Source organism: Pseudomonas sp. rhizo25 (genome assembly GCF_031931935.1).
Lineage (GTDB): Bacteria > Pseudomonadota > Gammaproteobacteria > Pseudomonadales > Pseudomonadaceae > Aquipseudomonas > Aquipseudomonas synxantha.
On sequence record NZ_JAUJXA010000005.1, the window covers coordinates 448,558 to 502,432 of the forward strand.

The 53,875-nt window shown below is 56.8% G+C and carries 65 protein-coding genes and 2 pseudogenes (2 of these 67 running past the window's edge); 45 read left to right on the forward strand and 22 right to left on the reverse strand.

Annotation, left to right across the window (positions count from 1 at the left end; translation table 11 throughout):
* On the forward strand, positions 1-561 hold the 3' portion of the coding sequence (locus QZR30_RS14540; protein ID WP_311903503.1) for a hypothetical protein. The gene continues 24 nt to the left of window position 1, outside the view; 561 of the gene's 585 nt are visible here — the last part of the coding sequence; the start codon falls outside the window, past its left edge; it ends in the stop codon at positions 559-561.
* A gap of 58 nt (positions 562-619) precedes the next feature.
* Entirely contained in the window at positions 620-1,123 is a 504-nt protein-coding gene (locus tag QZR30_RS14545; protein ID WP_311903504.1) for a DnaT-like ssDNA-binding protein, read from the forward strand.
* Here QZR30_RS14545 and QZR30_RS14550 read toward each other — a convergent pair whose 3' ends face one another.
* A complete protein-coding gene (locus tag QZR30_RS14550; RefSeq protein ID WP_056847777.1) occupies positions 1,124-1,426 on the reverse strand; it encodes a hypothetical protein in 303 nt (100 codons plus the stop codon). It lies immediately after the preceding gene.
* 23 nt (positions 1,427-1,449) lie between these two features.
* Between QZR30_RS14550 and QZR30_RS14555 the strand changes: the two genes are divergently transcribed.
* Genes QZR30_RS14555 through QZR30_RS14565 form a run of 3 tightly spaced genes read left to right on the forward strand, consistent with a single transcriptional unit; the run spans position 1,450 to position 2,827 of the window.
* On the forward strand, positions 1,450-1,818 hold the full coding sequence (locus tag QZR30_RS14555) for a hypothetical protein (RefSeq protein ID WP_311903506.1): 369 nt from the start codon (positions 1,450-1,452) through the stop codon (positions 1,816-1,818).
* Entirely contained in the window at positions 1,815-2,411 is a 597-nt protein-coding gene (locus QZR30_RS14560; RefSeq protein ID WP_311903507.1) for a hypothetical protein, read from the forward strand. Before QZR30_RS14555 ends, QZR30_RS14560 begins: the two co-directional genes overlap by 4 nt.
* A complete protein-coding gene (locus tag QZR30_RS14565; protein WP_311903508.1) occupies positions 2,408-2,827 on the forward strand; it encodes a phage tail terminator-like protein in 420 nt (139 codons plus the stop codon). Before QZR30_RS14560 ends, QZR30_RS14565 begins: the two co-directional genes overlap by 4 nt.
* Before the next feature lie 8 nt (positions 2,828-2,835).
* Here QZR30_RS14565 and QZR30_RS14570 read toward each other — a convergent pair whose 3' ends face one another.
* The gene (locus tag QZR30_RS14570) at positions 2,836-3,342 is read right to left on the reverse strand and encodes a hypothetical protein (protein WP_311903509.1); all 507 of its coding nucleotides are present in this window, start codon (positions 3,340-3,342) and stop codon (positions 2,836-2,838) included.
* A 170-nt stretch (positions 3,343-3,512) separates the two neighbouring features.
* On the opposite strand from QZR30_RS14570, the gene QZR30_RS14575 reads away from it, so the two are divergent.
* Genes QZR30_RS14575 through QZR30_RS14605 form a run of 7 tightly spaced genes read left to right on the forward strand, consistent with a single transcriptional unit; the run spans position 3,513 to position 9,824 of the window.
* On the forward strand, positions 3,513-4,169 hold the full coding sequence (locus QZR30_RS14575) for a phage tail protein (RefSeq protein WP_311903510.1): 657 nt from the start codon (positions 3,513-3,515) through the stop codon (positions 4,167-4,169).
* Positions 4,170-4,172: 3 nt separating this feature from the next.
* Complete coding sequence (locus tag QZR30_RS14580) at positions 4,173-4,553, forward strand: phage tail assembly chaperone (protein ID WP_311903511.1); 381 nt, start codon at positions 4,173-4,175, stop codon at positions 4,551-4,553.
* Between the two features lie 47 nt (positions 4,554-4,600).
* Entirely contained in the window at positions 4,601-4,873 is a 273-nt protein-coding gene (locus tag QZR30_RS14585) for a DUF1799 domain-containing protein (RefSeq protein ID WP_442967555.1), read from the forward strand.
* 27 nt (positions 4,874-4,900) lie between these two features.
* The gene (locus tag QZR30_RS14590) at positions 4,901-7,948 is read left to right on the forward strand and encodes a phage tail tape measure protein (RefSeq protein WP_311903513.1); all 3,048 of its coding nucleotides are present in this window, start codon (positions 4,901-4,903) and stop codon (positions 7,946-7,948) included.
* Positions 7,948-8,286, forward strand: coding sequence for a phage tail protein (locus QZR30_RS14595; protein WP_311903514.1), 339 nt, complete (start codon positions 7,948-7,950; stop codon positions 8,284-8,286). Before QZR30_RS14590 ends, QZR30_RS14595 begins: the two co-directional genes overlap by 1 nt.
* Before the next feature lie 9 nt (positions 8,287-8,295).
* Positions 8,296-9,048, forward strand: a complete 753-nt coding sequence (locus tag QZR30_RS14600) for a phage minor tail protein L (protein ID WP_311903515.1) — start codon at positions 8,296-8,298, stop codon at positions 9,046-9,048.
* Positions 9,049-9,050: 2 nt separating this feature from the next.
* Positions 9,051-9,824, forward strand: coding sequence for a C40 family peptidase (locus tag QZR30_RS14605; protein ID WP_311903516.1), 774 nt, complete (start codon positions 9,051-9,053; stop codon positions 9,822-9,824).
* Here the strand turns inward: QZR30_RS14605 and QZR30_RS14610 are convergent.
* The gene (locus tag QZR30_RS14610) at positions 9,800-10,399 is read right to left on the reverse strand and encodes a hypothetical protein (protein WP_194438104.1); all 600 of its coding nucleotides are present in this window, start codon (positions 10,397-10,399) and stop codon (positions 9,800-9,802) included. The genes QZR30_RS14605 and QZR30_RS14610 overlap by 25 nt on opposite strands.
* Positions 10,400-10,603: 204 nt before the next feature.
* Between QZR30_RS14610 and QZR30_RS14615 the strand changes: the two genes are divergently transcribed.
* Complete coding sequence (locus QZR30_RS14615; protein WP_311903518.1) at positions 10,604-11,026, forward strand: hypothetical protein; 423 nt, start codon at positions 10,604-10,606, stop codon at positions 11,024-11,026.
* 96 nt (positions 11,027-11,122) lie between these two features.
* Here QZR30_RS14615 and QZR30_RS14620 read toward each other — a convergent pair whose 3' ends face one another.
* From QZR30_RS14620 to QZR30_RS14650, 7 genes are all read right to left on the reverse strand, one after another.
* Positions 11,123-12,622 carry a hypothetical protein gene (locus tag QZR30_RS14620; protein WP_311903519.1) on the reverse strand — a complete coding sequence of 500 codons (1,500 nt, stop codon included), beginning with the start codon at positions 12,620-12,622 and terminating at the stop codon, positions 11,123-11,125.
* A 462-nt stretch (positions 12,623-13,084) separates the two neighbouring features.
* Positions 13,085-13,567 (reverse strand): hypothetical protein, encoded by a 483-nt coding sequence (locus QZR30_RS14625; RefSeq protein ID WP_194438110.1) that lies wholly within the window; start codon positions 13,565-13,567, stop codon positions 13,085-13,087.
* Positions 13,568-13,623: 56 nt separating this feature from the next.
* Complete coding sequence (locus QZR30_RS14630; RefSeq protein ID WP_311903520.1) at positions 13,624-13,911, reverse strand: hypothetical protein; 288 nt, start codon at positions 13,909-13,911, stop codon at positions 13,624-13,626.
* The gene (locus QZR30_RS14635; RefSeq protein ID WP_194438114.1) at positions 13,908-14,120 is read right to left on the reverse strand and encodes a hypothetical protein; all 213 of its coding nucleotides are present in this window, start codon (positions 14,118-14,120) and stop codon (positions 13,908-13,910) included. Before QZR30_RS14635 ends, QZR30_RS14630 begins: the two co-directional genes overlap by 4 nt.
* Before the next feature lie 76 nt (positions 14,121-14,196).
* Entirely contained in the window at positions 14,197-14,490 is a 294-nt protein-coding gene (locus QZR30_RS14640) for a hypothetical protein (protein ID WP_311903521.1), read from the reverse strand.
* Between the two features lie 54 nt (positions 14,491-14,544).
* On the reverse strand, positions 14,545-15,012 hold the full coding sequence (locus QZR30_RS14645) for a hypothetical protein (RefSeq protein ID WP_194438117.1): 468 nt from the start codon (positions 15,010-15,012) through the stop codon (positions 14,545-14,547).
* Positions 15,013-15,121: 109 nt separating this feature from the next.
* The gene (locus QZR30_RS14650) at positions 15,122-15,553 is read right to left on the reverse strand and encodes a helix-turn-helix transcriptional regulator (RefSeq protein WP_242462605.1); all 432 of its coding nucleotides are present in this window, start codon (positions 15,551-15,553) and stop codon (positions 15,122-15,124) included.
* Between the two features lie 112 nt (positions 15,554-15,665).
* Between QZR30_RS14650 and QZR30_RS14655 the strand changes: the two genes are divergently transcribed.
* From QZR30_RS14655 to QZR30_RS14710, 12 genes are all read left to right on the forward strand, one after another.
* On the forward strand, positions 15,666-15,830 hold the full coding sequence (locus QZR30_RS14655; RefSeq protein ID WP_194438118.1) for an Arc family DNA-binding protein: 165 nt from the start codon (positions 15,666-15,668) through the stop codon (positions 15,828-15,830).
* Positions 15,811-16,800 (forward strand): phage antirepressor N-terminal domain-containing protein, encoded by a 990-nt coding sequence (locus QZR30_RS14660; protein ID WP_311903523.1) that lies wholly within the window; start codon positions 15,811-15,813, stop codon positions 16,798-16,800. Before QZR30_RS14655 ends, QZR30_RS14660 begins: the two co-directional genes overlap by 20 nt.
* A complete protein-coding gene (locus QZR30_RS14665) occupies positions 16,797-17,015 on the forward strand; it encodes a hypothetical protein (protein WP_311903524.1) in 219 nt (72 codons plus the stop codon). Before QZR30_RS14660 ends, QZR30_RS14665 begins: the two co-directional genes overlap by 4 nt.
* Positions 17,012-17,848 carry a BRO-N domain-containing protein gene (locus QZR30_RS14670; RefSeq protein WP_194438123.1) on the forward strand — a complete coding sequence of 279 codons (837 nt, stop codon included), beginning with the start codon at positions 17,012-17,014 and terminating at the stop codon, positions 17,846-17,848. The genes QZR30_RS14665 and QZR30_RS14670 overlap by 4 nt, the downstream gene beginning before the upstream one ends.
* Before the next feature lie 123 nt (positions 17,849-17,971).
* Positions 17,972-18,373, forward strand: coding sequence for a hypothetical protein (locus tag QZR30_RS14675; protein WP_194438125.1), 402 nt, complete (start codon positions 17,972-17,974; stop codon positions 18,371-18,373).
* 46 nt (positions 18,374-18,419) lie between these two features.
* Positions 18,420-19,019, forward strand: coding sequence for a tail assembly protein (locus QZR30_RS14680; protein ID WP_194438127.1), 600 nt, complete (start codon positions 18,420-18,422; stop codon positions 19,017-19,019).
* Between the two features lie 58 nt (positions 19,020-19,077).
* A complete protein-coding gene (gene gpJ, locus QZR30_RS14685; RefSeq protein ID WP_311903525.1) occupies positions 19,078-22,947 on the forward strand; it encodes a TipJ family phage tail tip protein in 3,870 nt (1,289 codons plus the stop codon).
* Positions 22,944-23,273 (forward strand): hypothetical protein, encoded by a 330-nt coding sequence (locus QZR30_RS14690; RefSeq protein ID WP_311903526.1) that lies wholly within the window; start codon positions 22,944-22,946, stop codon positions 23,271-23,273. Before gpJ ends, QZR30_RS14690 begins: the two co-directional genes overlap by 4 nt.
* 1 nt (position 23,274) lies before the next feature.
* A complete protein-coding gene (locus QZR30_RS14695; protein ID WP_311903528.1) occupies positions 23,275-23,970 on the forward strand; it encodes a hypothetical protein in 696 nt (231 codons plus the stop codon).
* A gap of 46 nt (positions 23,971-24,016) precedes the next feature.
* The gene (locus QZR30_RS14700; protein ID WP_311903529.1) at positions 24,017-25,156 is read left to right on the forward strand and encodes a phage tail fiber protein; all 1,140 of its coding nucleotides are present in this window, start codon (positions 24,017-24,019) and stop codon (positions 25,154-25,156) included.
* 43 nt (positions 25,157-25,199) lie between these two features.
* A complete protein-coding gene (locus QZR30_RS14705) occupies positions 25,200-25,625 on the forward strand; it encodes a cell wall hydrolase (RefSeq protein WP_311903530.1) in 426 nt (141 codons plus the stop codon).
* Positions 25,625-26,131: a lysis system i-spanin subunit Rz gene (locus tag QZR30_RS14710; RefSeq protein WP_311903531.1), complete on the forward strand. Its 507-nt coding sequence runs from the start codon at positions 25,625-25,627 to the stop codon at positions 26,129-26,131. The genes QZR30_RS14705 and QZR30_RS14710 overlap by 1 nt, the downstream gene beginning before the upstream one ends.
* A gap of 32 nt (positions 26,132-26,163) precedes the next feature.
* On the opposite strand, the gene QZR30_RS14715 is transcribed toward QZR30_RS14710, so the two are convergent.
* The 3 genes and pseudogenes from QZR30_RS14715 to QZR30_RS28045 all read right to left on the reverse strand — a co-directional run.
* Positions 26,164-26,673: a GAF domain-containing protein gene (locus QZR30_RS14715; RefSeq protein WP_056847796.1), complete on the reverse strand. Its 510-nt coding sequence runs from the start codon at positions 26,671-26,673 to the stop codon at positions 26,164-26,166.
* 86 nt (positions 26,674-26,759) lie between these two features.
* Positions 26,760-27,641: a methyl-accepting chemotaxis protein gene (locus tag QZR30_RS28040; RefSeq protein ID WP_419178871.1), complete on the reverse strand. Its 882-nt coding sequence runs from the start codon at positions 27,639-27,641 to the stop codon at positions 26,760-26,762.
* A gap of 24 nt (positions 27,642-27,665) precedes the next feature.
* A pseudogene (locus QZR30_RS28045) lies at positions 27,666-28,385 on the reverse strand (MCP four helix bundle domain-containing protein); the annotation flags it as partial.
* A gap of 510 nt (positions 28,386-28,895) precedes the next feature.
* Between QZR30_RS28045 and QZR30_RS14725 the strand changes: the two are divergent.
* Entirely contained in the window at positions 28,896-29,183 is a 288-nt protein-coding gene (locus QZR30_RS14725) for a helix-turn-helix domain-containing protein (protein WP_056847798.1), read from the forward strand.
* On the opposite strand, the gene QZR30_RS14730 is transcribed toward QZR30_RS14725, so the two are convergent.
* Positions 29,180-29,878: an SOS response-associated peptidase family protein gene (locus QZR30_RS14730; protein ID WP_311903533.1), complete on the reverse strand. Its 699-nt coding sequence runs from the start codon at positions 29,876-29,878 to the stop codon at positions 29,180-29,182. The two genes, QZR30_RS14725 and QZR30_RS14730, sit on opposite strands and share 4 nt — an antisense overlap.
* An 83-nt stretch (positions 29,879-29,961) precedes the next feature.
* Here QZR30_RS14730 and QZR30_RS14735 point away from each other — a divergent pair, with 83 nt between their 5' ends.
* Entirely contained in the window at positions 29,962-30,171 is a 210-nt protein-coding gene (locus tag QZR30_RS14735; RefSeq protein ID WP_056847800.1) for a hypothetical protein, read from the forward strand.
* On the opposite strand, the gene QZR30_RS14740 is transcribed toward QZR30_RS14735, so the two are convergent.
* From QZR30_RS14740 to QZR30_RS14750, 3 genes and pseudogenes are all read right to left on the reverse strand, one after another.
* Complete coding sequence (locus QZR30_RS14740; RefSeq protein WP_311903534.1) at positions 30,150-30,515, reverse strand: hypothetical protein; 366 nt, start codon at positions 30,513-30,515, stop codon at positions 30,150-30,152. The genes QZR30_RS14735 and QZR30_RS14740 overlap by 22 nt on opposite strands.
* Positions 30,516-30,607: 92 nt before the next feature.
* Positions 30,608-30,817: a hypothetical protein gene (locus QZR30_RS14745; protein WP_056847802.1), complete on the reverse strand. Its 210-nt coding sequence runs from the start codon at positions 30,815-30,817 to the stop codon at positions 30,608-30,610.
* Between the two features lie 373 nt (positions 30,818-31,190).
* Positions 31,191-31,341: pseudogene (locus tag QZR30_RS14750) on the reverse strand (integrase); the annotation flags it as partial.
* Between the two features lie 368 nt (positions 31,342-31,709).
* Between QZR30_RS14750 and QZR30_RS14755 the strand changes: the two are divergent.
* From QZR30_RS14755 to QZR30_RS14765, 3 genes are all read left to right on the forward strand, one after another.
* A complete protein-coding gene (locus QZR30_RS14755) occupies positions 31,710-32,039 on the forward strand; it encodes a DHCW motif cupin fold protein (protein WP_046068608.1) in 330 nt (109 codons plus the stop codon).
* A gap of 525 nt (positions 32,040-32,564) precedes the next feature.
* Positions 32,565-32,771, forward strand: coding sequence for a hypothetical protein (locus tag QZR30_RS14760; protein ID WP_046068607.1), 207 nt, complete (start codon positions 32,565-32,567; stop codon positions 32,769-32,771).
* Between the two features lie 352 nt (positions 32,772-33,123).
* Entirely contained in the window at positions 33,124-33,363 is a 240-nt protein-coding gene (locus QZR30_RS14765; RefSeq protein WP_056846529.1) for a hypothetical protein, read from the forward strand.
* 583 nt (positions 33,364-33,946) lie between these two features.
* On the opposite strand, the gene QZR30_RS14770 is transcribed toward QZR30_RS14765, so the two are convergent.
* From QZR30_RS14770 to QZR30_RS14780, 3 genes are all read right to left on the reverse strand, one after another.
* A complete protein-coding gene (locus QZR30_RS14770) occupies positions 33,947-34,273 on the reverse strand; it encodes a DUF2388 domain-containing protein (protein WP_046068605.1) in 327 nt (108 codons plus the stop codon).
* Positions 34,274-35,249: 976 nt separating this feature from the next.
* On the reverse strand, positions 35,250-35,813 hold the full coding sequence (locus QZR30_RS14775) for a hypothetical protein (protein ID WP_311903537.1): 564 nt from the start codon (positions 35,811-35,813) through the stop codon (positions 35,250-35,252).
* Between the two features lie 136 nt (positions 35,814-35,949).
* Positions 35,950-36,327, reverse strand: a complete 378-nt coding sequence (locus tag QZR30_RS14780; protein WP_059398281.1) for a DUF1090 family protein — start codon at positions 36,325-36,327, stop codon at positions 35,950-35,952.
* 223 nt (positions 36,328-36,550) lie between these two features.
* Between QZR30_RS14780 and QZR30_RS14785 the strand changes: the two genes are divergently transcribed.
* The 5 genes from QZR30_RS14785 to QZR30_RS14805 all read left to right on the forward strand — a co-directional run bounded on the left by QZR30_RS14785 (position 36,551) and on the right by QZR30_RS14805 (position 40,587).
* Positions 36,551-36,712 (forward strand): hypothetical protein, encoded by a 162-nt coding sequence (locus QZR30_RS14785; protein WP_164484442.1) that lies wholly within the window; start codon positions 36,551-36,553, stop codon positions 36,710-36,712.
* A 5-nt stretch (positions 36,713-36,717) separates the two neighbouring features.
* A complete protein-coding gene (locus QZR30_RS14790; protein WP_046068601.1) occupies positions 36,718-37,035 on the forward strand; it encodes a hypothetical protein in 318 nt (105 codons plus the stop codon).
* A 152-nt stretch (positions 37,036-37,187) separates the two neighbouring features.
* Complete coding sequence (locus tag QZR30_RS14795; RefSeq protein ID WP_046068600.1) at positions 37,188-37,928, forward strand: hypothetical protein; 741 nt, start codon at positions 37,188-37,190, stop codon at positions 37,926-37,928.
* Positions 37,929-38,070: 142 nt separating this feature from the next.
* The gene (locus tag QZR30_RS14800) at positions 38,071-38,340 is read left to right on the forward strand and encodes a hypothetical protein (protein ID WP_311903540.1); all 270 of its coding nucleotides are present in this window, start codon (positions 38,071-38,073) and stop codon (positions 38,338-38,340) included.
* A gap of 135 nt (positions 38,341-38,475) precedes the next feature.
* Positions 38,476-40,587 carry a TonB-dependent receptor family protein gene (locus QZR30_RS14805; protein WP_068967393.1) on the forward strand — a complete coding sequence of 704 codons (2,112 nt, stop codon included), beginning with the start codon at positions 38,476-38,478 and terminating at the stop codon, positions 40,585-40,587.
* 1 nt (position 40,588) lies between these two features.
* Here the strand turns inward: QZR30_RS14805 and QZR30_RS14810 are convergent, their stop codons facing one another.
* Positions 40,589-42,403 (reverse strand): sigma-54-dependent Fis family transcriptional regulator, encoded by a 1,815-nt coding sequence (locus QZR30_RS14810; protein WP_311903542.1) that lies wholly within the window; start codon positions 42,401-42,403, stop codon positions 40,589-40,591.
* Between the two features lie 351 nt (positions 42,404-42,754).
* Between QZR30_RS14810 and QZR30_RS14815 the strand changes: the two genes are divergently transcribed.
* From QZR30_RS14815 to QZR30_RS14860, 10 genes are all read left to right on the forward strand, one after another.
* Positions 42,755-43,849 (forward strand): ABC transporter ATP-binding protein, encoded by a 1,095-nt coding sequence (locus QZR30_RS14815; RefSeq protein ID WP_311903544.1) that lies wholly within the window; start codon positions 42,755-42,757, stop codon positions 43,847-43,849.
* Positions 43,849-44,946: an ABC transporter ATP-binding protein gene (locus tag QZR30_RS14820; RefSeq protein WP_311903547.1), complete on the forward strand. Its 1,098-nt coding sequence runs from the start codon at positions 43,849-43,851 to the stop codon at positions 44,944-44,946. Before QZR30_RS14815 ends, QZR30_RS14820 begins: the two co-directional genes overlap by 1 nt.
* Positions 44,943-45,809 (forward strand): carbohydrate ABC transporter permease, encoded by an 867-nt coding sequence (locus tag QZR30_RS14825; RefSeq protein WP_005789024.1) that lies wholly within the window; start codon positions 44,943-44,945, stop codon positions 45,807-45,809. The genes QZR30_RS14820 and QZR30_RS14825 overlap by 4 nt, the downstream gene beginning before the upstream one ends.
* A 10-nt stretch (positions 45,810-45,819) precedes the next feature.
* The gene (locus tag QZR30_RS14830; RefSeq protein WP_005789022.1) at positions 45,820-46,620 is read left to right on the forward strand and encodes a carbohydrate ABC transporter permease; all 801 of its coding nucleotides are present in this window, start codon (positions 45,820-45,822) and stop codon (positions 46,618-46,620) included.
* 11 nt (positions 46,621-46,631) lie between these two features.
* Positions 46,632-46,904: a DUF2160 domain-containing protein gene (locus QZR30_RS14835; RefSeq protein ID WP_005789020.1), complete on the forward strand. Its 273-nt coding sequence runs from the start codon at positions 46,632-46,634 to the stop codon at positions 46,902-46,904.
* A 32-nt stretch (positions 46,905-46,936) separates the two neighbouring features.
* Positions 46,937-48,679 (forward strand): ABC transporter substrate-binding protein, encoded by a 1,743-nt coding sequence (locus QZR30_RS14840; RefSeq protein WP_311903552.1) that lies wholly within the window; start codon positions 46,937-46,939, stop codon positions 48,677-48,679.
* A 217-nt stretch (positions 48,680-48,896) separates the two neighbouring features.
* Positions 48,897-50,276, forward strand: a complete 1,380-nt coding sequence (locus tag QZR30_RS14845) for an iron-containing redox enzyme family protein (RefSeq protein WP_068967392.1) — start codon at positions 48,897-48,899, stop codon at positions 50,274-50,276.
* Positions 50,277-50,287: 11 nt separating this feature from the next.
* Positions 50,288-51,232 (forward strand): class I SAM-dependent methyltransferase, encoded by a 945-nt coding sequence (locus QZR30_RS14850; RefSeq protein WP_311903554.1) that lies wholly within the window; start codon positions 50,288-50,290, stop codon positions 51,230-51,232.
* 5 nt (positions 51,233-51,237) lie between these two features.
* Entirely contained in the window at positions 51,238-52,356 is a 1,119-nt protein-coding gene (locus tag QZR30_RS14855; RefSeq protein ID WP_046068593.1) for a carboxylate-amine ligase, read from the forward strand.
* An 84-nt stretch (positions 52,357-52,440) separates the two neighbouring features.
* Positions 52,441-53,688, forward strand: coding sequence for a zinc-dependent alcohol dehydrogenase (locus QZR30_RS14860; RefSeq protein WP_056846518.1), 1,248 nt, complete (start codon positions 52,441-52,443; stop codon positions 53,686-53,688).
* A 116-nt stretch (positions 53,689-53,804) separates the two neighbouring features.
* On the opposite strand, the gene QZR30_RS14865 is transcribed toward QZR30_RS14860, so the two are convergent.
* Positions 53,805-53,875: the final stretch of a hypothetical protein gene (locus tag QZR30_RS14865; RefSeq protein ID WP_068967390.1), read on the reverse strand. The gene runs 361 nt beyond the window's last position; the window shows 71 of its 432 coding nt (coding positions 362-432); the start codon falls outside the window, past its right edge; the stop codon is at positions 53,805-53,807.

Here is a 53,875-nt window from a genome sequence, read left to right on the forward strand (position 1 = left end):
CTCAACGACTTCGACCCGGAGAAGCGCTACCGCAATCCGGAACACTTCGATAAGCCTGAAGCTGGTGTGACCAGCGTGCTGGTGATTGGCGATTGGCCGAGCGTGGTCGATGCGTATGAAGCGGCCGGTATCGACGTGTCCGTGAAAGAGGCTAAACGGGTGCAAATTGTTGGTGCGGGCAATCAAGCCGAACTGGAAAAGGTGATCGCGGCTTTGCGTGCTGAGCATGGATCGATCCAGATCCTTGCTGACGGCCTGGAAGCTGGCGAAATCCATCGTCCAGAGTCTGGCGAACTGGCGTTGCGCTTGTTTGAAGTGCTGAGCACCATCCATGCTTCGGTTGGAGAGCTGACTACTGAGCGTGACGGCTTGGTCCTGACTGTCGACACGCTGCGCGAACAGGTCGAGACGTTGAGGAAGGACTCGATTACGCCGCCGGCTGATGAGGCCGGTGAAATTACGGCGCTGAAAGCAACGCTTGATGAAGCCAAGGTCCAGTACCGGGCCAACGCCTCGAAAGAGTCCCTGGAAAAGCTCGTAGCTGAGCTGCCCAAGGATTAATACTGCTGGCTGTCGGTGATCCGGCGGCCAATCATCAAACCATCCAGCGAGTTAACGCATGACACTCATCATCGAGGACGGGCAGGGGCTTCCCGACGCCGAAAGCTACGCGAGCGCCGAGGAACTGACCATGTATGCCGTGAAATTCGGCGCGGTCATTCCCGAAGGTGTTCCAGCGCAGGAAGCGTTGCTGCGACGGGCCGCGCTAGCGATGGATGGCATGACCTGGAAAGGGCGCAAGACACACAGCGAGCAGGGGCTGGCCTGGCCGCGCCGGGAAGTGTCGCTGGATCATGAAATTAAGCCGAACAACTACCTTCCTGCGCGGATCCAGTACGGTCAGATGGCCCTGGCCGCCGAGATCCATCAGGACGACATAGACCCAATCGACAAGCGCAAGGGCGCTGTGACGCTAGAGCGCGTCGAAGGAGCGGTAACCCGCGAATACGCGACGATCTCCAACACCAGCGGCCGACTATTGCCGGCGGCGCCGGATCGTCCCAGTGCTACGCAGTTTGCCGACTATCTACAAAAGCGCGTGCTGTTTGCTGTTAGGGCTTAGTCAGTCGTTGGATAATTCATACATGTCCAGAAACGGATACGCATTTCTGATGGCTTGATCCCCATCTTTAATAGTCCTCACAGCCTTATCTAATTTATCGAAAGACACGGGCTGGTCTAAGGGGAAGTCTCGCTCTGCCATTTCCTTAGAAGCTTTGGCGCCAAACCCTGTCTTTTCAAAGGCAGTTTGATAGGAATTTCTCGCCTTGAACTTGTCTTCAAGGCTTTTCCCTGTGCCGCTGGTATTTTCACGAATCTCTCGCGAAGCGCGGTTTAGGTCGTCACTTATTGTTCCGTAATTCATATTTCCTCCTTGGACAATTGAGCATGGCATTCTACGATGATATGGCCGTGATGGCTCTGGAGATGATCACAGAGCTCGGTCAGGCCGTGACTATAAGCAAGACGGAACCCGGTGAGTATGACCCGGAGACGGGCGGCGAAGCGCCAGGCGCTACCGTCGAGCAAATCGCCCAGGGCATCCTGCTCGACTTCACTGGCCAAGAATTCCAAAACAACAGCCTCATCCGGCAGGGCGACAAGAAGCTCAAGATCGCTGCGCAGGGATTGGCCTGGGTGCCGGGTCTGCTGGACAAGGTTGTCGTCCAAGGCCGCACCTGGTCAATCGTGCCCCCGCTGAAAGAGGTCAACCCGGCTGGCACACCGATTTTTTATGAGCTGCAGGTGCGTTCTTGAGCCGGTCATGCACCGGCCAATCCGGCAGCTTCGCCCTGAGCCTGGCCGAGTTCGCCGCCCAGACCAGCGAAGCCATTGACGCCAGCGTGCGCGAGATCATCATCGAGGTCGGTAGCAGCCTGATCCGCATGTCTCCCGTGGGTAACCCGGAGATCTGGGCCGAGAACGCCGTCGCGACTCAGTACAACAAGGCCGTCGACGACCACAACAGCGCGCTGCGGAGCGATCCTGCCAACCTCACAAAGGGTGGCAGGCTGAAGAAGGGCCGTAAGCTCAACGACGGCATGGACGTCAAAGCGCCCGAGGGCTACGTCGGTGGCCGGTTCCGTGCGAATTGGCACATATCGCTGGGCGTAGTCGAGAGCGTCACCTTCGACGAGGTAGACCCGAGCGGCGCCGAAACCACTGCGGCACTGGTTGCTGCGATGAGCGACTTCACCGCCGGCCTGATGGCCTACATCATCAACAATTTGCCCTACGCGATTCCGCTGGAGTTCGGCCATTCGACACAGGCTCCCGGCGGAATGGTCCGGGTAACCGTGGCTCGCTTCCAGCAGATCGTGCAGGAGGCCATCAGGAATAACCAGGTATGAGTCACGCAATCATCGCCTCGATCTACGAGGCCAAGCTCATCGCCTGGAACGCTGCCAGGTCGGAGAAGCTGAAGATCGTCTTCGAGAACACGGCTTACACGCCGGCGGCAGACGAGACGTATCTGCGTGCTTTCACGATTCCGGGCGATACCGCGGGCAACACGCTCGGCGGCGATCACCGGCTGTTCACCGGAGTGTTCCAGGTGAGCATCATCGCGCCGGCCGGTACCGGCAAGGTCAAGACGAATCCAATCGCAGCAGAATTGACCGACCTGTTCCCTCTTTACGCGCGGGACACGAAGGGCGTGGTTACTTCGGTGACCATGTCGCCAGTTGACCAAGGCCCTGGCATCACCGGCGACTCCACCTACACAGTCCCGGTTTCGTTCTCATATAGATCCGATGTTGCCGTTTAATCACGGCTTCAATCAGCTAGGCATTTGGAAATTTTCGCGGCGACTGATTCGAGCGATTTGTGCAGCGCTTCGACATGCATCGTCGCCTCATCTGCCGCATTTAGCTCGTTGTAACCGTATCCAGAGTTAACCAGAATATTCCGAAACGCGTATTCCACCCCATTGCCTTTGTTACTTGCGACAAGTGTGTACTTCGTCAGCGATCTCAGGCTTGTACCCATCACTGTTATGTAATAGCTGCCAGTGCCGGGCATTACCACTCGTTGCTTCGCGAGATCGCTCACGGGCGATATCGAGTCATTCGTTATTTGCTGAACCATGCAAAACTGAATCTGATCTACGGATGCTTTATCAGCATTCCTAAAGCGCATCTCCTGCAAGGTGGGCCAGCCATTCGGGGAGGTGCCAAGTACTATGTCCGGGTTCTGGTAAGCGAGTCGCGTAGGTACGGGCGGGGTACTCGCACACCCGCTTATCGTGCAGATTGCTACAGCGGCGCAGAAAAATTTGAACATTATTCGTCCTTGATCTGGTTAATGGGCCCATCTAAATACTCGTTCAGGGGCGCACATTCAATCTATTGCATCAGAGCTCCACTACGAGCGTTAAACGACCGCCCACTGGGCAACCCCAAAAAACCTGCCATCGAGCGGGTTTTTTCATATCTGCAAAGAGGAAATACCCCATGGGCTACAAAATTCCGGACGGCGGCACCTTCCAGCACGGCGCTACCTATGGCCCGGACATCCCGTTTTCGGCGCTGACCAACGCGGCTGAAGCCGTGGCTACTGTTGTCGGCGGCACGCTGGTAGCCGGTGACATCGTCATTGTCACCTCTGGCTGGACTCGCCTGGGCAACCGCGTTGTGCGCGTGAAGGCTGCCACCGCTACCGCGATTACCCTGGAAGGTGTCGACACCACCGACGTTCAGGTCTATCCGGCGGGCTCTGGCATCGGCTCGCTGAAGAAGGTGCTGACCTGGGTGCAGATTCCACAAATCACCGATGTGAACTTCGCCGGCGGCACCCAGAACTACCTGGACGTGGCGTTCCTGGAAGACAAGCAAGGCCGCCAGATGCCAACCGACAAGGCTGCCGCGAGTCTGGCGCTGACCATTGCTGATGATCCGGCCCAGGCGTTTAACGCCGTCCTGCGCGCAGCTGATGCCAGCCAGACCATTCAGGCCGCGCGCCTCAACCTTCCGGGCAACGACACGCTGTTCTACGGCGCCTTTACCTCGTTTTCCAACCAGCCGGCCGTGTCTCGCAGCAACCTGCTCACTCGTACGGTGAACCTGGCGTTGCAAGGCGAACCGACCCGCTACCTGACGGCGGTGGTGTAACCCATGGCAAAGATCCGCATTGCGCAAAAGCCGACGTTTAAGGCGTTCGTGCTGATTCCGATCGTAGGTGGCGAGCCCGATACGGTCGAATTCACTTTCAAGTACCGGGATCGCATTGAGCTCGCCGCGCTGTTCGATGAGTGGCGCGCAAAGGACAAAGAACTCAGGGCGAGCTTCGGTGAAGACATCACGTTGTCCGATGTCGTCACCGCTGAGACTGAGCACCAGGTGCAGCGCATCAAAGATCTTGTGGCTGGCTGGGCCTTCGATGACAAGTTCGACGAGGAGAGCATTCGGGCACTCGTTAAATCTTGCCAAGGCACGACCGAGGCGGTAGTCGGCACGTATGAAGCAGCCTACGGACAGGCCCGCCTGGGAAACTAACCGAGGCTGCGCGCGCGATGTATGCGCCCGATGCGCCACCGGAGCTGATGGGCCTGTTCGGTCTTTCCCCGGGCGATCTGGAAGAGGTGACGGAGGTCTGGCCATGCAACTGGCCGGCCTTCCTCCTGTTCAACCGTATGTCCACCCAGTGGCGAGCAGGCACCGGCGGCGCAATCGGCCTCGACTACAGCAGCATCCGCGACGTGGCCGGATTCCTCGGCATTAAGAGAAAAAAACTCGCCGAAATCTTCCCTGACCTTCAGGTGCTGGAAGGCGAAGCCCTGCGCGTCATGGCGGAGGAAAGGGAAAACAGCCCGTAACCACGGGCACTTATTCAAGGTGAGTCGATGAACATTGCAGAACTCGGCGTCAAGATCGACTCGGCCGATGCAATCCAGGCGAAAACCAGCCTGGATGAAATGGCGAAGGCCGGCGGCCGGGCTGAGCAGTCCGCCGTTTCGCTGATGAGCGAAATGCAGGCCCTGGAAAAATCGCTGTCCACCAGCGCCAAAACTACCCAGGACCTGGCGAAGCAGCGTGACGCTCTGACCAAGCTGACTAAGACCGGCGCCTATGGCGAGGCCGAAGCGGCGAAGATCTCTGCGCAGCTCGATAAGCAGCAGGTGGCCTTGGTCAAGTCCACCCTGGACGAGCAAAAGGCCCTGAACAGTCTGCTGGGTGCCATCGACCCGGCCCGAGCTGCGCTGGCGAAGCTGGACACCCAGGTCGAGCAGCTTGGCAAGCATCTGGACGAGGGTCGTCTGAGCCAGGACGACTACAACAAGGCTCTCGGCAAGATCGACAAGGACTACGCCAAGCTCGAAAAGACAGCTACCGGTTTCGACAAGCTGCGTCTCGGCACGCGTCAGGCGCAGGAAAACGTCGTACAGCTGGGCAACGCGCTGTCGTCGGGTGACTGGGGGAGCGGTGTTCGTGCCGTGGCTCAATTGGGCGCCGGCGCGGGTGCAGGTGCTGCGGGCCTGCTCGCCATCCTGGCGCCGCTGGCCCTTGCCACCGCCGCTGTAGGCGGCCTGGCCGTCGCCTACTACAGGGGCAGCGAGGAACAGGACCGCTACAACAAATCGCTGATCCTCACCGGAAACTACGTGGGCGTGAGCGCTGGGCAACTCGGCGATATGGCCCGTCAGGTCAGTGCTACCGTGGGCACCACCGGCCAAGCGGCCGCAGTCCTGGCGCTATTGGCCGACAACGGCAAGATCGCAGGTGAGAGTTTCACGGCGATCACCCAAGCCGCTGTGTCGATGCAGGAAGCTACTGGCAAGGCTGTCAGTGAGACGGTTGCCGAGTTCTCCAAACTGGCCGACGACCCGGTCAAGGCGTCTGCTGCGCTGAATGATCAGTACCACTACCTGACGGCGTCGGTTTACTCGCAGATCGCCGCACTGGAAGAGCAGGGCGACCATGCCGGCGCGGTGAAGCTGGCCACCGAGCAGTACGCCGATGCGATCAATGAGCGTACGCCGAAGATTCTGGAAAACCTTAGCTTTTGGGAGCGCGCATACAACGCTGTCGCCAAGGCAGCTGATGGTCTCAAAAACGCCGGGCGGCGTGACATCAATTCGGACATCGAGAATGCCAGGTCGGACCTGCTCGAAGCCCAGAACATGGACGGTTTGTTTCAGAACCAAAAGTCCAAGGATGCACTGATCGAGTTCCGGCAGAACCGCCTGAACATGCTGGAGGACGAGAAAGCCGCCCAGGCCGACATCGCCAAGTGGGAGGGTGAGCAGGCCAAGGCCCAAGGCGCGGCTGTCACGGCAATGACGAAGGTCGACGCATTGACCAAGTCGTCGCTGACCAATGAGCAGAAGCGGACCAAGGAGCTTGAGGACTATAAGCAACAGCTCGACGACATCCGCAAGGTTTCGCCGAACGATCCGCGCCTTGCCCAGGCGACGATCGACAAGAACATCTCCAACATCAACGCTAAATTCAAGGATCCGAAAACACCAGGCTCCCAAGTCAACCTGACCGGCTTTAACGACGCCAAGAACAACCTGGCGTCCATCGCAGCCGACTACAAAAACTACCAGAAGGAACTGGACGCTGCGCAGAAAGCGGGCCTTATCTCCGAGGCCGACTATCTGGTGCGACGCCAGGCCCTGATCGGTAACGAGCGCGACCAAGTTACAGCCGCGTACGAGTCCGAAATTTCCGCACTGGAAGCCGCCAAGGGCAAGAAGACCACCTCGGCCGCGCAAAGCATCCAGTTGGACCAGAAGATCACCGACGCGCGCGCAGGGATGGTCAAGGCGCAGAAGGATGCTGACAGCCAACTTGAAGTGCTGGCCACCAACGAGACCGGGCGACTCGCCAAGCAGGAGCGGGCGATCAGCTCTTACGCGCAGGCGCTGGAACAGCAGCAGCGAGCCCTGGAGCTGGCCGGGCAACGCGCCGTACTGGGCGTCGGCCAGGGTGACCGCCAGAACGCGCTCAACGGGCAGTTGAACAGCCAGCAAGATCGGTTTGCTCAGCAATCGCTGGAACTGGAAAACCAGCGCTCCGACCCGTCGCGGAACATGTCGGATGAAGAGTTTGCCCGCAAGTCGCAAGCTCTCGCAGATGCGAATAAGAAGGCTACCGACCAAATCCGGCAGAACTACGCGGATGTGGAGGCAGCCCAAGGCGACTGGACGAAGGGCGCGACATCGGCCTGGGCCAACTATCTGGATTCAGCGCAGAACGTAGCAGGGCAGACCAAGAGTCTATTCGGCAATGCGTTCAGCTCCATGGAAGATGCAGTAGTGAACTTCGCCACGACTGGTAAGTTCTCGTTCGCTGACTTCACGAAGTCGGTTCTCGCGGACCTGGCGCGCATTGCTACCCGGCAAGCAGCCTCCGGGCTTCTCGGCTCACTTGTAGGGCTCGGTATATCTGCCGCTGGCTCGTACTTTGGCGGCGGGGCTACCACGTCAGCAGGCTCGACCGCGGCAGGGTACAGCCCTGATGTTTTGGCGGGCTGGTCTGGCGTTACCCAGGCCAATGGCGGCGCTTGGTCGGGCGGTGTGCAAATGTTCGCCGACGGGGGAGCCTTCACCAACACCATCGTCAGCAAACCCACCGCATTCGGTATGGCCAACGGCAAAACCGGTGTAATGGGTGAGGCCGGGGAAGAGGCGATTATGCCGCTGAGCCGAACGTCGAGCGGCAAGCTCGGCGTAATAGCAATGGGTGGCGGAGGGGCCGGCAGTACGCAGATCAACGTCGAGGTGCACATCGATGGCGACGGTAACGCCTCATCGAATGCGGATACACCTGGCTATGACCTCTTTGGCAAAGAACTGGCCGCGTTCGTTGAGCAGAAGTACCAGCAGATGCGCAACAAGGACATGGGCCAGGGCGGCGTCATCAACAAAGCAATCAAGGGGCGCTGATGGCAATCGAACGATTTACGTGGGCAACAGAGAAGGGCGCTGAGGGTGAAATAACTCAGCGTGTCCGGACCAAGCAGTTTGGCGACGGATACACCCAGTCGGTGGAGGACGGAATCAACAACCGATCGCAGTCCTGGCCGGTGACCTTTACCGGGCTCAAGCCCCGCATCAAGGACATCATGGCTTTCCTCGATCGACACAAAGGGGCAAAGGGTTTCCTATGGGAGCCACCCCTGGGAGATCTGTGCCTCTACAAGTGCAACGGCTACAAGCCACTGCACCGCGGGGGCCAGGTCTACGCTATCACCGCCACCTTCGAACAAACCTTTCATCCCTGAGACCTACCCATGGCACTGATCACGGACATCCAGAAGCTGGAGCCCGGCGGCGAAATTCGCCTGTTCGAAATTGACGGGACCGAGTACGGCGCGGATTACCTGCGCTTTCACGGCCACGCCATCCCTCACACGCCCGAGGAACTGCTGGCGTATGAAGGCTCGGAAGCGGATCTGCCGGCTAAGTCTATTTGGTGGCAGGGCGCCGAATACGCGGCCTGGCCGGTCCAGATCGAAGGGATTTCTTCCAGTAGCGACGGTACCGCCTCTCGCCCGACGTTCGCCGCCGGCAACATCAACGGTCGCGTCACCGCGCTGTGCCTGGCCTTCGAGGACATGCTCAAGTTCAAGCTGACCGTTCGCGAGACGCTGGCCCAGTACCTGGATGCGGTGAACTTTCCAGAAGGTAACCCAACGGCCGACCCTACCCAAGAGGCGCTGGAGATCTGGTACATCGACCAGAAAACCAGCGAGGACGGTGAAGCCGTGGTCTGGGAGCTGTCCTCCCCGGGCGAGATCGATAACCGCGGGCTGCCTGGCCGGCAAATGACCACTTTTTGTCACTGGGCCATGACCAACGGGTACCGCGGGCCGGACTGCGGCTATACCGGTCCAGCGATGTTTGACGACGAGGACAACCCAACGACAGATCCCGCCCGGGATCAATGCAAGGGTTGCCTATCGTCCTGCAAGCTGCGCTTCGGCGAGAACAACGAACTGTCATTTGGTGGGTTCCCCGCCGTTTCCCTGATTGCCCGGAGCTGACCATGCGCAAGCACATCGTTGCGGCTATCCAAGAGCACGCAGCCTCCGAGCATCCGAAAGAGTGCTGCGGCCTATTGCTGGCCGTCGGCCGGGCGCAGAAGTACCTCCCGTGCCGGAACATCGCCAGGGAGCCGAACGAAGAGTTTCGTCTGGACCCCGAGGACTACGCCGCGGCAGAAGACTTGGGCGAAGTGATCGGCATCGTTCACTCGCACCCGGACGCTACCAGCAGGCCGTCACCGCATGACTTGGCCATGTGCGAGGCTACGGCCTTGCCCTGGCATATCATTTCCTGGCCCGAGGGCGACATGCGCACGATCACGCCAACGGGCAGCACGCCGTTGCTCAAGCGTCCGTTCGTGCACGGCGCTTGGGACTGCTGGCAGGTCTGCGCCGATTGGTATCAGCGCGAGTGGGGATTGGAATTCGAAGCCTTCCAGCGCGCCGATGGCTGGTGGGAGAGGGCGGAAAACCCCAGTCTTTACGAACAGCATTACGAGGCTGCCGGCTTCGTGCGCGTAGACAGTCCTCAGCGCGGTGACATGATCGTTATGCAGGTTGGCCGAACGGTTCACCCGAACCACGCCGGGATCTACCTGGGCACGGATCCTGCGCTACCAGGCGAAGAGTCGGGCACGTTCGGTCCAGGCCCATTCCTGCTGCACCACCTTTACGGGAGGCCTTCCGAGATCATCGTGTTTGGCGGCCCCTGGCATGATCGGACGCGCCTGATCCTCAGGCACAAAGACACTCAGTCAAGATCGCCTAATGAGTAAATGGAAAACCCGTGCTTGGTTAAATGGGTGACTTGCACCGACCCGCCTATATAAACGCGGTCTTGGGTCTTTTTTTCTTCCTGACGTGACTGCGCGCGCATCATTTCAGGCGCGCACGCAGGGTACGAATTGAGGTCGATTCCCGCCTTGTCCATAAGCTCTGGCTTTACCCCGAGCCCATAATCTAAATGCTCGGATTTGAAGTCCGACACTGAACGGTAAGCGAAGCCATGGATTTTTCCAGAGTTGTCGGAAATCCCGAAGTGATAGATCGTTGCAGTCTGATTCTTGAGGGCGGGGGCATGTCGATTCAATTCGCTCCAGAGGGCCTGAAGCTCTTGGGGCGCATGAGCATCGACCGCATCTACATCGAGGGCAAAACCTTGGTTATTCACAAGGCCGATCCATCGACTGAAAAGCAGGGCCGATCCGGTGCCGGCAATGATCATACGGATGTGCGGGATCGAGATAGCTTTGCTGGCGAACCCTGGGGGCGTGTCGACGGAATAATGTAAAAGCGTATCCGTGGCTACGATTGCTTCGTTTTCATCCGTGTAGAACAAGAGCGAGGACATAGGGCCTCCTGGCCAACTTTGAGTTGGCGGAGGCTACTATCGCTCCCGGATTAGCCGCCACTGGCATTCCATACACGCTGGATGCCTGGCCAGGTCGCATATAGTAGGAGGGATTCAATTTCGGGCGAACAGGGGAGACGCGCCTGGGGCGGTTTGAAAATGCTATGGTGAGCGATACAAATTCATTGAAAGGATTCACTGCTAATGCAAAAGCTACCTAGCCTCACCGTCACAGCGGATCAAGTTATTGCCGACTCCTTCCAAGGCAGTATTAGCGTGAAGGGGTGTACGGTCGTTATTAGCGGGTCGCATCAAGGTTCTTTAGCTATTTCTGAAGGGGCTATGGTGGAGGTTTATGGCGCACATCAGGGCTCAACATCTATATCTGGCGGTAGCAAAATGGTGGTTTCTGGCACAAATCTAGGCTCTGTTACCATTTCTTCTGATTCAGAATTGGTAGTTGAGTTTGGCGGTAAACATACCGGATCTGTTGGCAACGAAGGTCGCCTTATCATTCGCGGGACATTTGGAGGCTCAACTAGCGGCTCTGGAGCCCAAACGGTTGAAGAGGGTGGTTACATCAAAGCCCCGCGTATCGAAAATGGCATTCACTACTACGACTTGTGAAGCTGCGCTTCTCGTCCGACGCTGGGCTTTTTGCTTCTGGCCCCTAGTGCTCTACAGTCCCGCCAAACCAACGAGGGAACGACATGCGCATTTCGTCTATATACCTGATGCCAACTCCTCTTGCAGGTCTTTTAGTACGTAATTGAGGTAGTCGTCACGGCACGCTTTAAGCTCTTTTGGAAAGTTTGTATGTATAAACGGCATCACCATCCATCCCTTTTGGTATTCGTTCGCTCGTTTGCTAAAGAACTCCTTTACGCCTACCTGTGAAATTAGCTGGAAAGCTATTTCATATTCCTCTACTGACATAACCGTATAGGGGTAGAGATGCAGTACGTCACGAGAAATGCCTGCTTTGTCTAGGAGTTTTAATACTGACTCCTCCATTCGTTCATGGACATTTGGTGCAAATAAATTCCAGTTGACTAGTGTGACCACTATAGGGAAAAGAGTACGATCGCTAGGCAACCACTTAGTATGACCATTAACAATGTCCTCGAGGTTTTTGTAATTCTGGACGATGAACTTCGCCAAGATATCTATCTCGCTGTACAAAGCGTCGTCATCAAGCTGATAGCGTGCTTTAAGGTTTAATCGTTTTGCCTTACATTCGACAAGAGCGGCTCCCGTCGCGTCATGTATCAATAGGTCAACGCCATGCTTTTCATTTTTGCCTATTTTGTATGGTTTGGGTTTTATTATTTCTATTGTGCGGCATGCTGTTTGATTTGTATTTAATATTTTGCTTACGTCATGTACGTACTGCTCAAAAGCATCACCATATGCCTGCTCGTGACCTTTTATACTCGTGAAGTCAAAAAAGAGGCCCTCTGAGAAGCGATACATCAAGTAAAATGGTATTGGGCATATTACGAGATTTGGAATGGCCTGATTGAAGGCAATCAAAGGCGTGCTGATCAATGGGTTTATGGTATATGACCAGTTTTCGTTATATTCTTGGGTTTTTGCAGTGCGGTGCTTTAGCGCATCAAATCCAAACACTATTTTATCAATAAAGGAGTCACGCTGCTCATCACTAATTCCAAAAGCGGTGTAGTCCTGTTTTGTATTAAAAACATGTTTTGTGAGGAAGTGACCTGATATCGATATTCCTAATGTATAGATTTGTTTGATCGAAAGGGAAGTTCCTCTCTCTATGAAAGACGCGAGATTGGGGGTGCTGTAGATTTTAAAGTGACGGGCGAGCATGAGGCTTGTATTGGTGCGCCACAAAGATTGCTGCTGATATAGGCGCTGCAATTCTTGATAAAGTGTTTTTTCAAGATTGTCTGCGTTTTGAGTCTCTGATATCCGTCTGATATGGTTAATTGCAACTGATAAATGATCGGTGTTGTATAAGTCTTTGATGCGATCATCTTGGGCGTTCAATATGATTTCGCGCGTCAGAATATCCAGTTCCCATGGATGAGCCACCTCCTTGAGCGATGCTAACCCGTGTTTGCCTATACGGGAAAATTGCTGTGGTAATGGCGCGCCCCGCTCAAGATTTCCGAAGAAACTCCATATTTTCACAAGAGAATCGATTCGGTTGAGCTTGGCTACGAAATTACGCATGGGTTTGTATGCGCTGTACATTTTTTCATCCTTAGAAGATGGCTACCTATTTAGTATCGGTGTTTCGAAAGCTCTGCCTTGTCAATTTCGCAAAACTATTTTACTTTTTTTTCTTACATGAGTAATTCCGGTGGACCGTACTATAGTCGGGTAATTTCAGATTGTGGATCAAGAATCCGGAGTAGCATCTGGTCCTGCTCCGCTCGGTTTGCCCTGTAGAGCATGCACCGATCTAGAAGGGTCCTTTCCATGCTCCGCGCCGAGGCAAGGTGCTTGGGATCGACGGAGATTATCGTAGTCTTGCTGCTGCGAGTATCGGTCACTTCCAGCTGTTAGGACCCAATCAAGTCGCCACGCTTGGTGTGGCCCAGGCATTTGAAGATGAGGGTGGATTCTGTCACTTCGGCACCGGTGGTCGTAGTCCTAGGTCTGCATGCGCAAAGCCCCATTATATACGGTATAGAATGGGACTTCGTGTATGGTCTACAGCTTGTTCAAAAGGTCTGCGAAGGCCCAAAGCAATGTACCAATCGAGGCAACAAAAAATTCATGCCGCTGTATTTTCTTCCTAATCGTTTCAATCATTATTTCTTTTGCAACAATTAACCGTCGACGATGTTCTCTATCAAAGATAAGCGAAAGCTGCTCATCGGTCGTGTCGTCGGTCACTCCGTACAGATAGCGACGATTCATTATTTGGTTGAAAACAGTCTGAGCGGTTATTCCTTCTGTGAGATCCATCGTTTTGTTCACGAATTGCTCAGGCAACCCTGTAACCTCAAACATCAACGCCAGACAAACAAGTAGTGCACCAAATCGCGCTAGCCACATCCAGTCGCTGAAGTGCACGCTTAAGCCGACCCCAAATGCGAGTGCGAGCGTTGTAAGGACGTAAGCGTAAAACACATAATGTGTAGGTATCTTGAATACCTCTGCTGCTGCAGCTTCGGCTGATTTTTTACTCATGCTGTGAACTTTTCCTCCTGAAAGCGCGTGAAAAGCCGGGCGGCCGGGCTTGAGGTTTACTTGTAAGCGGACTCTAGGGTACTAAGCTCACCCATCGCCCAGCCCCTGTGGGCTTCGAACGTGTGCCCATTGGTATCGTCGAAGCCAAGCGCAGCAGCACAGTGCCAGCGGACGCCATTTGCTTTCTCTTTAGCGTAACTGTTGAGGCGCTCGTCATTGTCTAGGTCCTCGACCAAAATGCGAATGGCAGCAAAAAGCGAAGCTCGTTCGAAGATTGTTGCTGCGTTCTTGAGTTCGTCCACAAGCATTCGGAGAGCTTCGATGCGGGCTTTGATATGGCTCATCGGCCGCTCCAATAGATGAAGGTCACTTGCACCTTTGCGTCCTTTGTTTTGGCACCGTCCAGAATTTTGATCGCATGACTTGGTGGCGTGACACTTACTGAAACCAAGTTATCTTCGGTAATCCCAAATTCTGATGCGCGCTCGTTGAATTCCTGAAGAATTTCCTGAACGCTCAGTCCGATAACTTCGTGACTTCGTAGTTTTCGCATTGCCTTCTTCCTTGATGACCGGCGAGGTGCCGACACTGGATGTGAAAAGCCCGACAGGCCGGGCGCGGTCTATTGGCTACTTAAAATTCCGCTCAACGAACAATCCGTAACAGCGTTTCGCTACTGTCGCAAAATACAAGCCGCTCAGAGCAACCACGCCTAGAAAGGCAAAAACCATGACCGCTTCCAGCGTCAGTCCGTTTTGTTTGGACCAGATGATCACGTCCTCAGTAACCGTTTTTGCCACCCACAGGTAGTAGGCGCCGGTAGCAAAGCTTGGTAGGCCGATCAGGATCAGCGCCCAGTCGTTAAGTTCAGCCCAGGTCTTTTTTTTCTTACGGTTGTTCCATGCAGCCTTGAGGAATTTCATAGCGACTTACTCCATGTGGTTTGCTGAAAGAGAGAGGAGACCCTGGGCTTTGGCCTATCGCTTGCGCTGAGTGCATTTATCGAGAAGTGGGCCGGCACCGCCATGCTTGGCTATGAAGTATCCATGGGAATGCCCTTGGCGCCCCATGCCGGTAGTCATAGCTTCGACGGCCTCAAGTTTTTTGTCGTAGGGGCCCGGGCCTTCATAGATCCGCCGGACATCCATGAGGAAATTCAAGTAGTCGTTGAAAGCCAGGTCAAGCTGCCCGATGTCGGACCAGGTATGGATGCTGTCAATGTTTCCATTCTGATCAAGAGCGACAAATGTCCCGGCCGGGAAGTACAGGTCGCACTTCAGTTTCTCGATTCGTCGAAACTCTTTGTCACCGGATTTGCAGAGCGTGCCAACCAAGCCTAGGTTCGCCAGGGTGTTGGCGGCAAACGCCCTGGGCACGAAGCAGACCGTGACTGACGAAAAGGCGCTGGAATTGTCGGGCTCTGGTATTGGTTCCTTGGATGACATAGACGCTCCCTTGTTTGTCCGGCACAAGATCTTGGAAGCCCGGCGGGCCGGGCTTGGGGTGGGGGTATTGACAGTGGCAATAGCCCTCCAACCGACGAAAATTCGTCGGCTAAGTTTTCTTGCCCAGCATCTCAAGAAGCTTGGCGTATCCGCCAGGCATCTCGGCCTCCAACTGCGCCATCAGGTCAGGGCTCTTGTCCATGCGGTCCTTCATGCCGGCCGCAATAATCTGATTCACGGCTTGATTAAAGGAGATTCCTTCTTTAGCAGCAAAGTCTTCAATTGCCTTCTCTTCTGAGCCGGTCAGCATCAAGGTGATTTCCCTGCCTTCGTAGGTGGCACCACCTCCGGATAGCTGTTCAGCTGTCACACCGAGAGCCGTGGCAAGCTTGAAAAGAACGGTTCTTCTAGGCTTTGCCTGGCCAGATTCGTAGCGAGATATCTGTGACGGGGTGATGCCAACGGCGTCCGCAAGCTGTTGCTGCGTAAGATTTTTTCCGCCTCTCAGTGAGATGAGCTGGTTGGCAAAATCAGTCGACATGTTGATCCCCTTGTATGTCTCTAGAAGCGTACAGCAAACGCACAAAAAGCAAAAATTGTTTGAAGAAGTCACAAAAAGCATTAAACTCACAAAACGCAAATAAGGAGTCGTCATGAAAGCCCTGAAAATTACTACCGCTGTACGAATGCTGTGCGAAATGCGAGAGAAGCTTGAGATGAGGGCAACTGAAAACGGCCGCAGTCTCAGCGGGGAAATCGTATTCCGGCTTAGAAAGTCTCTTGAGCAGGAACAGGGCCATGAAAAGCAGCAGGCATAAAAAAACCCCAACGCTGGCAGGCGATGGGGCTTTGGTTAACGAGATCAACTTCGAGGAAGAAATCGTCATGAGCGATATTAGCACAGCTGTAGCGAAATCCAATGTCATCCCGTTCCGTTCGACCAAGCTGTTACTCGTTGAGCGCGACGGCCAGCCTTTCGTGCCAATGAAGCCAGTAGTAGAGGGGATGGGTCTAGCCTGGCAAACCCAGCACCGTAAGCTGATGGCTGGGCGATTTGCTTCAGTTATCACCATGATGGTGACAACTGGATTTGATGGTAAGCAGTACGAAATGGCGTGCTTGCCATTGAAAAAGCTTCCGGGCTGGCTGATGTCGATTCACGCGAGCAAGGTCCGTCCTGATCTGCGCGAGAACGTGCTGGCTTATCAGGACGAGTGCGACGACGCGCTTTGGGCGTACTGGAATGAAGGTCATGCTGTTAACCATCGGGGTCCCGATCAGGCGATGACCGTTCTCGGCCAAACCATCGGCATGGACGGATTTCACATGCTGGGCGCAGTGGTCAAGGGGAAGGTATCGAATCTGCCTGCGCCAATTCAGCGTAGAGCCACCGCGAAAATCTGGTCGCAGACTCATGCAGCTTTTGGCGTTCGGTCGGCAGCAGACATTCCCGCTGATCGGCTTGACGCTGCGCGGAACTTCATTGCGGCCTACGCCGTTCTGGAAGGTGAGTTCATTCCGAAGGGGCCGGGCAAGTCCTTCGATATCCCGGACAAGCTTGGAGAGTGTGAGCGATATCTCGTCAGCGCCGACCATCAGGGCAATCGGCAGGTCACTCCGGTGCCAATGGGCGCATTCGTTTTGACGCGGCAGCAGTTCATGCAGGCAATGCTCGTGGACAGGGATATGTACGTCTCCACGGCGGAAATGTTCGAGTTTGTAGCACTGGCGACCGAAAATTTGCGCTGCCGGTTCCTTTCCCAGGCTGCCCGGAGGAACGCGGCATGAACTTCTCTCTTAAAGCTGGCGGTCGCGCCTTGATCCTGATGCCGGAGCGGCCAAATCTGGTCGGCCGCTCCGGTCAGCTGATTCGCAAGATCGAAGAAAATTGGCTGATGCTGGTCGAGGGCAAGCGCTACTCGGTCAGCGAAAAAAGCCTGATGCCGCTGGACGGCTTCAATCCGAATGTGGCCGCGTCGACTGAAGTGAGGAAGACAGCATGAGTAGCGTAGTTCCGTTCAGCTTTAAAGGTGCCGGCGTTCGCGTGGTTGCTGACGATCACGGGGAGTCTTGGTTTGTTGGTCGCGATCTATGCTCCGCACTTGGTTATGCGGATCAAACCAGCGCAATGAAACAGCACTGCCGTGGGGTGGTGAAATACCACCCCATCGCTGACAGCCTTGGGCGTATGCAAGACACGCGAATTCTTGCAGAGTCGGACATGCTGAGGCTCGTTATTAATAGCCAGCTTCCCGCTGCTGAGCAGTTTGAACGCTGGGTCTTTGAAGACGTTCTGCCGACAATTCGCAGGACTGGCAGCTATCAAATGCCAGCGAATGACGCCACGATCCCAGTTGAGCGTCAGTTGCCAATCGCCGCCGACAGCCTTGATGCGGCGAAGCGTATTGCCGATTGCTTTGGCCTTGAAGGTAATCAGGCTCTATTGAGCGCCAATAGCATGGTCAAGTCAGCTATCGGCGTAGACCTGATGGAGATGGCGGGGGTTAAGCGGCTGGTCAACGAATCGCAAGAGATGAACTTCACCCCAACCGAGCTTGGGGCGAAGTTCGGCATGAGCGCGGTGAGCATGAACAAATTGCTCGCCGAGTGCGGGCTACAACATCAGGTGATCTACAAACCTGGCAAGAAGCGCTGGGAAGTTACGCCCGACGGTAAGATCTTCGCGGTCATCACCGACACCGGCAAGAAACACAGCGACGGAAAGCCGGTTCAGCAAATCCTATGGAAAGAGTCGGTGCAGGAGATGCTGGCCAGGCTGGCCGACCAGCTTCGGTCCGGGCTTCCGGCCGTCGTTGCTGGCGGCGTCCGACGTTAGATTTCAAATGTGATCCTGAATCACCTTTAACTACCGCCACGAAATTAACCCCGCCCATGCGGGGCTTTCGTGTTGCTCTCTCGTTGGTGATAAAGTCTCGCCATATCTCAACGAGGGAACGACATGAAAGTTTTTGTAGGGTGCTTTTTTCTTTTTGCTTTGGTCGGCTGCTCTAGCTCGCCAATATCTGCCGACAAAGCCGATCCCGTGCCTTCCTCGCGGCTTTATGCCTTCACCGCAAAGTCCGATGCTCAGCTCATTGTCACCCGAGATAGTGGAATGTTTGGAGCTGGGTGCAATTACCGCTTCTATATCAATGGAGAGCTTGCTGCCGAATTCGCCTCGGGAGAGGTTGCTAGATTTGGCGTAAAGCCGGGCAGAGTAGTTCTGGGCGCTAAGCCGAGCGCAGCTTGCGGCGGAGGGATGATGGTTGAGCGCGATGTCGAAGTAAAAAGCGGAGAAGTTTTGAGAAGAAGGATATCTATGTCGCCAGGCGGCCCAGATATTTCAGCTACCGCCTATTGATCCCATAAAGCCCGCAAACGCGGTTTTTTTTCGCCTGGAGAAAAACATGTCAGCACTCGCAATCAATTATCAGCCCATGACTACCATTTTGCTTTATGGGCAACTTAGGCAATTCGGAAGATCTTTCAGGCTGGCGGTTAAGTCGCCAGCCGAGGCTATCAAGGCGTTATGTGTGCAGATCCCAGGCTTCGAGCGCTTTTTGTCGAACGCTAAGTCTCGCGGGATTGAGTTTGCCGTGTTTCGAGGGTCAAAAAATCTGAAAGAAAAAGAGCTAGGTTTTGGCGGCTCTGGAGAGATCCGAATAGCGCCGGTAATTACGGGTCGTAAGCGCGCAGGACTCATGCAGACCATATTGGGCGCAATATTGATTGTGGTTGGTTTCTTTGCTTTCGGTTCGACAACAACTACAGGTGCAGCGCTCATAGCAGGCGGTATCGGAAGTGCTGCTGGAGGCGTAATTCAAATGCTTAGTCCGCAGGCGGCAGGCCTCAAGATGAGCGCCGCACCGGAAAATCAGCCTGGATATGCATTTGGCTCGGCGCGCAACACGACTGCATCGGGCAATCCCGTGCCGTTGTGTTACGGCAACCGGCGATGGGGTGGCGCAATCATCAGCGCCGCCATCTATTCCGAAGATAAAGCCTAGAAATAGAACGTTACAACCCACCGCCCTTGAGGCGGTTTTTTATTGCCTGGAGAAAAGCATGGGCGCAGCACGCAAGATTGATATCCACGGCGCCAAAGGTGGCGAGGATAAGCCACAAACGCCGACGGAAGCCCCGGACAGTCTGCGCTCTGTTGCGCTGGCCAAAATGCTTATCGCGGTAGGTGAGGGGGAGTTTGACGGTACGCCTACAGCACGGGATATCTTCCTGGATGCCACTCCAATTCAAGACCCCCAAGGCAACATGAACTTCCCGAATGTAAAATGGGAGTGGCGCACCGGAGGTGTGGACCAAGCGTCGATCGCCGGAATTCCATCAGTCGAAAACGAAACCACGATCAGCGCCGAACTGCGCAGCGGCACATCGTGGGTCCGGGCGATCAGCAATACGCAGCTGTCAGCCGTTCGCGTGCGGTTCGCATGGCCGGTTCTCCAATCCGTTGATTCGGGCGGTAACATCAACGGCTACCGCATTGAGTACAAGATCGAACTAGCCACAGATGGCGGGGCTTATCAGCAAGTGCTTAGCGAAGCTGTGGACGGAAAAACCACCAGCCTTTACGAAAGGACGCGCCGAATAGACCTGCCAAAGGCTACAACCGGCTGGCTGATGCGCATCACACGAATCACGCTCAATCAGAACAACAACAAAATCTCGGACACGATGCAGATCGCCGGCTTTACAGAGGTAATCGACGCCAAGATCCGATATCCGAACACCGCACTGCTCTACATAGAGTTTTCAGCTGAGCAGTTCAAAAACATTCCTGCCGTCACGGTTCGCTGCAACGGCCGCAAGATGCAGGTTCCGAGCAATTACGACCCGGTGTCGCGCTCATACACCGGCATCTGGGACGGAACATTCAAGCAGGCCTGGACAGACAACGCGGTGTGGATGACCTACGACATCACTACCGCTGACCGCTTCGGCCTTGGCCGGCGGATCAAGCCGTGGATGGTAGACAAGTGGGAGCTATACCGAATCTCGCAATACTGCGACCAACTGGTGCCGGACGGGAAGGGTGGCCAGGAGCCGCGCTTCATCTGCAACTTGAACCTGCAGAGCAAAGCTGATGCGTGGTCGCTGCTGCGCGATATCTCAGCGATCTACCGGGGCATGACCTACTGGGCCCAGGGCCAGGTGTTCACTCTCTCGGATATGCCACGCGCAACGGACTTCGACTTTGCCTACACCCGGGCAAACGTCATCGACGGCAAGTTCACCTATTCCAGTGCGTCAGAGCGCACACGCTATACCCGGGCGCTGGTCAGCTACGACAACCCGCTGAACAACTACGACACTGACGTCACCGCCGTGACCGATCAGAAGCTGCAGCGGCGCTACGGCGACAACCCGCTGGAGATCAGCGCTATCGGCTGCACCCGCGAATCCGAGGCCCAGCGCCGCGGCAAGTGGGCGCTGCTGACCAACTCCAAGGATCGGGCCATAACCTTCAAGGTTGGTTTGGATGGTCGTATCCCGCTGCCTGGCTACGTGATCCCGATTGCTGACGAACTGCTGGCCGGCCGTGCCATTGGCGGGCGTATATCGGCGGTAAACGGCAAGGTCATCAAGCTGGACCGCGACACCCAGGCTAAGCCCGGCGACCGACTGATCCTCAACCTGCCTGACGGCAAGTGCGAGGGGCGTACCGTGGAAGTGGTCAGCGGTCGGCAAGTCACGGTCACCGTGGCCTACTCAGTTACGCCTGAGCCGGAACTTGTGTGGGCACTGGATGCTGATGACTTGGCTGTCCCGCTTTACCGGGTGGTCAGCGTTGCGCGGCCAGAGCCTGGCGTGTTCGAAATCTCGGCCGTGCAGTACGACCCGAGCAAGTTCGCGCACATCGATACCGGTGCGCGCCTTGAAGAACGCCCGATCAGCGTTATCCCGATCACCGTTGTACCGCCGCCGGCCAGCGTCACGCTCACGTCGAGTTACGCGGTAGATCAGGGCATAGCCATCAGTACCATGAACATCTCATGGACCGCTGTTGCTGGCGCCGTCGCTTATGACGTGGAGTGGCGCAAGGACAGCGGCAACTGGATCAAGGTGCAGCGTACTGGCTCAACGAGCGCGGACGTCACCGGCATCTACTCTGGAGCCTACCTGGCCAGGGTGCGTGCTGTGAGCGCCTTCGAAATCTCGTCGATCTGGAAAAACTCCAACCTGACCAATCTGGAAGGAAAGACCGGCCTGCCGCCGGCGGTGTCGTTCCTGACCACCACCAGCTTGATCTATGGCATCGGCATCCAGTGGGGATTCCCACCAGGTGCGGAGGACACCCAACGGACGGAACTCTGGTACAGCGAGTCGCCCGACTTGACGACGGCGGTAAAGCTGAGCGACTTCAGCTACCCGCAGGCCTCGCACGAGATGCACAGCCTGTTGGCCGGGGCGAGTCTGTTCTTCTGGGCGCGCCTGGTTGACCGGACTGGAAACGTCGGCCCGTTCTTCCCTTTGCCCGGCGCCGTCAACGGTCAGGCCAGCAGCAAGCAGAGCGACTATGAGGCGTACTACGCCGAGAAGATCGGCAAGGGCGCCCTGTACCAGAGCCTGCGCGAGGAGATAGAGCTGATCACCGGCGACGGCCCAGGCTCAGTAAATGAGCGCCTCGAGGAAGCCAAGCAGGAGCTGGAGGATCTGATCAAGCAGGTAAGCGATGCTCTCGCTTACGACCCGGCAAAGCCCTATCTGAAGGGCGACATCGTGCGGCTTGATCAGCGACTCTACCAAGCGAAAGGCCCTGTGCCTGTGGGCGCAACGCCTCCTGACGTTACGTACTGGATCGATATCGGCACCATTCTTGAAACGACTGATGCACTGGTATCCCAGGTCCAGATCGTCGAAACCAAGATCGAGGAAATCGACGGCAAGGTGTTGGCCACCGCCACCTCAGTTGAGGCGTTGCGCTCAGCTGCCCGTGGTGATGACGGCGCCGGCGATCTGGCCGACGCAATCAAAGGATGGACGTCTACGGCTGATCTTGCAGTAGAGCGTAAAACCCGAGCCAGCGAAAACGATGCGATGGCTCAGCAGCTGCTCACCCTGGGGGCCCAGGTAGGCGACAACAAGTCGTCGCTGAGTGTACTGGAACAGGTTGTTGCATCGAACCGCGAGACGTCCGCAACGCAGATCACCAAACTTAATAGCGATCTGTCTGCGGTCGATCAAAAGGCGAACGGCAATGCTCAAGCGCTCACCAGCCTCGATACAAAAGTCACCAACCTGGACGGGAAGATCACCTCTCAGGCGTCTAACAATGAGGCGCTGCGGGCTTTCGTGCGTGGTGACGATGGTTCTGGTGATCTGGCTGGGGCGATCAAGGCGTGGGAGTCCACCGCGGCAATCAGCACCGAGAAAAAGGTGCGTGCCTCTGAAATCGAGGCCCAGGCCAAGGTTTCGGAAACGCTGCAGTCGAGCATCGGACAGACAAGCGCGTCGGTTCAAACGGTGAGCGAGACGGTTGTCCGGCTGGACGGCAGGGTGTCGGCACAGACCACCATGAAGGCTCAGACCATCGTTGACGGGAAGAGGGTGGTGTCTGGTTTGGCGTTTGGTTCGGATGGAGAACAGGCGGAATTCCTGATCTTCGCTCAGCGCTTTGCGGTGGTGAACGAAGTGAATGGAAAGGTTGATCCGATGTTTGTGATTGAAAACGGCCAGGCAGTATTCAACACCGCGATCATCAGCAAGGCGATCATTCAGGAAATTGTTCTGGGGATGGTGTTGCGTTCGCCGGCCGTGGATTCGCTTGGGCGTCCGCTTCTGGAAATCAATATTCCTGCGGGCACGTTCACCTTGAGAAGCTCAGGCACTGGTGGTTCATCGTTGCTCAACAACGACGGGTTGACGGTGTTTGATGCGGGCGGAGTCGACCGCGTATCGGTCGGGAGGCTTTCGGTATGATTTTCGGTATGCGGATCAAGGGGCCTACTGGCGTTGTTGAGCTCGACGAAACCTCATTCACAATGAGAGTGGTGTACTCCGAAATAATTACCCCTCAAACATGGGGGGCAAAGTTTATAGATATATCGATTCCGGGGATCACCCCTCAAAACGCTGCCGCTTTTCCTACGCCAATACAGGCAGTCAATTCGATGTTCGATGCGCAGGTAGAGCCAGAAATTCTTAACGGAATTGTGCGGGTGTGGAGAACTATTAAAGGCGATCCATACAATACCTCCGCCATAACAATTACAAGGCAGCGTCTGACAGTCGTAAGGTTTAAATGATATGACGGAATCCTATGGGCTAGTGTTCAAGGCAGGGGACGACAATCGAGTAGTAATTGATTCGGAATATTCGAGACTCGTTGTTATGTACAAGGGGAGGTATGTAGGTACCGAGGAAAATGGAAATTCCTCATCTACGTATTTCCCGTCACCAATTACCACCCAAGAGCAGCCACTTGTTTTCATTCGGCCCGATAGTGCAAACGGCATCATCGGGATGAGCAACCTTGAAATATTTGGATCTGCGGGCAACTGGACGGGGTTCAGGGTCCGTATTTTCAATATGTATACGATAAAGCCAGTAGGGCGATGGTTCGTTGCCGGGTATGTGGCCCAGCCATTAGCCACCTTTGGCGTGCGGCTGCGTAATGCAAGCCGCAAAACGATTTTCGATTCAGGCACACCCGCCGCCCAGTTTGTCAGGGCTAGCAATACATGGACTTATGCTGGAAGCGGCACCACCGGCCAAGGAGTGACAATAACGTACTTTAATTCACAGTTTAATCTGAATGAAGACGAGTACATGCTCATAAATAATTTGTGTATGCAGGCGGTAACAATTGCCTCTGGCACCGTGAATCGACAGATTGCAGCTATGTGGAACTATCCAAGCAGAATTCTTACTCTCGGGATGATTGGGGTACAGAACGCTATTGTCACAGGCGTGACTGTGATGGTTGGAAGGATCACTCAGTAGCATCGGGCGGCATGTTTAATATCAACTAACAAATTTGGGGAAGCCTATGTCATCTTGGTTCGCAGAAGGAACGGTAACAGTCACTAATGGAAATGCCGTTGTAACCGGCGTCGGTACGAAGTTTTCTAACTGCCGATCCGGCGACATGTTTGTCGGTCCAGATAACGGTATCTATCAGGTGATTAACCCATCCAGCGATACATCCGTCTCTATCTCGCCAGCCTATCGTGGCGCCACCTCAGCGGGCGCTGCTTATGGCATTGTCCCCGTAAATGGCTACCCAAAGGCCTTGGCCGATGCGGTCAACCTGATGGTTCAGCAGTGGGGCGCTACGTTGGCCGGCCTGGGCACCGTATCGACCGAGAACGTTGTGCCAATTGCAAAGGGTGGCACGGGGGACACTACGGCAGCTGGTGCGCGGGGCAAGCTGGGTCTTGGCAACGCTGCTACATTGACTGCTGGATCCGCCTCGGGAAATGTGATGTTGATGGGGGATCGCGGTTCTCAAACGGTGGCCAGTTTGAATACGTGGGGTAATTCGTTTCAGCTCTGGAACGCGAATACTGCCGGTGCTCCAACCCAAGCATCGGGAACCGTTATCAATGCGGCATTTCCGGAAGGTAATTTTGGGTCGCAAATCATCATGTCTTTCAGTGGAAGGATGTGGTTCCGATCCGGAGACTACGCTAATGTCTCCACTCGAGAGGTCTACCACACTGGCAATACTACTCGCGGATCTGGTGGTGCACTTTCCGCTGCCTCGCCAATTATGCGGATTGCTTGTATTGCTACTAGTGAGCGGCGCGACCTTCAGGAAGAGACGTTTGCCCCGGCTGGTGACTGGGGCGTAGTTAACAGCGAGGCACGAGGCGTCACGGTACAACGCATAGGTGTGGGTGAATACAAGATTGCTGGCAGTCTCGGCCTAGCTCTTGAGGGCTGGCGTACACATGACCCGAGCTCGCCCGACGGCGGTCGAATGTTGGGTATCACTGACAGCCACCAAGATGAAGACGGCACCGTCACGGTACGCCTGTTCAAGCAGCGCTGGACGCTGACGGAAGATGGCGAAATGGTTTCAGGTCGCGGTGCGCCAATGGATGTTCCGCTGAATAGCTGGATTGATGTGAGGCTTGAAATGCCCAAGGCGGAAGCGCCACCACCCATTGCCTTAACCGAAGAATAATAGCCCGCCAATTGAGCGGGCTTTTTTACGCCTGGAGAAAAGCATGAACGCAACCGAGAAAGACCGGGACATCCTGGCGCGTACGCTGTGGGGTGAGGCCCGCGGCGAAGGGCTGGCCGGCGAGATCGCTGTGGCCTGGACCATCCGCAACCGTGTGTTCGACGGCAAGGCCAAGTCATGGTGGGGGGAAGGCTACGCCGGTGTGTGCCTGAAGCCCTGGCAGTTCAGCTGCTGGAACCAGAACGACCCGAACTACGCCTACCTGAGCGGTGCCAAACAGATCCCGGCCGCGCAGTTCGCCCAGGCGCAGCGTGCAGCTGACCAGGTGATGTCGGGTGCGGTACCCGATCCAACTGGCGGCGCCACGCACTACTATGCGACCACGATGCCCAAGGCCCCGGCTTGGGCGGCGAAGGCCACGCAGACTCTACGCCTTGGTCACCATATGTTCTTTAAGGATGTGCCGTGATGACGCCCGGGCAGATCCTGTGCGCGATCCTGCTGGCGCTTACCGTCGGGTTTGGTGGCGCGTGGCAGGTTCAAGACTGGCGCATGGGCAATAAGCTCGCCGAGCAGGCCGGCCTGCATAAGGATGACCTTGCCGCGATCAGTAATGCGGTCGCCGCCCAGGCCCAGGCCGAGCAAGGCAAGCGCCTGGCCCTAGAGCAGCAGCTCGCCGGCCAGGACCAACAACACTCCAAGGAATTATCCGATGCCCAACGCAACCAGGCTCGCCTACGTGACCAGCTTGCTACTGCTGATGTCCGGCTGTCAGTCCTCATCGAGGATTCAGCCAGTAGCTGCAACGTGCCTACCACCACCGGCGCCGTCGGCGTGGTTCATGCGGCCCGTCGAGCCCAACTTGACCCAGCGCATGCTCAACGAATTATCGCCATAACTGATGAAGGTGATAACGGATTGATAGCGTTACGAGCATGCCAAGATTACGTCCGAGCTATCAACCACTCGCATTGAAACTCAAAAATCCGAATGTGAGATAAGGCATATCATTCGGATTCATTCAGCAGCGGGATCGTGAAAAAAACGCATCCGATCAACGTTGCAAATAAAGCTAACGTCTCTTCCAACTCCGGGTCTTCAAATAATATCGAGCGCGAATCTAGGGCGCATAGAGCACCATATAGCTGCCCATCAGGAAGGAAGATGGGAACACCTGCATAGCTTTCTATCGCATACCGTTTAACCACCGCACGACTCGAGTATCTACCGTCTTCACTGATTTTAGGAATAAAAAGCGCCTTAGGATCTCTGCGGAGCTCGCTGCAAAGCGTGATTTCCAGCTCTAGTGTGTCACCTGCCTCTATCCCCATATGCATCGTGTCGTAAGCTGAGCAGACGATCCAGTCTGTTTCGGTGAACTTCGCGATCCCGGCAAATCGCATTCCAGTAAGGCGTGTTACAAGTTTTAAAATACTAGTGATAGCTTCCATCTCAGCCAACGCTGAACGCTCGTTTAAATTCAGCACAGAGTGCAAGCTGATTTCGGGCCTATTCATATTCCACCTGTGCTGTTTTTAATTGGGCGCGCCGCGTTGGCGTCTGAGATCCTACGATCAGCCGAAAATTGCGTTTGGCCGATTTACTACGTCCTGAATCGAAGAACCAAATCGTTTAGGTTAACGGCCAAGCGAGAAAGCTCGTTGCTCGCTGTAAGTGTCTGGCGGGTGCCTTCACTACTCTGCACTGCAAGGTCGCGGATGCTTATCAGACTACGATCAACATCCCGCGCGACGTGAGCTTGTTCCTCGGATGCAGTTGCAATTTGGATATTCCGATCGTTAATTTCGAGCACGGAATTAATAATTTGCCGCAGCGACTGGCCCGCTTGTTCTGCAGTATCTCGCGTGCTGTAGACCTCGGATGTGCTCTTTTGCATAGATTCAACCGCGGCAGAAGAGCCGGCTTGAATCGTGGATATCATCTGTTCAATTTCTTGCGTCGATGTTTGTGTTCGGTGTGCCAGCGCACGAACTTCGTCTGCGACTACTGCGAAACCGCGACCCTGTTCTCCTGCACGAGCCGCTTCTATCGCGGCGTTCAAAGCGAGTAGGTTGGTTTGCTCAGCAATCGCCCTGATCACGCTCAAAACTTTAGTAATGTCTTGAGCCTGGCCCGCGAGTTCTTTCACCTGATCTGATGATACCTCTACCAAGCCTGTCAGGCCGCGCATCGCTGTCAAGGTCTCAGTGACTTTTTGATTCCCGAGATCTGCAGATATGCTTGATTGCATCGCTGCTTCAGATGTGGAATTGGCGTTCCGTGCAACCTCTTCAACAGCCGCGCTCATTTCAGTTACTGCGGTAGCAGCTTGCTCGATTTCGCTATTTTGCTGCTGAAGTGTGCGATCAGCGCTTTCAGTGATCGAAGTCATTTCGACGGCCGCGGTACTTAGCTGGGTTGAAGCTCCCGAGATTTCTAAAATTGTGCGTCGCAAATTTTTCTGCATAAGATTCAGCGCATGCATCAATCGCGAAGCTTCATCTGAACCTGTTATATCAAGATCATGGGTAAGGTCGCCAGCAGCGATATTTTCCGCCAATTTAAGTGATGAACTGATTGGACTTACGATGCTCCTAGTGAACAAGATCGCCAGTGCTATGGTTAACACAAATGCAACAATCAGCACTGCTACCAGGACTTTTACACTATGGTTATATACGTCGGTCGCGTCTACTCCAGACACCACGGCCTGGCGTGCATTTTGCTCTCGCAGTAGTGTCAGCTGCTCTTGATAAGCCGTAGCTCTTTGTGCCTGCTCTGTGTTGGCAAAATTCACAGCCTGATCATGATCAGATGAATACAAAGCGATTACTTTTTTGAGGCCGTCGACGTAAGCACCCATAGCCTGATTCGCCTTCGCAAACTGGATTTCGTCCTGCTCTCCAGACATCAAATGTGCACGATAGAAATCAGTTTTCACCTGAAGTGTCTGTATAGCTTCTTCGACCTTTGACAGCGAGAAATCATGCACCTCTGCCGTGGTGCTTGAGAGCATGCGGATACTTTCAAGGCGGGCGTGAAGGAGGGCGATCTGAATATCGTCAATGACCTGAATGCTTGGGAGGGAGTTTTGCTCAATGTCCTGTTCTGCAGCGCGCAGCCGATCAATTTGCAGATAAGAGAAGCCTGCCAAGCTGATCAGTAGGAGGGTGATTAAGCCAAAACAGACGAAAGCTCGTCGCGCGATACTTAAGGATCTTAATTTCATTTAGGCCTCCGAGGGCCGGATTTAGTAGCGTGGCTTTTCCACGTCATTTCAAGGATCACGAACGAAGGCAGCATTTTCATGCGGCACAGTGACTTCCAGCTGCAGCTTGCAGGCATATACCTAAAACGCGGTATGCAAAAAAATGTATTGGAATGATAGGCGTGCTAAATAATTGCGCGCTAAATAATATTGTGTGCGCTCGCTACGTACGGCTCACCAGTTTTGGCTGCGGGACGTCCGGGACGTGCCATGCTATAGGCGAGCAGTACAAGCACAGCACATAGCAGGACTCTCCAGACATGCTTTCGTATGGAGGTCATTTTTGGATATGGACAGAGCACTATGGACAAGCGGCTTGCAGGTCTTTCATTTCTGCTTACCCTGGGATGGGTGGTTGCGGTCATAGGGGTGATGTTTTTTTTTGGCGCTTAACCCGTCTCACCTGATGACTGAACTTATTGAATGCCCTTTGCCTCTGAAATACTACATCCACTCATTTGGATAGGTATTATGAGTCTTGGCGCGAGATTGAAGTCAGAGCGATTGAGGTTAGGGTTGTCACAATCTGCTGTTGGTAGCATCGGCGGAATTGAGGTAAATGCGCAGGGGCGCTACGAAAGCGGCATTCGTGTTCCTCGGGCGGATTATTTAGCTGCAGTCGCGAAAGCCGGCGTAGACATATTGTTTGTCATCACCGGGGAGCGTAGTCAAAACGGCAACGCAGATTCTGCAAAAGCTGTGGAGGCTCTCGATAGTGCGACGGAATGTCTTGAGAAAGCTAAGGAACTGATCCACTAAATTTTGTACCCGTTTCGGCTAGTAGACTGGATCAGCTCTGGTCCCTTGTTCCGTGCATTATCCACGGCCATATCGACCTTGAACCACTCGAACACCTCGGACGGTTCACCCTGGTGAAGCACCATTTGCTCGGCTCGCTCCATGGGTGTGGCTGGATCCAACCATTCCCGGGCCAGGTCTGGCGTCAGCACCACGGGCCGCCGGTCGTGAATGTCCACCATGCCCCCGGCGCTGTCGGCTGTGATGATGACGAAGCCGTCATGCTCACCCGGGCCTTCGTCTGCATCAGGTAGCTGGCCGATGGCAGCACAGAATATCGGTGCACTATCCCGCCGGCGGATGAGGTAAGGCTGCTTCTTCTGTCCGCCTTCGTCGACCCATTCAAACCAGTTATTGATCGGCGTTATTGCACGGTGAGGCCAGATCGCCCGGAAGAACGGGCCGTGGGCGACTTTCTCGACGCGGGCGTTGATCGGCGCAGCGTGATCCTTGGCCCAGTGCGGTCGCCATCCCCAGCGCACCGGGTCGGCGTGTAGAAGATCGCCCTGCAGGTGTAGCAGCGCAACCGCTGTTGTCGGTGCCACGTTATACCGTTCAATTGGTTGATCGCCCACAGAGTTCGCCAGAGCGTTGGGCATGCTCAGCGCCGCAACGAAGTCGTGGATACCGCTGTACTGTGATAGTCGTCCGCACATAAGCATCTCCGCTCGTCGGCGCTAATGAACAGCCGGTCCCCGGCCAATCTCTACACTGTAGACACTGGCTCGAGGCATTCGTCATGGCGATCAACATTGAACAAGTCACCGCAATGGAGGCGTGGTTTGCGCTACGCAATGATCCCGCATTCATATCGGTCACTCCTGAGGAGCGCTACGAAACGCGGCTGGCCCTGGCGGATGACTTGAAGCAGCAGGGCCTAATTGATGATAACGAGTGGCGGGAGCTTACCGAGGAAGCCGTAGCAGCCTACGCGGATGAGCTTGGGTGAAGTTCATGCAGTGCTTTTAGCTCTGCCAGCAGCCGCTGATTTTCCCTGAACAGATAGTCCCTCTGCTCGGTAACAATCTTCACGCTTTGCACCGAGCCAAACGACTGCTGGTGTTCCAGCATACTTATCTTTTCCAGCGCATCGGCAAGCTTTCCTTCGGCCTCGGCCTTTCCTGTCATGAGCAGGTCATTCATTTGCACCAGCCCGGCGATATTGGCTCGAGCTCTGCGCAGCATGCGCTCGGTCTCCACCAGCTCATCAACGAGGATTGAGCATTGGTGCTTGTACATCTCCAGTGGAGTGGGGCAGCCGAGCCAATCATCGGTGTCCATGTCAACGTTCATAGCATGAATCTCAGATGCTGTATGTGCGTACAGTAATCTGGATTTGGTCAGGTGGAAGGTTTGAAGCGACGAACTGCAGGGTTACCCGACGATCAGTCGGGCGACATGAGGACTGCTAGAGTCAGCTTGATGAACTCTTCGTTCTCGTCGATGGTGTGCAGCGCGCCGCGAATATTCTCGGCCACATCCGCGGAGCCACGCTGCTCCACCCAGTTCGATAACTCCATGATGGAAGCCTCGAGGGCCAGCTGGTTTTCGTAGAGCTTGGAGAGTAGGGAGGGGAGAAGGTCTGAGTTGGGCATCGGAGTTCCTCTGGTGGAGTGCACAGCTTAGCAGTGGTCGCCTTGAGGGGGGATTTGCGGTCGGCAGGACGCCGGAGAGGGGTGAAAAAGAGTTCCAAAACTAAAGCCGCACCCCTTGTAGAATGCGGTCTGTAGCCCGATCACTTTTCCTTAGTAATGGAACCCCGCAGGCCTTCAAAGCCCTTGCCTGCTTGGATTTGCATAGCGGTCTTGAAAACCGGCGAACGTTAATAGCGTTCCCAGGGTTCGAATCCCTGGTTTCCCGCCAAGATTTACACGAAAGCCTCGCGAAAGCGGGGCTTTTGCGTTCCTGGGGTTTGGTTATGTCGGGCTATTAATGTTGACGATTTCCGCAACCAGTTGCACGTCTCGGTCATCTGGTCGGCTTAACGATCTCGCCAACGTGTCTATAAACTGTCTCGGTTTATCCGCGTGTCGATGTGACCCAATAGGCGGCTTGCATCCTCAAGGTCGAGGATCTCGCTGGCAGCTTTCGGACGGATGTTACGGAATTGAAACTGCTGTTCTTGGTCTTGCAGGCGTAGGACTGGGGAATCCTTTAGCCTTTAGTTTGAGTTTCGACGATCAATGGCCACCCATTAGAGCGTGTAAAAACGCTTCGGGAAAATTGAAGCTTGCGCATCTATGAGAAATCCGAAAATTATCGAATGCTCAGCCGATCTGGGTTTTGCGTAGAAGCACGATTTTCAGTCCAACACTGGGCGCCAATCGCGCTGATAAATGTTTTCACACATCCCCGACCGAAAACTTTCCTCTAGGCTGCACGCTTGATTGGGCGCCTGTATCTCATAAATGCGGGGCATCTGTGTCTATCGAAAAGGATCACTGCATAGGTACGGTCCGCAGACCCCCTTCCATTGATGAGGCAAACATGGACCTGACCGCTGTTCCGTTTGGTACGACCGATTGGTCAACTGTCGAACCTATCGAGTACGTTGGACAGACGGGTACCGCCTATTGGCGAACTTGCCAGTTTGGTTCGACACGTGTGCGGATGGTTGAATACAGTCCTGGCTATCTTGCCGATCACTGGTGCTGGAGAGGTCATATCCTGTTGTGCTTGGAAGGTGAGTTGCACACGGAGTTGGAAGATGGTCGTCAGTTCACACTCACCGCGGGGATGAGCTATCAGGTGGGCAGCAACGCTGAGGGGCACCGATCTTTCAGCACCAGGGGGGCGAAGTTGTTCGTCGTGGATTAACGCTGGGATAGACCGCTATTGGCCCAGGGTTCCGGTGGTGTTGAGGACGATAGCCAGAAGATAATGCCGCAATCAAAAAAGCACAGCAGGTGCGCTGGCCTCGTACATGTCGTTGCTCATGGATTATGTGCATTCAGGCGCCGCTCTTCGTGATCGCGGATGGTGGCGCAAAGGTTGATAAGGTTACGATGTGAGGAAATCTACAATTTCATTTTTATCAGGGAGACGAAAAAATGTTCCACAGGTACGTGCGCCCAGTTGGCTATGGGTTGGTGGTAGTAGGGACGATCTCGCTACTATTTTCGGCGTTTGAGTTGTTTGCTGGAAGAGATTCTCTGTTCGCCGTGGCTAAATCAGCAGCGTTTGTTCTTGTTGGTGTTTGGGTGATCAAGAGCTCGGTAAAGCCCTAGTTACATGCTCACGTAGCAATCATAAGCAGTTGTCGCCCTTCGGTTACCGGATGCAGCATGGCAGACAAAAGGTGTCTAAGTTAGGATTGCCGCATTTTTCAAGGAAGGAAGCGCAATGAATAAACTCAAGGCTATGAACGCGGCGGCAAGTCGTTTTTTAAGCCAATTTTCTCGTAAGCAGTTTTTCTTGGCATTCGCCGTAATCACCGCAGCTAACTACTGGTTGGCCTATAACGTTTCCGGCTATAAGTCTGTCTATCTGGCCATGGTCGGGGGCTTTTTCTTCGGCATGATGTTCGCGAAATTCGAGCCCAATAAGTAGGTTCGAATCAAATTTCAGCCTGGCTGATTCACTCGTCTTCACCGTTGTGTTCGGTGTTCATTCGCAGGGGGTTGGCAAAGTCTGTTTGCCCTAATTTGCGGGTGTAACGTTGGCCATGGCCGGTGCCCGCCCCATATTCATAGTCACGTATTGGCAGCCAGTGGATACCTGTCTATTGCTAGGCCGGCACTCAAACCTCAGGCAATTTATGACGAGATCTGCGGGTGATGCAGTGTTTCATTCGAGGCTGATCGTGGAACAGCATGCTTGGAATGACGATTTTGTTGTACGGGCAAGAATTTTTCGTACAGGAAAATGTCTACGGCTCATGTTTTGCACAGGTGCTTGGGCCATGACCAGTAACGATGACTTCCGATTCGAAGCGCACAAACGTCTGCTCGAACTCGACGCAGCCATAAGTGATCTGATGATGCTTGTAGTTGCGGGAAAAATTGGCGGTGTAGAGTGGAGCGGCGCAAATGCACGCTACGACGCTGCTCACTCAGCGTGGACGCATTTTCTGAAGCCTAAAGTGGATGATCAGGCCTCTCCACCGCTTGGCTGCCTCAGTCCAAGGCACGTGGATCAGTGACATCGAGCCTCAGGAAAACAGAAAATTTCCTGCGCTCTGTACTATTTTCCTCCCCAATCCAGTCGCATAATTGCCGCCTTAACATCGGGGCGCTTACATGAGAAACAGGGGTAAGGTTTTCTGGGACTGGGCTGATCCCGCCCTTCATACTCGATCCGTAGATGAGCGGCAGCCTGATGGCACGCTTCTAAACGTCCAAGTCCGAATGTCGCTTCTCGGCAGAACGGAGTTGTTCATAGGGGTCTACGGAGTTGATGGGAAGATGCTTTTTGAGGAGGCGCCCGATTCATTGCCGGGAGAAACGATGACAAACGCTCTGGCGAGGGGGCTCGATAGGGCTAGGTTAAATGCCCCACTGGCCACCCAATCAATTTCGACCCGAAAACCCGAGAATTCGCCAAGGGCTGGCTCCCGGCGATTGCGCAAGAGCATTAGCGGCTGACTTTGAACGGGAAGGGATCACAGGTTCTGTGGGCCGAGTACGGATGCGCTCTTACAGAATGGGCACCGGCAGCAGGCGGGGAGTTGGATTAGGTCGAGGCACCCGCCGCTGATTGCAGGGAGGATAGGTTAACGGTCGGTATCAGTATGTAGTCGCAATCGCCTGGGCGAGTTGCATATCGGACATGAGGGGCGATCTATAAGTTGAGCGATAATGCCGGGATGCTTGCTCAAACTGCGCACCGCGAATCTCGCCATTCGAGCCTATGTAGGCAAGAGCATCGGTTTTGGCTGATTTGAAAAGCTCTGGCGGTTCGGTCGTGAGAGACGTCGTTGCCCCAATCAGAATAGTTGGCAGGAACGTCGTGATCATCAGACCTTTATCGAAAGGGTTGGCATTTTCCGCCGCTACTACCTGGTTGCCGATCAACGTCATCACGACGATTACAACAGTCTTCCATGAGTCCATTCTTTGATGCTTGCGTTGCGGTATGAGGGCGCCACCATAGCAGAGTGGGGGATCACTAGAAACAAGAAGGCCGGCGCTGGGCCGGGGGCGCAAATCGTTCCGTTCTTGAAAGAACACCTCCGATAAAACGAGATATGGTTACGAAGAATGTACTCATCTTCTTCGCAACCAAGGACGGTGATCATAAATTTCAAATACCTGTTGCCCCTGTTCCTGCTTGCCGGTTGCGTCTCACGACCCAATCATCGAGGGGTTGATTGGGGTGACGGCTCCTGCCCCAAGCCTGCTCCAGAAGACATATCTGCCACCCATCACCTGATCATCCAGGATGGCAAAACCCTGAAGTGCCAAATCCGTCCATATGTATCGAACATGGCATGCCAAGGAATTGTCGACGGAGAAACTGAGGGCGTTGTTTGTCAGGACGCTGGGGGCAACGAGATGATTTTTCTTTTTGATAAGAAAGGGTTGCTGTCTACGCATCGCAGTATGAAGTCAGGTTAGGGCGTTTTTCCGTGAGGGTGAACCAAGCTGTGTTCGGGAGTATCTGAGACCCTTGCATTTCAGCCTTTGGCCTTCAGTGGCCCGAGGCTGCTGGCCCCGTCTCGTCGCAAGTGGTACTGGCACTGTCTGACGCCTGGCTCAAGCACACCATCGCCCAAATGTGGGAGGGGGCTTGCTCCCGATGGGCAGTGGGTCAGTATCAGATGTGCTGACTGACCCTCCGCCATCGGGAGCAAGCCCCCTCCCACAGTTTGATTGCATTTGTACTCCAGCCGAGTACGTCAGGAACCTGGCATTCAAACGCATGTACAGGCTCCATCGTTGCTGCGTGCTCCTTGTGCGGCATCGGACGTATGGAACACGATGAAGAGCGCACCATTCAATATACCAGCGCCGCCGCTTTTGTAGCGCTCGGGATCAAGCTGGCTTCTGTGCAAGGTAATTTGGTTTCATGAACACCGACTGATTCGGTTCAGCAGTTGAACACCGGCGCATAACGCTCTTCGCGCTTTTTGAAGTGAATCGGCGCCATGGGGACTTTTTCACCGTTGACGAAGATATCCGGAAAGGTCAGCGTGAAGTCGTCCATGTCGCCTTTACCCAAAGCTGTGCCTTTAATCGAGGACGTGGATATTTGCTTGGGGTCGAACCCAGTTTTCAACTGCTCGATACTGACCTGATAGCTCTGCCCCGAAGCCAGTTTCACGGTTACGTCAGGCGAGGCCGCACTTACCCAAAGTGATGTGGCGGCGTTGCCCAGATGCGGTTTATACAGGCGACCGAACAGCCGAAGTTCTGTGTCGGTAGCCCTCACCTTACCCGGCCAACTGAGTGTCCCCGGCGGGGCCACATACACCAGCACGCGAACCCAGTTGAGTTCTTCGGACAATGGCGTAAAACTGATTGCGGCGTGTGCACCCGGGCAGGTTCGTGAAAGCAGGGCGTTCTGGCCCACCGACGATTCCGGGTGCAGATAAGGCCCCGTACTGCACCCCGCGAGCAGTGCCATTAGCGAACACAGGAGGTATTTGTTCATCGCGCATTGTCCTTTGCTATCTGGGTATCGCGTGCATTAAAGCATTTATATCGCGTTGGGCCGTGCACGGCAGATAACTAACGGGCAGATGAAAAAAAGCCCGCAACCGCGGGCTCTTCTTACATCACTGTGCGGCTTACTTAAACAGTCCACCAATCGCATTAATCGCATCCGCAGCCTTGTTCACGTTTTGCTGGCGTTGACTGCTGGTATCCACCTGCGCCTGGGCATTGTAGCTACCGTTGGCGCAGCTTTTATTGGTCTGTGTCAGCGCTGCCTGGAAGGCCGTGGCGCGTAGGGTGTCGCCCTTGGCATTGGCCGCATTGATGTTGGCTTGCAGGTCGCGGATCTGCTGCTGGCAGGACGCGTTGTTGGCGTTAGCGGTAGTGTTCTGATTGGCGCCGCCGAGGGCCGATGACAGGGCGCCTGTCAGGGCAGACAGGTCCGCAGCATGGGCGGGCAGCGTGAACAGGCTGAGCAAGGCGGCGGCGGGTGCGAGTGTGGAAAGGCGCATGGCAAACCTCAATGTTTGATTGCCTGCGCACACGTTGGAACTCGAGCTGGCGCAGAGCAATATCCCTATAAAGTTGGCGCTCGAGTGAAGCGAGATACTATTTGCTCGGTTTTTAGCCTTCAATATCAGCATTCCATAATTGTGAATTGCTTCACGTTGCCTCTATGATCGACACGCCCGCTAGTGGGCCGCTGAGCCTCAACCCCCTGTGAAGGAAACGAGCATGGACAAGTACTTCGATAATTCAGGCCTTTTCAAACGCACTTCGTATGAAGGCAATGCCTCCCTGGACGCCAGCATCACTGGCTGGGAGCTGAAAAATATCGCGCTGAATACGAAGGAATTTTTGATATGTCCAAAGAACTACTCGGAGTTTTTGCTCTAGGCTTGATGGTGATCGGGGAGTTTTGTGCAATCTACAGCGAGGTGGTAACCGCCAGGCTGGCCCACACCGGCGGCGGCTCCTGGGGAGCGTTTGTGCTGCCCGTCGTGGTGATGTGTTTTGCCGGGTTTTGCCTGCTGGGCGCCTATTGGCTGGGGTACAGGGCGGTGGGTGACATCTGGATTGTCACCGTGGTCTCGGTCACGTCCTTGTTGCTACTTGAGCCAGTGGTGGTGTGGTCGCTGTTTCATGAAGCGCCAGGGCGCGGTGCGCTGGTCGGGTTTTGCCTGGGCGCCTTGGGCATGCTTGCCACGATACTGCTTTAACGCACCCGTTCATCCAGTGCCGGGTCAGATCAGCGCCTGTAGTCCTATGCTTATCTGACCCGTGCGGCTGCACTTTTTTCCATTCTGCTGATCTATCCCTGTCCCGGCTACCCGACTCCCGCGGGTAGCCCACAGAATCAGACCCGGTGCCGATGGATCGAACGTCAACTGTTTTTACCTCGCTATGGCCGCTGTTGCTGGCCTTGGTGTTCGCGCTCTGCGTAGTGGGTTGCAGCCAGCAACAAGGCCGCGATATCGCCAGGCAGTTCAGCAGCGGCAAGCCCGATGAGTTCTTCCAGACCAGCGTCGACCGCATGGCGACCCTGGGCATGCGCGACAACCTGCAAAGCCTCTACCTGCTGATGAGCAAGCTCTACCTGCGTAACCCCAGCCAGTGGCGCCAGTCGGGTTACCCGGATGCGGTGAGCGCGGCGCGGGTAATCCGTCAGGCCATCGAGAATCGTCAACCCTTGCCCGCACTGGGAGACCGGCGTGATCTGGCTGCCCTGAGTTATTCCTTGAGTCCCGACTTTCGTGGCGACCGGGTCGGTGCGTTTATCTACGCGATCGGCAGCATGCTCGTGACCGCCCACGGAGGGCGCACGCAGTTTTATGTGACTGACTCAATCAACCCGCAGTTCGTCAGCAATGCCGCACGCAATATCGAGAAGGCCACCTGGCTGCTCAGTCAACGCCAGGATGCCAACGGTGTATTGCTGCTGTTTTCCAATGAGATATCGGAAGAGGGCAGCAACCTCAGTTTCGCTGTCGAGTTCGGCAAGATCGTCGCGCGCCTCGACTTGCTCACCGAAATCCTCGATGAGCGTTACCGCCGCATCGGCCTCAATTACGCACAAAGCCTGTTGCTGATGAATTTTCTGCCGGTGCAGTGAGACGCGGCAGCGCGCATAAATAGCTCAAACGGTGCGGTGTTTCCCTTTCCACTGTAGGAAGCGGCCTATCTTGCCTCCTGCTGCTTGAAACGCGTCCCTGCGGGCAATAGCCTCGGATTTTTCTTAAACACGAGGCCCTACCTTGGGTAAACGAAAAACGGTTTGGCCCACGGATCGCGAAATACGTTTGCGGTTTATCCTCTTCGCCGTGATTGATGCCGCGACTGTCCAGGGCGTCTCTGTCGAGTTGCTGTTGCCGGCCCACAAGCTGCTGCGTGACTCGCCCACGGAAACCCAGTTGCGCGATGCGCTGGGTGAGATTCTGGCCACGGAGCAAATGTGCGGGTTCCGCTTCCCGGCAGGATCGGAGGCCGACGATCTGATGCGCGCGTTGAAGGCGCCGGACGGCTAAAACAGGTTCGATACTGTCTTGGACGCCGCCTGGTCCGTCAATAAGGCGTGACCTGACGGGCGTGCCTGCCTTCCCATCACTGTTCGCGTGGTGGGCTCGGCCTGCCACGCTCCTGAATTCCAAGGACCCGCCCCAATGCTGCTGCGTCAACCCCCGTTCCTTTTTGCCGCCCTGACCCTCAGCTCGCTGGTACAGGCCGAAGGCTTGCAATTGGCGCCGGTCGAAGTCACCACCACTGAGGCCAGCGCTGCCGAAATCGCCCAGGCGCAGCTCAACAGCGTGCCCGGCGGCACCAACTACATCGATATGAGCAGCGTGCAACAGGGGCGTGTCAGCACTAACGAAGATGTGTTCAAGTACCAGGCCGGGGTGTACGCCAAGGCGGCGAATAACGAAGGGGTGAAGTTATCCATTCGCGGCTCGGGCTTGAACCGCAGCCCGGGTGCCCATGGCTCCGGCCTTTATGAGATGTTCGACGGCCTGCCGCTTACCGGCCCGGGCGGCACCCCTTATGAACTCAAGGACCCGCTGTGGCAAAGCCGGGTGGAAGTGCTGCGGGGCGCCAATGGGTTCGATCAGGGCGCATTGGCCTTGGGCGGTTCGGTCAATTACGTGACCCACACCGGCTACGACGCGCCCAAGCTGCAAATGCGCTACGAGGTCGGCAGTCGCGGCTACGCCCAGCGCGAGGTCAGTTCCGGCCAGGTGCTGGGGGATGCCGACTACTACATCAGCCTTACCGATTCAGAGTCCGACGGCTACCAGCACCACAGCGCCGGCACCGGCAAGGGCATTGCCGCCAACTTTGGCTACCGCTTCAACCCGGACCTGGAAACGCGTTTCTACCTGCGCTACCGCGAAACCACCAACGATTCCCCCGGCAAGCTCACGCGCTACCAGGTCAGCCATGATCCACGTGCCGCCAACAGCGTGAATGCCGCTCGCGATTCCAAACGCCTGCAACCGGGCTCCACCTGGATCGCCAACAAGACCACCTTGCAACTGGATGACGCATCAAGGGTCGAGGTCGGGCTGGCCTATCACGACTACCCCATGGACCTGCGCGAAGGCAGCAACCGCCTGAAAGTCGCCTACACCGATATCAGCGGCACCCTCAACTACATCCGCCAGGACAGCCTGTTCGGCCATGTCAGCAAAACCACCGTCGGCCTGCGTACCACCCAGGCGATGCCCAACAATGGCGCCACCGAGTACGTGCGCACCCCCACTGGCAAAACCGCCGGCTACGCCCCTGGCACCAAGACCCGCGACTACAGCTACCTGGGTTCCGACACCGTGCTGCACATCGGCAACGACCTGGAGCTGGTCCCCGACCTATGGCTCACCACCGGCCTCGCTGCGATCTACACCCGCCGCGAAACCCAGGTGACTTACCCCGACGGCCAGGCGCCGCTCAGCCAACATGACTGGGACTACGCCCCGCGCATCGGCCTGCGCTACGACTTCACCCCGCAATTGCAGGTATACGCCAACCTGAGTCGCTCGGTAGAGCCGCCCCATGCCTGGTCGATGATCTGGGGTTCCAACAAGTACTTCAGCACCGGACCCGCGAATGGGTTGGCACGCGAAGGCATCAGCCTGAAGAACCAGACCGCCACCACCCTGGAAATCGGCGGGCGCGGTGAGGCATGGCTCGGCCAGTGGGACCTGGCCCTCTACCGCTCCGAAGTACGCCACGAACTGCTCTCCGTGGAAACCCAGGCGCAGACCTCCACCAGCAATGCCGTTATCGCCGAATCCAACGCCAGCCCCACTGTGCACCAGGGTGTGGAACTGGGCCTGCTCAGCCCGCTATGGGACGGCGGCCGCAGCGGCAAGCTCGACCTGCGCCAGGCCTACACCTTCAGCGATTTCCAATACCGCGACGATGAGCGTTTCGGTGACAACACCCTGCCTGGCATCCCCAAGCACTACTACCAGGCGCAGGTGCGCTACAGCCACCCGACGGGTTTCTACACCAGCCTCAACACCGAGCATGCCTCACGGGTCGCGGTGGACTACGCCAATTCCTACTATGCCGCGGCCTACACTACCTTCGGCGCCACCTTCGGCTACGACGCGCCCCAACAGGACTGGCAAGCCTGGGTCGACCTGCGCAACCTGACCAACCGTCGTTATGCCAATACCGTTACGCCGGGTTACGACGACAAGGGCATGGACGCAGCACGCTCTACCCCTGCCGATGGACGTGGTGTTTACACCGGTGTGTCTTGGCGTTGGCGTTAAATCAACCTTCGTGCTGGCGCAGGCGTTTGTACAGGGTATTGCGGCTCACCCCCAGTTCCCGCGCCAGGTGGGAAATATTTCCGCCCACGGCCTCAAGGCGTTGGTTCAGATCCAGGTTGTCATCCAGGCGCTCGCGTGTAGACAGCGGTGCCGCCTCTTTTAGATCGACAAAAAAATCATCGGGCAGATGCTCCGCACGGATCGGCTGCTCTTCGGCCATTGCCAGCGCCACCTGTAACACGCTGCTCACCTGGCGCAAATTCCCCGGCCATGGATGCTGCTCGAACAGCCCCAATACCTCGGCACTCAGCCCGGCCCACTGGGTCGGCTCGCGGTGTTGCTGCCACAGTTGCTGGAACAACGCCCGCTTGTCGGTACGCTCACGCAACGGCGGCAACTCCAGGGTCAGGCCGCCGATGCGGTAGTACAAGTCCTCACGAAAGCGTCCGGCCTGCACCAGCTCACGCAGGGCCCGGTTGGTCGCCGAGATGATGCGCAAATCCACCGGGAACACCTCGCTGCTGCCCACCGGTTGCACGCAGCGCTCTTGCAACACCCGCAACAGGCGGGCCTGGGTCGGCAAGGGCATATCACCGATCTCGTCGAGAAACAGCGTGCCCTTGTCCGCCTTGCGAATCAGGCCAATGCTGCCTTTCTGATTGGCGCCGGTGAAGGCGCCTTTTTCGTAGCCGAACAGTTCCGATTCCACCAGTTCAGCGGGAATCGCCGCACAGTTCACAGCGATCAATGCCTGTCGGCTGCGCGAGCTGGCCTGATGCAGGGCTTTGACGAACACCTCTTTGCCCACCCCGGTCTCGCCGTGAATCAGCAATGGAATGTCCTTTTCCAGCAGACGTTCGGCCTGGCGCACGGCTTTCTCCATGCGCACATCGCCAAAATGCAGGGTCTTGAGGTTGATCGAGGTCGGCGCTGGCGGCGGTTGGCTGAACACCCGGGCCTGCACCGGCATTTGCCTGGGGCGCTTCAACAGGCACTGGAAGCGGTTGCGCCCAGCCGCCTGCAACGCAAAGGGCAACCCTTCGGGCTGGTTGAGCAACTCCAGTAAAGACACCTTGAACAGACTGTCGATCATCACCCGCGACAGGCTGATGCCCAGCAGGTTATCCGCACGTCGATTGGCTGATAGTACCTGGCCGCTTTCATCAAAGATCAGCAGGCCGGCCCACTGGCTGTCGAGGTTGCTCAAGCCGGTGTTGAAGGTCAGTTGGAAATGTTCGCCACGGAACAGGTTGAGGATCAGCCGGTTTTCCACGGTCTGACTCATCATCTTGACCATGCCCAGGGTATGGGAGGGCGGCAGGTAGCTGTCGCTGGACACATCCAGCACCGCGATGATTTCGCGCTGGGCGTCGAAGATAGGCGCCGCGGAACCGGTCATGAAACGGTTGGCCTTGAGGAAGTGTTCATCGTGCTCGATATGCACAGCCTGGGCGCAGGCCAGCGCGGTGCCGATGGCATTGGTGCCGCTGGAGCGCTCTTTCCAGCTGGCGCCGGGGCTGAAGCCACGGGCCAGCTTGGGTTCGATAAACCGCTGGGTGCCCCACGAGGTCAGCACCTGGCCCTGATTGTCAGCCAGCATGATCAGGCAGTTGGAGTTGCTGAGGATGTTTTCATAGTAGGGCAGTACTTCCTGGTGCGTGGTCTGCACCAGTGAATGCTGGCTTTCCAGGAGTTGACTGATGCCTTCGGCGGGCAGTTGGTCAAAGCTTGGCGTGCTCTGGTGGTCCAGGCCGAAGGCGCGGCAACGGCGCCAGGATTCCTGGATAAGGGTGTCGTGAGCCAGTGGTTCGGCCATGGTGCGACCTTCATTTTTATTGTTATTGGATGTGCACATTCAACCATTCAAATGGGTTCAAGTGTGGGAGGGGGCTTGCTCCCGATAGCGGTGTGTCAGTCAGCATTTTTTCACTGACACACCGCTATCGGGAGCAAGCCCCCTCCCACATTTTTATCCTCTGTTGGTCATGAGAGTGTTGTTCAGAACTGTTCATTGTCAACCCCGAAAGTGTTCAGTTGTTCAGCCACTTTGTTCACTCCTGAACATCCCGATTAACCCATTTCCTTATGCATCAAGCGCTTGCAGTTTTGGCACGAAACTCGCTCTGACACCTGGCCAGATTCATTCCAATAATAAAAAGGTCGTGTCATGTCATTGACCCTGGAACATGTCTCCCGCGTTGTCGACGGCCAAACCTGGATCGACGACGCCAACCTGCGTTTCGAAGCCGGTTCGTTCAACGTCTTGCTCGGTCGCACGCTGTCCGGCAAGACCAGCCTGATGCGCCTGATGGCCGGCCTGGACAAGCCCGACAGCGGGCGCATCCTGATGAACGGCGTGGACGTCACGCAAAAACCGGTGCGCCTGCGCAATGTGTCGATGGTCTACCAGCAGTTCATTAATTACCCGACCATGACCGTGTTCGAAAACATCGCCTCGCCGTTGCGCCAGGCCGGTGTGTCCAACGAGCTGATCCAGAGCAAGGTGCTGGAAACTGCCAAAATGCTGCGCATCGAGAAGTTCCTGCAACGCCACCCGCTGGAACTGTCCGGCGGTCAGCAGCAACGCACTGCCATGGCCCGTGCCTTGGTCAAAGATGCTGAACTGATTCTGTTCGATGAGCCGCTGGTCAACCTGGACTACAAACTGCGCGAAGAGCTGCGTCAGGAAATGCGCGAGCTGTTCAAGGCGCGCCATACCATTGCCATCTATGCCACCACCGAACCCAACGAAGCCCTGGCCCTGGGGGGCACCACTACCATTCTTCACGAGGGCCGCGTGATCCAGAGCGGCAAGGCCGCCGAGGTCTATCACCAACCGCAGACCGTGCTCGCCGCCGAGCTGTTCTCCGAGCCGCCGATCAACCTGATGCCCGGGCGCATCAGTGGCAATGAGGTCAGCTTTGCCAACTTCGTGCATTTCCCGCTCAACGTCGACCTGCGTCCCATCGGCGAAGGCGAATTTCGCTTTGGTGTGCGCCCCAGCCATATCAGCCTGGTGCCGAGCAACGACGATGACCTGGAGTTGGCCGTGACCGTGGAAGTCGCCGAGATCAGCGGCTCGGAAACCTTCCTGCATGTACGCAGCGAACATTTCCTGCTGGTGCTGCACCTGCCGGGGGTGCACGAGTACGACGTCGACGCGCCGATCCGCGTGTATATCCCCACCCATAAACTGTTTGTGTTCGATGGCCAGGGCCGTTTGGTCCAGGCCCCCGGGCGCCGTATCGCGAGGGTTGCCTGATGGCCGAGATCCATTTGCGTAACCTTGCCCATAGCTATAGTCCTACGCCAGCGGGGCCTGAGGACTATGCCATTCGGGAAATGAACCACGTATGGGAGCAGGGCGGCGCCTACGCCTTGCTCGGGCCATCGGGCTGCGGCAAGTCCACGTTGCTCAATATCATCTCCGGCCTGCTCAGCCCCTCTGAGGGCCAGGTGCTGTTCGACACCCAGGTGGTCAACGACCTGACCCCGGAGAAACGCAATATCGCCCAGGTGTTCCAGTTCCCGGTGGTGTACGACACCATGACGGTGTTCGACAACCTGGCCTTCCCGCTGCGAAACCAGGGCATGGCCGAGGCGAAAATCCACAGCAAGGTGCAGGAAATTGCCGAAGTCCTCGACCTGCAAAACCTGCTGAGCAAAAAAGCCCGCAACCTCACCGCCGACGAAAAACAGAAAGTCTCCATGGGCCGTGGCCTGGTGCGCGATGACGTCTCGGCGATCCTGTTCGACGAGCCGTTGACCGTGATCGACCCGCACCTGAAATGGAAACTGCGGCGCAAGCTCAAGCAGATCCACGAGCAGTTCAATATCACCATGGTCTACGTCACCCATGATCAACTGGAAGCTTCCACCTTCGCCGACAAGATCGCGGTGATGTACGGCGGGCAGATCGTGCAGTTCGGCACTCCGCGTGAATTGTTTGAGCGGCCGAGCCATACCTTTGTCGGTTATTTCATCGGCAGTCCCGGGATGAATCTGATTGAGGTGCAGGCCAAGCCCGGCGGCGTCGGCTTTGCCGGCACGCTGCTGCCGTTGTCCGAAGCGTTGCAACAACGTATCAGCGCCACCGACTACCAAAAGCTGCAGGTAGGCATCCGCCCGGAATTTATCCACGTATGGGACGAGTACAACCCTGACGCCCTGCAAGCCGAAATCGTGCATGTGGAAGACCTCGGCACCTACAAGATCATGACCCTCAACCTCGACGGCGCGCCGCTGAAAGTGCGCATGGCTGAAGACAAGCCAGTGCCGGAGGGCAGGGCGTCGATCAGCTTCCCCGCGCAATGGCTGATGCTCTACGCCGACGATTACCTGCTGGAGGTGGCGCCATGAACAAGGTGCAGAACAACAAGGCCTGGTGGCTGGTGTTGCCGGTGTTCCTGCTGGTGGCGTTCAGTGCGGTGATCCCGATGATGACCGTGGTCAATTACTCGGTGCAGGATATTTTCGACCAGTCCAGCCGCTACTTCGTCGGGGCCGACTGGTACAAGCAGGTGCTGCTCGATCCGCGCCTGCACGACTCGTTGCTGCGCCAGTTCATCTACTCGGCCTGTGTGCTGCTGATTGAAATCCCGCTGGGCATCGCCATCGCCTTGACCATGCCGACCAAAGGACGCTGGTCATCACTGGTGCTGATTATCCTCGCCATTCCGCTGCTGATTCCATGGAACGTGGTCGGCACCATCTGGCAGATCTTTGGCCGTGCCGACATCGGCCTGCTGGGTTCGACCCTCAACGCCATGGGCATCAGCTACAACTATGCGGCTAACACCATGGACGCCTGGGTCACCGTGCTGGTGATGGATGTGTGGCACTGGACCTCGTTGGTGGCGCTGTTGTGCTACTCAGGTTTAAGGGCCATTCCGGACGTCTACTACCAGGCCGCGCGGATTGATCGTGCATCGGCCTGGGCAGTGTTCCGACATATCCAGTTGCCGAAGATGAAAAGCGTGCTGTTGATCGCGGTGATGCTGCGCTTCATGGACAGTTTCATGATCTACACCGAGCCTTTCGTACTCACGGGGGGCGGGCCGGGGAACGCCACCACCTTCTTGAGTCAGACGCTCACCCAGATGGCCGTAGGCCAATTCGACCTGGGCCCGGCAGCGGCGTTTTCGCTGGTGTATTTCCTGATCATCCTGTTGGTGTCCTGGCTGTTCTACACCGCCATGACCCATTCCGACGCCAACCGCTGAGGCCGCCAACATGAGCAAGCGCAAGCTTATTCCGTTACTGATTTATATCCTGTTCCTGCTGGTGCCGATCTACTGGCTGTTGAACATGTCGTTCAAGAGCAACACCGAAATCCTCGGCGGCCTGACCCTGTTTCCCCAGGAGTTCACCCTGGCCAACTACAAAGTGATCTTCACCGACCCGAGTTGGTACACCGGCTACCTCAACTCGCTGTACTACGTGAGCCTGAACACGGTGATCTCTCTGAGCGTGGCGCTGCCGGCAGCCTATGCGTTCTCGCGCTACCGCTTCCTGGGTGACAAGCACCTGTTCTTCTGGCTGCTGACCAACCGCATGGCGCCGCCGGCGGTGTTTTTGCTGCCGTTTTTCCAGCTGTATTCCTCCATCGGCCTGTTCGATACGCACATCGCCGTGGCCCTGGCTCACTGCCTGTTCAACGTGCCGTTGGCGGTGTGGATCCTTGAAGGCTTCATGTCCGGCGTGCCCAAGGAAATCGACGAAACCGCCTACATCGATGGCTATAGTTTTCCCAAGTTCTTTGTGAAGATTTTTATCCCGCTGATTGGCTCCGGCATCGGCGTCACGGCGTTTTTCTGCTTTATGTTTTCCTGGGTCGAACTGCTGCTGGCGCGCACGCTGACTTCGGTCAACGCCAAGCCCATCGCGGCGGTAATGACCCGCACGGTCTCTGCGTCGGGGATTGATTGGGGCGTACTGGCGGCAGCGGGGGTATTGACTATCCTCCCGGGCATGTTGGTGATCTGGTTTGTTCGCAACCACGTGGCCAAGGGCTTCGCCCTGGGCCGGGTCTAGAGGAATCGATGATGGAATGGATGGCCTGGACCACCCCCACTGCGCTGTTCTTTGGCGGCATCGCGCTGATCCTGGCGGGCATGACCACCTGGGAACTGCGCTCGCCGAGCATCGCCCGGCGCGGTTTTCTGCCGATCAGTACCACTCGTGGTGATCGCTTGTTTATCGGACTTCTCGGCAGCGCCTACCTGCATTTGCTGGTGATCGGCGTTACCGACTGGAGCATCTGGGTGGCGTCCGCGCTCTCCCTGGTATGGCTGTTGAGTGTGATGCGTTGGGGCTAGTGCCCTTATGAATAAACAACCAGGAGGTCTCTATGTTGAATAAAAACAATAAGCTGCGACATAGCATTTCATTGGCCGCCGTACTGGCCCTCAGCGGTTTGAGCGCCTCGGCCTGGGCCGATGCTTATGAAGATGCCGCAAAAAAATGGATCGGCAGTGAGTTCAAGCCCTCCACCCTCACCGAAGCCCAGCAGCTCGAGGAGTTGAAGTGGTTTATCAAGGCGTCGGAGCCCTTCCGTGGGATGAAGATCAACGTGGTGTCTGAAACCCTCACTACCCACGAGTACGAGTCCAAGGTACTGGCCAAGGCTTTCAGTGAAATCACCGGGATCAAGCTGACCCACGACCTGCTGCAGGAAGGCGACGTGGTGGAGAAGCTGCAGACCCAGATGCAGTCCGACAAGAATATCTATGACGGCTGGGTCAACGATTCCGACTTGATCGGTACGCACTTTCGCTACGGCAAGACCGAATCCATCACCGACCTGATGGCCAATGAAGGCAAGGATTTCACCTCGCCGACCCTGGACCTCAAGGACTTTATCGGCCTGTCCTTCACCACCGCGCCGGACGGCAAGATCTACCAGCTGCCCGACCAGCAGTTCGCCAACCTCTACTGGTTTCGCGCCGACTGGTTCGAACGCCCGGAGCTGAAAGCCAAGTTCAAGGAAAAATACGGCTACGACCTCGGCGTCCCGGTGAACTGGTCGGCCTATGAAGACATCGCCAAATTCTTCAGCGAAGACGTCAAGGAAATCGACGGCAAGCGCATCTACGGGCACATGGACTACGGCAAGAAAGACCCGTCCCTGGGCTGGCGCTTCACCGATGCGTGGTTCTCCATGGCCGGCGGCGGCGACAAGGGCTTGCCCAACGGCCTGCCGGTGGACGAGTGGGGCATTCGTGTGGAGGACTGCCACCCGGTGGGCTCCAGCGTGACCCGCGGCGGCGATACCAACGGCCCGGCGGCAGTGTTCGCCACGCAGAAATACGTGGACTGGATGAAGGCCTACGCGCCACCGGAAGCAGCCGGCATGACCTTCTCCGAATCCGGCCCGGTGCCGTCCCAGGGCAACATCGCCCAGCAGATCTTCTGGTACACCGCGTTTACCGCCGACATGGTCAAGCCGGGCTTGCCGGTGGTGAACGCCGACGGCGCGCCGAAATGGCGCATGGCGCCGTCACCGGTCGGGCCTTACTGGGAAAAGGGCATGAAGAAAGGCTATCAGGACGTAGGCTCCTGGACCTTCCTCAAGTCCACCCCCGAGAAGCAGAAACTCGCGGCCTGGCTCTACGCGCAGTTCGTCACCTCGAAAACCGTGTCGCTGAAGAAAACCATCGTCGGTCTGACGCCGATTCGTGAGTCGGATATCAACTCCCAGGCCATGACCGACATGGCGCCCAAACTCGGCGGTCTGGTGGAGTTCTACCGCAGCCCGGCCCGCACCGAATGGTCGCCGACCGGCACCAACGTGCCGGACTACCCGCGTCTGGCGCAACTGTGGTGGAGCAACATCGCCGCCGCCGCCAGCGGCGAGAAAACCCCGCAACAGGCGTTGGACAACCTGGCCAAGGAGCAGGATGCGATCATGACGCGCCTGGAACGCTCCAAGGTGCAACCGGTGTGCGGCCCGAAAATGAACCCCGAGCGTGACGCGCAATACTGGTTCGACCAGCCAGGTGCGCCGAAGCCGAAACTGGCGAACGAGAAGCCCAAAGGCGAAACCGTGAACTACAACGACTTGCTCAAGCAGTGGGAAGCGGCGCGTAAATAGTTCATCAGAGTGTGCAGAATGTGGGAGGGAGCAAGCCCCCTCCCACATTTGGACCTGCGTTGTGCCGTCAATGACCGCTTATCTACCCCAACCCAACCTCATTTGAATTTTTCGCACATCCCAATGCTCTGCTTTTTAGAAGCGCACATTTTTGAGCGCTCTTGCGGGGCCGCCTTGTGGGAGGCCCGTTGTAACGGACTTTGCGGAAACTGCCATCATGACACTCCTTACAGCGCTGTCAGGCCAGCCGGCCTCCATGACCCCATCGGCTCACGGCCCCTACCAGGAGCTTTACCAGCAGCTTTATGGGGAAACCCATGGCTGTGAAGAAGCCGCGCGCCACTTCCTGCAAGCGCAATTGGCTCAGGTACGCGAGGCACCCAGTGAATTGCCCCAGATGCCGGAGCAGTTGCCGGCCTGGGTCGAACAGCGTTGCGCCGACGTGGCCCAGGCTTACGCCGATTACCTTGAGCAACGCCAGCAAGGCCGGCCCCGTCGCTATTTCCAGAACAAAGCCCATGCGTTGTATTTCCTGCAGCGCGTGGGGCCGACTAAACAGGTGGATGGCGCCTGGCTCAACGGCTTGCTGCGCTATTGGCAGGACCCGCGTTTTGATGGCCTGCTCACCACCTACCTGGAAGAATTGGGCGATGGCGAGGCCGCGCAGAACCATGTGGTGATCTATCGCAAATTACTCAGTGAACACGATGCCGACAGCGAAGCCGGACTGGACGATGACCACTACCTGCAAGGTGCGCTGCAACTGGCCCTGGGCCTGTGCGCTGAAGAGTTCCTGCCGGAGATCATCGGCTTCAACCTGGGCTACGAACAGTTGCCCCTGCACCTATTGATCACCGCCTACGAGCTGAGCGAACTGGGCATCGACCCCTATTACTTCACCCTCCACGTCACCATCGACAACGCCAGCAGCGGCCATGCCTGCAAGGCTGCGCAATCGGTGCTGAGCTTGTTGCCGCTGGGCGAGGGCAGGGCGGATTTCTACCGTCGCGTAGCGCAAGGGTATCGCCTCAATGATCTTGGCCCGGGCACCACGGCGGTGATCAAGCAGTTCAACCTGCAGGACGAGGTGGTCGCCATGCTTGAGCGCAAGCGCACCTTTGGCCAGCACATGCATTCGGACTACTGCCGCTTCGAAGGCAAGACCGTCAACCAGTGGCTGGCCAAGCCGGGGCAGATCGGCGATTTCCTCAAGGCCCTGGAAGACAAGGGCTGGATCAAACGCAACCAGGATCCCGCCGAGAGCCGCTTTTGGCAACTGATCGAGGGCGCCGGCGCGGCGATGTTTGGTGTGTTCAGCGGCTATGAAAAACAACTGATGCATGACTGGATCGCCGGGGACTGGATCAGCAGCCAGCGCGTGCCGCCGGTTCGTCCGGGTCGTGGCAGCCGTTTCTCCCGCGAGCAGCATCGCCCGGCGGATCCGGACACTCAGGCCCTGGTGGATTCATTGTGGAAACTGCCCGATGACCAGCAGCTCACCGCGCTGATCCCCTGGATGTCGGCGCGCCGTCACTGTACGCCCGCGGGGCTGTATGCGACCCGCCGCTTTATCCAATTGCGCGCGCGTTTGCGCTAAGGAACCTGCTCATGTCTGCACAACAATTGGCTGATCGCGCCTTGCTGAACCTGGGCCGAGGGTTGAAGGAAAGCGGTTATCGTTTTATCACGCCGACGCCCCTGACCCACGAGCGTGTCTATCGGCGATTGGCGACGCCGCTGGCGATGAATATGCGTGACGTGTTCGGCTGGTCGATGCCGTTTGACAATGAGCTGTTGCCGGAGGCGTTTCGCGAAGAGTTGCTGCAAGCCGGGGCGATCGAAAAACACGATTCTTTATGGCGCAGCACGGTGCGTTGGTCGAGCCTCGATGGGCTGCTGTTTGCCCATTCGCCATACCCCACCGTGCAAGCGGATGCGGTATTTTTCGGCCCCGACAGCTACCGTTTTGCCCAAGTGATCGAAGCCCATTTGCAACAGCGATTCGAGCCGCTCAAGCGCGCCGTGGATATCGGCTGTGGAGCCGGCGTCGGCGCCCTGGTAGTTGCCCGCGCGCGGCATGACGCCGAGGTGCTGGCGGTGGATATCAACCCCCGCGCCCTGCGAATGACTGCGGTGAATGCCGAGCTGGCCGGGCTGAATAACGTCAGCGTCTATCACAGCGATGTGCTGGCCAGCGTCGAGGGTGAATTCGACCTGATCGTCGCCAACCCTCCGTACATGAATGACGATTGCCAGCGCGCCTATCGCCATGGCGGCGGCGCGTTGGGCGAGCAGTTGTCGGTGCGCATCGTCAGCGAGTCCGTCGGGCGCCTGGCCCTTGGCGGCAGCCTGGTGCTCTACACCGGCGTGGCGCTGGTGGCGGGTGGCGATCCGTTCCTGGAAGCGGTCAAGCCGCTGTTGGCCAACGATGCCTATGGCTGGACCTACCGTGAATTGGACCCCGACGTTTTTGGCGAAGAACTCGACAAACCGGGGTACGAAGGTGTGGAGCGCATCGCCGTGGTCGCGCTTACTGTCACTCGGCTGCGCTGACGTCCATGCTCACCTTTGGTATCGAAGAGGAATATCTGCTCACCGATCTGCACACCCGCTGCATGCTTGCCGAACCCTCGGCGGCGGTGCTGGCGGCCTGCCGTGAGGCGATTGGCGGGGGCTTCGCCTATGAGATGTTCCAGGGGCAGATCGAGGCCGCCTCACCAGTCTTCACCACCAGCGGCGAAGCGGTGGATTACCTGGCGACAGTGCGCGGCAGCCTGGCCGATGCCCTGAGCGAATTCGGCCTCGGTGTCGTGTGTGCCGGCAGCCATCCCCTGGCCGATTGGCGCATGCAGCGGCCAACCCCACAGGTGCATTTCCAGCAACTGTTCGACGATATCCAGTATGTGGCGCGGCGCAGTGTGTTGTGTGGGCTGCACGTGCATGTGCAGGTCCCGCAAAGCCTGGACCGCATCGCCGTGATGAACCAGGTGTCGCCATGGCTGCCATTGTTGTTGCTGCTCAGTTGCTCGTCGCCGTTTTGGGACGGCGCGCCCAGCGGCTTCATGAGTTACCGCCAGGCGGCTTGTGATGAGTGGCCGCGCATGGGCGTGCCCGAACATTTTGCCGATTGGAACGAGTACCTGCGCTACCTTGCTTTGCTGCAGCGTATGGGCGCAATCAAGGCCGACGGCAACGGCTGGTGGGGCATTCGCCCGGCAGCGCGTTACCCGACCCTTGAGCTGCGCATGACTGACGCCTGCCCACGGCTGGCGGATGCCCTGGCCCTTGCCACGCTGTTTCGGGTGATGGTCACCCACGCCTGCACCCTGGAGCGCCCCGGCGCCGAATTCAGCGCCCAAGCGCGTTGGCTGCTCAAGGAAAACCGCTGGCAGGCGAAACGCTACGGCGCAGCGGGCCGGTTTGCGTTGGACGACACGGGTGCCATGGGCAGCGCTGAGCAATGGCTGCAATGCGCCCGACAGACCTTTGCCGCCACCGCCGAAGCCATGGGCGAGGCGCAGCTGTTCGATTCCCTGCAAGCACTGCTGCGGCGCGGCAATAGCGCGACCGAACAATTGCACTGGTACACCCAGGCACGGGCCGAGGGTGCCGATGACCTCGAGTGCCTGCGCTATGTGGTCGACCAGTTGCTGGCCCAGGGCAGGGGCGACCACTGATCGGGTGCTGCACCAGGTGGAAGGAACACTGACGCACTTGCGCCGCCCTTAATTAGTAACCCCTCAACGGCAGGAGCGCAGAGCATGCGAGCGATGACTTACCAGGGCGCACACAAGGTGCAGGTCGACACCGTGCCCGATCCGACCATTGAACAACCCGACGATATCATTCTGCGTGTAACCGCCACGGCCATCTGCGGCTCGGACCTGCACCTGTACCGCGGCAAGATCCCCACCGTGGAACACGGCGACATCTTCGGCCATGAATTCATGGGCATTGTCGAAGAAACCGGCCCGGCGGTCACCGCGGTGCAGCGTGGCGACCGCGTGGTGATTCCGTTCGTGATTGCCTGTGGCGATTGCTTTTTCTGCCAGCTCCAGCAATACGCCGCCTGCGAAACCACCAACGACGGGCGCGGGGCGATCCTGAATAAAAAAGCCATTCCACCGGGCGCGGCGCTGTTCGGCTATAGCCGTCTGTATGGCGGCATTCCCGGCGGCCAGGCAGAGTTGGTTCGGGTGCCCAAAGCCAACACCGGGCCGTTCAAGGTGCCGGGCACCCTGGCCGATGAAAAGGTACTGTTCCTCTCCGATATCCTGCCCACCGCCTGGCAGGCGGTGACCAATGCCGGTATCGGCAAGGGCTCCAGCGTGGCGATCTATGGCGCCGGCCCTGTGGGCCTGCTCAGTGCGGCGTGTGCGCAAATGCTGGGGGCCGGGCAGATCTTCATGGTCGACGACCATCCGTACCGGCTGGCCTATGCGCAGAAGATGTACGGTGTGATCCCGATCAACTTCGAAGAAGACGATGACCCGGCCGATACCATCATCCGCCAGACCGCCGGCATGCGTGGCGTCGATGGCGTGGTGGATGCGGTAGGTTTCGAAGCCAAGGGCAGCACCACGGAAACCATCCTCACCACCCTCAAGATCGAAGGCAGCAGCGGCAAGGCCCTGCGCCAGTGCATCGCTGCCGTGCGCCGCGGTGGCGTGGTCAGCGTAGCCGGGGTGTATGCCGGGTTTATCCATGGCTTCATGTTCGGTGATGCCTTCGACAAGGGCCTGACCTTCAAGATGGGCCAGACCCATGTGCAGCGCTTTTTACCCGAACTGTTGGAGCATATCGAACTGGGGCACCTGAACCCCGAGGCGATCGTCACCCATCGGCTGTCCCTGGAACAGGCTGCGCGGGGCTATGCACTGTTTGATAAAGCCGAGGAAGAGTGCCGCAAGGTGATCCTGCTGCCGGGGATCAGTGATCGGCCGCTGACCGAGCCGCTGGAAGAGGAACTGACCCCTGAGTTGCGCGTGCAGGGCGTGCCCGGTTTCTAGAAAGTACCCGGTACAAATGTGGGAGGGGGCTTGCTCCCGATAGCAGTGTGTCAGCCAATACATTGGTTGACTGACACGCCGCCATCGGGAGCAAGCCCCCTCCCACATTTACAGTGTCAGGCCATGGCTTGGGGCTGAATGCGCAACTCGCCGTCCACATCCTTGACCAGCCCGCTGGCCACGAACA

Bases quoted from the DNA above. Each gene is read 5' to 3' on its own strand.
- QZR30_RS14545 (WP_311903504.1), top strand. From the start codon at position 620: ATGACACTCATCATCGAGGACGGGCAGGGGCTTCCCGACGCCGAAAGC.
- QZR30_RS14550 (WP_056847777.1), bottom strand. From the start codon at position 1,426: ATGAATTACGGAACAATAAGTGACGACCTAAACCGCGCTTCGCGAGAG.
- QZR30_RS14555 (WP_311903506.1), top strand. From the start codon at position 1,450: ATGGCATTCTACGATGATATGGCCGTGATGGCTCTGGAGATGATCACA.
- QZR30_RS14565 (WP_311903508.1), top strand. From the start codon at position 2,408: ATGAGTCACGCAATCATCGCCTCGATCTACGAGGCCAAGCTCATCGCC.
- QZR30_RS14570 (WP_311903509.1), bottom strand. From the start codon at position 3,342: ATGTTCAAATTTTTCTGCGCCGCTGTAGCAATCTGCACGATAAGCGGG.
- QZR30_RS14575 (WP_311903510.1), top strand. From the start codon at position 3,513: ATGGGCTACAAAATTCCGGACGGCGGCACCTTCCAGCACGGCGCTACC.
- QZR30_RS14580 (WP_311903511.1), top strand. From the start codon at position 4,173: ATGGCAAAGATCCGCATTGCGCAAAAGCCGACGTTTAAGGCGTTCGTG.
- QZR30_RS14585 (WP_442967555.1), top strand. From the start codon at position 4,601: ATGGGCCTGTTCGGTCTTTCCCCGGGCGATCTGGAAGAGGTGACGGAG.
- QZR30_RS14590 (WP_311903513.1), top strand. From the start codon at position 4,901: ATGAACATTGCAGAACTCGGCGTCAAGATCGACTCGGCCGATGCAATC.
- QZR30_RS14595 (WP_311903514.1), top strand. From the start codon at position 7,948: ATGGCAATCGAACGATTTACGTGGGCAACAGAGAAGGGCGCTGAGGGT.
- QZR30_RS14600 (WP_311903515.1), top strand. From the start codon at position 8,296: ATGGCACTGATCACGGACATCCAGAAGCTGGAGCCCGGCGGCGAAATT.
- QZR30_RS14605 (WP_311903516.1), top strand. From the start codon at position 9,051: ATGCGCAAGCACATCGTTGCGGCTATCCAAGAGCACGCAGCCTCCGAG.
- QZR30_RS14610 (WP_194438104.1), bottom strand. From the start codon at position 10,399: ATGTCCTCGCTCTTGTTCTACACGGATGAAAACGAAGCAATCGTAGCC.
- QZR30_RS14615 (WP_311903518.1), top strand. From the start codon at position 10,604: ATGCAAAAGCTACCTAGCCTCACCGTCACAGCGGATCAAGTTATTGCC.
- QZR30_RS14620 (WP_311903519.1), bottom strand. From the start codon at position 12,622: ATGTACAGCGCATACAAACCCATGCGTAATTTCGTAGCCAAGCTCAAC.
- QZR30_RS14625 (WP_194438110.1), bottom strand. From the start codon at position 13,567: ATGAGTAAAAAATCAGCCGAAGCTGCAGCAGCAGAGGTATTCAAGATA.
- QZR30_RS14630 (WP_311903520.1), bottom strand. From the start codon at position 13,911: ATGAGCCATATCAAAGCCCGCATCGAAGCTCTCCGAATGCTTGTGGAC.
- QZR30_RS14635 (WP_194438114.1), bottom strand. From the start codon at position 14,120: ATGCGAAAACTACGAAGTCACGAAGTTATCGGACTGAGCGTTCAGGAA.
- QZR30_RS14640 (WP_311903521.1), bottom strand. From the start codon at position 14,490: ATGAAATTCCTCAAGGCTGCATGGAACAACCGTAAGAAAAAAAAGACC.
- QZR30_RS14645 (WP_194438117.1), bottom strand. From the start codon at position 15,012: ATGTCATCCAAGGAACCAATACCAGAGCCCGACAATTCCAGCGCCTTT.
- QZR30_RS14650 (WP_242462605.1), bottom strand. From the start codon at position 15,553: ATGTCGACTGATTTTGCCAACCAGCTCATCTCACTGAGAGGCGGAAAA.
- QZR30_RS14655 (WP_194438118.1), top strand. From the start codon at position 15,666: ATGAAAGCCCTGAAAATTACTACCGCTGTACGAATGCTGTGCGAAATG.
- QZR30_RS14660 (WP_311903523.1), top strand. From the start codon at position 15,811: ATGAAAAGCAGCAGGCATAAAAAAACCCCAACGCTGGCAGGCGATGGG.
- QZR30_RS14665 (WP_311903524.1), top strand. From the start codon at position 16,797: ATGAACTTCTCTCTTAAAGCTGGCGGTCGCGCCTTGATCCTGATGCCG.
- QZR30_RS14670 (WP_194438123.1), top strand. From the start codon at position 17,012: ATGAGTAGCGTAGTTCCGTTCAGCTTTAAAGGTGCCGGCGTTCGCGTG.
- QZR30_RS14675 (WP_194438125.1), top strand. From the start codon at position 17,972: ATGAAAGTTTTTGTAGGGTGCTTTTTTCTTTTTGCTTTGGTCGGCTGC.
- QZR30_RS14680 (WP_194438127.1), top strand. From the start codon at position 18,420: ATGTCAGCACTCGCAATCAATTATCAGCCCATGACTACCATTTTGCTT.
- gpJ (WP_311903525.1), top strand. From the start codon at position 19,078: ATGGGCGCAGCACGCAAGATTGATATCCACGGCGCCAAAGGTGGCGAG.
- QZR30_RS14690 (WP_311903526.1), top strand. From the start codon at position 22,944: ATGATTTTCGGTATGCGGATCAAGGGGCCTACTGGCGTTGTTGAGCTC.
- QZR30_RS14695 (WP_311903528.1), top strand. From the start codon at position 23,275: ATGACGGAATCCTATGGGCTAGTGTTCAAGGCAGGGGACGACAATCGA.
- QZR30_RS14700 (WP_311903529.1), top strand. From the start codon at position 24,017: ATGTCATCTTGGTTCGCAGAAGGAACGGTAACAGTCACTAATGGAAAT.
- QZR30_RS14705 (WP_311903530.1), top strand. From the start codon at position 25,200: ATGAACGCAACCGAGAAAGACCGGGACATCCTGGCGCGTACGCTGTGG.
- QZR30_RS14710 (WP_311903531.1), top strand. From the start codon at position 25,625: ATGACGCCCGGGCAGATCCTGTGCGCGATCCTGCTGGCGCTTACCGTC.
- QZR30_RS14715 (WP_056847796.1), bottom strand. From the start codon at position 26,673: ATGAATAGGCCCGAAATCAGCTTGCACTCTGTGCTGAATTTAAACGAG.
- QZR30_RS28040 (WP_419178871.1), bottom strand. From the start codon at position 27,641: ATGCATGCGCTGAATCTTATGCAGAAAAATTTGCGACGCACAATTTTA.
- QZR30_RS14725 (WP_056847798.1), top strand. From the start codon at position 28,896: ATGAGTCTTGGCGCGAGATTGAAGTCAGAGCGATTGAGGTTAGGGTTG.
- QZR30_RS14730 (WP_311903533.1), bottom strand. From the start codon at position 29,878: ATGTGCGGACGACTATCACAGTACAGCGGTATCCACGACTTCGTTGCG.
- QZR30_RS14735 (WP_056847800.1), top strand. From the start codon at position 29,962: ATGGCGATCAACATTGAACAAGTCACCGCAATGGAGGCGTGGTTTGCG.
- QZR30_RS14740 (WP_311903534.1), bottom strand. From the start codon at position 30,515: ATGAACGTTGACATGGACACCGATGATTGGCTCGGCTGCCCCACTCCA.
- QZR30_RS14745 (WP_056847802.1), bottom strand. From the start codon at position 30,817: ATGCCCAACTCAGACCTTCTCCCCTCCCTACTCTCCAAGCTCTACGAA.
- QZR30_RS14755 (WP_046068608.1), top strand. From the start codon at position 31,710: ATGGACCTGACCGCTGTTCCGTTTGGTACGACCGATTGGTCAACTGTC.
- QZR30_RS14760 (WP_046068607.1), top strand. From the start codon at position 32,565: ATGAATAAACTCAAGGCTATGAACGCGGCGGCAAGTCGTTTTTTAAGC.
- QZR30_RS14765 (WP_056846529.1), top strand. From the start codon at position 33,124: ATGACCAGTAACGATGACTTCCGATTCGAAGCGCACAAACGTCTGCTC.
- QZR30_RS14770 (WP_046068605.1), bottom strand. From the start codon at position 34,273: ATGGACTCATGGAAGACTGTTGTAATCGTCGTGATGACGTTGATCGGC.
- QZR30_RS14775 (WP_311903537.1), bottom strand. From the start codon at position 35,813: ATGAACAAATACCTCCTGTGTTCGCTAATGGCACTGCTCGCGGGGTGC.
- QZR30_RS14780 (WP_059398281.1), bottom strand. From the start codon at position 36,327: ATGCGCCTTTCCACACTCGCACCCGCCGCCGCCTTGCTCAGCCTGTTC.
- QZR30_RS14785 (WP_164484442.1), top strand. From the start codon at position 36,551: ATGGACAAGTACTTCGATAATTCAGGCCTTTTCAAACGCACTTCGTAT.
- QZR30_RS14790 (WP_046068601.1), top strand. From the start codon at position 36,718: ATGGTGATCGGGGAGTTTTGTGCAATCTACAGCGAGGTGGTAACCGCC.
- QZR30_RS14795 (WP_046068600.1), top strand. From the start codon at position 37,188: ATGGATCGAACGTCAACTGTTTTTACCTCGCTATGGCCGCTGTTGCTG.
- QZR30_RS14805 (WP_068967393.1), top strand. From the start codon at position 38,476: ATGCTGCTGCGTCAACCCCCGTTCCTTTTTGCCGCCCTGACCCTCAGC.
- QZR30_RS14810 (WP_311903542.1), bottom strand. From the start codon at position 42,403: ATGGCCGAACCACTGGCTCACGACACCCTTATCCAGGAATCCTGGCGC.
- QZR30_RS14815 (WP_311903544.1), top strand. From the start codon at position 42,755: ATGTCATTGACCCTGGAACATGTCTCCCGCGTTGTCGACGGCCAAACC.
- QZR30_RS14820 (WP_311903547.1), top strand. From the start codon at position 43,849: ATGGCCGAGATCCATTTGCGTAACCTTGCCCATAGCTATAGTCCTACG.
- QZR30_RS14825 (WP_005789024.1), top strand. From the start codon at position 44,943: ATGAACAAGGTGCAGAACAACAAGGCCTGGTGGCTGGTGTTGCCGGTG.
- QZR30_RS14830 (WP_005789022.1), top strand. From the start codon at position 45,820: ATGAGCAAGCGCAAGCTTATTCCGTTACTGATTTATATCCTGTTCCTG.
- QZR30_RS14835 (WP_005789020.1), top strand. From the start codon at position 46,632: ATGGAATGGATGGCCTGGACCACCCCCACTGCGCTGTTCTTTGGCGGC.
- QZR30_RS14840 (WP_311903552.1), top strand. From the start codon at position 46,937: ATGTTGAATAAAAACAATAAGCTGCGACATAGCATTTCATTGGCCGCC.
- QZR30_RS14845 (WP_068967392.1), top strand. From the start codon at position 48,897: ATGACACTCCTTACAGCGCTGTCAGGCCAGCCGGCCTCCATGACCCCA.
- QZR30_RS14850 (WP_311903554.1), top strand. From the start codon at position 50,288: ATGTCTGCACAACAATTGGCTGATCGCGCCTTGCTGAACCTGGGCCGA.
- QZR30_RS14855 (WP_046068593.1), top strand. From the start codon at position 51,238: ATGCTCACCTTTGGTATCGAAGAGGAATATCTGCTCACCGATCTGCAC.
- QZR30_RS14860 (WP_056846518.1), top strand. From the start codon at position 52,441: ATGCGAGCGATGACTTACCAGGGCGCACACAAGGTGCAGGTCGACACC.